Consider the following 56,468-nt stretch of genomic DNA (forward strand, 5'->3'; position numbering starts at 1 on the left):
TCGCACAACGCCTGAACCAGTGCGCGCCCCACGAAACCATTCGCCCCGCTCACGCCAATCCGCATTGCCTTTCCTCCATCGGCGGCATTCGTCGCCGCACGCGCGTCAGACCAGTGAATGATAGACCTCGCAGGTCTTGTCGACGGTAGCGTCCCAAGTCAGCTCGGCTGCGCGCCGCAACCCCTTCTCCACCAGCAGGTCGCGCAACGCGGCGTCCGTCAGCAGGCGCTCGAGCCCGGCCTCGATCGCGTCGACCGAATACGGATCGACTTCGAGCGCGGCGCCGTTCGCGACCTCCGGAATCGACGTCACGTTCGACGTCAGGACGGGCGCCCCGCTCGCCATCGCCTCCGCGACCGGAAGACCGAATCCTTCGTAAAGCGACGGATATGCGAAGACCGCGGCCGACGAAAAAAGATGCAGCAGACTCGAGCGCGACAGGTAGCCCGGCGATATGATCTGGCCCGCACGGGCGAGCGGCTCGATGCACGCCATCAGCTGCGAGTTCTTCCAGCCGTCGGCGCCGACGAGGACCAGCGGATACATCTGCCGCAGTTCCTCCGGCAACCGTGCGAATCCTTCGACCAGCCGCTGAAGATTCTTGCGCGGCTGCAGCGTGCAGACCGACAGGACGAAACGCCGCGACTGAATCCCGAGCGCGTCGAGCACGGGACGGCACTCTTCGTCACTGTACGGCCGGAACACCGGTTCGACGCCGAGATGGATCGGCACCACCCGCTCCTCCGGCACGTCGTAGATGTCGAGCAGTTCCTGCTTCGTATACAGGCTGTCGACAATGATCGCGCCGGCCTGTCGCAGCGAACGCGGCAGCCCGTGATCGAGGTAGTTGACGGCGACCCGAGGATGAAACTCCGGATGACGCCGGTGGGACAAGTCGTGCACGGTCACGACGTTCGGGCCGCGATAACGCGACGCGACGAAATTGGTCTCGTGATAGAGATAGCCGCGCCGCGCGAAGTCGCTGCGCAACGTGCGCGAAGCAGAACTCCGCACGACCGTGCGCAAACGATACAGCCCCGGAATCGCCCTCGATTTCTGCAGCAGGCTCGCAGTCATCCCGTTGCGGAACTGCACGGCCTTCTGCAGTGACGATTGGTCGACCATCATGGCGTCGAGACGCTCGCCCTGGAACACGGTACGCCCGACCCAACCGGCGACGTCTTCGACGTCGCTGCGCCGGAGCAGACCTTCGAGCAGATGTTGTGTGTAGTAGCCGATGCCGCTTCGGGGCGGACGCAGCGAATTGAGATCGAAAAGCAGTTTCATGCGATCGAGGGCCAAACGAACTTGACGACGCCGTTACCCGTCGAAAGACAGGTCACGGCGCCGTGTCAGGAAAATGAAGGATGGACGGTGCGGCTCAGGCCGACCGCGCCGATGCAACTGGCTGCAGTTGCGGCAAGACCGTCGGCTGGTATTCGGGCACCCAGCGGCGCAGGTCCCGTCGCACCTCGTCGTCGGGCAGCACGCGATTCTGCATCAGCCAGGGCAGAAGCTCGTCGAGCAAGTTGTCCGGCACCTCGCGCGCTCGCGCGATGCGCAGCTTCGGATGCGGCGTACGGGTCGCGGTCTCGTCGTCCGCGAGCAGTTCCTCGTACAGTTTTTCACCCGGCCGCAGGCCCGAGAATGAGATGCGGATCTGACTCTCGTCGAAGCCGTAGAGACGGATCAGGTCACGAGCCAGATCGACAATCCTGACCGGCTGTCCCATGTCGAGGACGAAGATCTCGCCACCCAGCCCCATGCTGGAGGCCTGCAACACCAGCTGCGACGCCTCGGGGATCGTCATGAAGAAGCGTGTGACTTCCGGATGGGTGACTGTCACCGGGCCGCCCTTCGCAATCTGCTGCTGGAATTTCGGAATGACGCTCCCGGCACTGCCGAGCACATTGCCGAAGCGAACCGTCTCGAACTGCGTCGAACTCGATTGCTGCAATGCCTGGCATGCCATTTCCGCCAGCCGCTTGCTCGCACCCATCACGTTCGTGGGGTTTACGGCCTTGTCAGTCGAGATCAGCACGAAGTGGCGCGTGGCATGACGCGCAGCCGCACGCGCGACGCGGTATGTACCAAGTACGTTGTTGCGGACCGCCTGCCATGCGTTGAGCTCTTCCATCAACGGCACATGCTTGTAGGCCGCCGCATGGAAAACGATGTGCGGCGCATGGCGACGAAACACTTCGTCCAGCAACAGGGAGTCCTTCGCGTCGCCGACGATCGGCACGACGTCGACGCCTGGAAAACGCTCGTGCAGATCTTCCGTCAACCGGTAAATCGCGTACTCCGACAGATCGAACGCAACCACCTGGGCCGGCTCGAATCGCAGGATCTGACGGCACAGTTCGGAACCGATGGAGCCGCCCGCGCCCGTCACCATTACGACCCGCCCGCGCAGCAACGCATCCACGTGAGCCGTATCGATCGACACGGGCTCGCGGCCCAGCAGATCCTCGAGATCGATCTGGCGCACACGCGACAGGGAAGCCTGCCCCTGTGCGACGTCGGCGAGCGCCGGCAGCACCATGGCGCGAACGCCGGCACGCACGCAGAGCGTCGCGACCCGCCGCTGCACTTCGACCGGTGCGGAGGGAATCGCGATGATCGCGGTCTCGACGCGGAGCATGTCGGCGAAATGCGGCAACTCGTCGATCGCACCAAGCACCTTGTAGCCGTAAATCTCCCGGCCGCGCTTGGTCGGGTCGTCGTCGAGGAGTCCGATCAGGCGCCATTCGCCCGAACGCGACAGTTCACGCGCGAGAGTCGCACCCGCCGCGCCCGCACCGAGCACGACGACCGGCTTGCCTTGCGCGATCAGGCCGCCGTATCGATAGAACTCCTTTACCGTCCGGTACAGCGCACGCGCGCCGCCGGTCGACAGAAACAACAGCAGCGGCGAAACGAGCAGGACTGAGCGCGGAATGATCGGTGTCGGCTGCAGCATCACCGCGCCGATCATCACGAGCAGCGCACCGATGCCGACCGCCTTCGCAATGCGGATGAGATCCGGCAGGCTCGCGAACACCCACATGCCACGGTACAGGCCGCAGATCCGGAACAGGATCGCATAAGTCGGGACGACGCCCGCGAGCGCAACTAGACAACCGTGCCAGAACTCCGTCGGCACGGCCCCGTTGAAACGAATCACGTAAGCCGATATCCATGCGGCGGCGACGGCGAGCAAGTCGAATCCGAATACGCTCAGTGACCGCCACGACGGTTTGAATCGAAGCATGCGTGAGATCCTAGTGAAACAGAACGTTAACTACTGTGCGGCAGCCGTCGCGCGAACGGCTTGGCCGCTTGGCCGTGTCGTATAGTGTGCGGATCGGCTAGGGGGACTCCAGCGCACGACCGCCGTGAACTGGTAGGAATTATGCCGATAGACCGAACAAACAGGCAAATTCGGATACCTGCATGTTGCGGCGGATGTGATCTCGGGACGATACCCCGTCTCGAATTATTGTTGTTTTCTTGCAGTGCAACTTCCGTAACGAGATGTATGGTGCAATGGTTCCGCAGGGTGAAATCCGCTAGAATCGCAGCCTTCCGATGGTCCCGCACCATGCCGTAAACGGATCGTAACCAGATCGAGTCAATGAACATCATACCCGTCATCATCTGCGGAGGCGCGGGCACCCGGCTGTGGCCCGTGTCGCGTGAAGCGTTTCCGAAGCCGCTGTTGCGCCTTGCTGACGGGCAAAGCCTGCTCCAGAAGACCTATCTTCGGGCCCAGCAGGCGACCGCTGCACGCGAAATTGTCGTCGTCACGAACCGCGAAACCTACTTCCTGACCAAGGACGAGTGCACGAACGTGCGGGAGGCAGGCAACCGGCTCGGCTTCGTGCTCGAGCCCGAGGCCCGCAATACGGCTGCCGCCATTGGCGCCGCCGCCGAATTGATCCGCCGCGAGCACGGCCCCGAGGCCGTCATGCTCGTCCTGCCCGCCGACCACCTCGTGGCCGATCAGGCGGCGTTCGATGCTGCGGTGCAACAAGCCGCGGCCGCCGCAGTCGATGGTCAGGTAGTGACGTTCGGCATTCACCCGACCAGTCCCGAAACCGGCTACGGCTACATCGAATACGATGCGACGCCTGCCCGCGGCCCGGCGTCGCGCAAGGTGACGCGTTTCGTCGAGAAACCGCAGCTGTCAGTCGCCGAGGCGCTTGTCGCCGACGGGCGCCACCTGTGGAACGCCGGCATGTTCTGCTTTACTGCGCAGACCATCCTCACGGAACTCGAGCGTCACGCGCCCGACGTTGCCACGCCGGTCATCCATGCGATCGATACGGCGTCGCGCAGTGCGTCGTCCGACGGCGACTACGCGCTCGAACTCACGCCCGCCGCCTTCCGCGAAACGGAAAGCATCTCGATCGACTACGCGGTAATGGAGCGCTCGGCCAACGTCTACGTGGTGCCGTGCGACATCGGCTGGAGCGACATCGGCTCCTGGCTGTCGATCAGCAGTCTCACCGCCCCTGACGAGCGCGGCAACCGCATCAGCGGCCCTGCGCAACTTCACGACGCCGACAACTGCTTCGTTCAGAGCGAGGACCGGATGGTCGGCCTCGTCGGCGTGCACGACCTGATCGTCGTCGATACGCCGGACGCCCTGCTCGTCGCATCGGCGCAACGCGCGCAGGACGTCAAACACATCGTCGCCGGGCTCAAGCAGTCGAACCACAGCGCGTATCGCCTGCACCGCACCGTGCATCGTCCCTGGGGGACCTACACGGTGCTGGAGGAAGGCGAACGATTCAAGATGAAGCGGATCGTCGTCAAGCCGGGCGCCTCGCTGTCGCTCCAGATGCATCACCATCGGAGCGAGCACTGGGTGGTGGTGAGCGGTTGCGCGGATGTCGTCAACGGCGAACAGGTCATCTCGCTGCAGCCGAACGAATCGACCTACATCCCGGCCGGTCACAAGCATCGGCTGATCAACCCCGGCGTGCTCGATCTCGTGCTGATCGAGGTCCAGTGCGGCGAATATCTCGGCGAAGACGACATTGTCCGCTTCGAGGACGTCTACGGCCGCACATCGTCGAACTGACACGGCCGAACGGACCGCCCGCGCCCCCGGTCGATCCGGGGGCCGCGCGGCATGGATGTCGCGGTGCGACGGGTTTTCCGGTGCCGCGCCGCTCGTCCCGACGGCAATCGACGCGCGGAAGCCGCCGCCCCGTGTCGCGCGCACGACCTGTTCATAGGAATTCTGCATGGCAGTAGGAATTGTCAAATCCGCGTGGCGATATCGCGGATTCATCGTCAGCAGCGTCAAGCGCGAGTTTCAGTCGCGCTACCGGAATTCGCTGCTCGGCGGCGCGTGGATGGTGATCAACCCGCTGGCGATGATCTTCGTCTATACGGTGATCTTCTCCCAGCTGATGCGCGCACGACTTCCCGGTGTCGACAGCAATCTCGCATACAGCGTATACCTGTGCGCGGGCTCGCTCACGTGGGGCCTGTTCGCCGACACGCTGACGCGTGCGCAGAACGTGTTTCTCGAGCAGGCCAACCTGATCAAGAAGCTCAACTTCCCGCGCATCTGTCTGCCGATCATCGTCGCATTGAACGCGCTGCTGAACTTCGGCATCGTGTTCGCGCTCTTCACGATCTTCCTGCTGATCTCGAACAATTTCCCCGGCTGGTCGTATTTCGCGCTGATTCCGGTGCTGCTGCTTCAGGTCGCGTTCTCGATGGGCCTCGGCATCGTGCTCGGCGTGCTGAACGTTTTCTTTCGCGACGTCGGCCAGCTCTTCGGCGTGGTCATGCAATTCTGGTTCTGGTTCACGCCGATCGTCTATCCGATCGCGGTCCTGCCGGAGCGCGTGCGCCACTACATCATGTTCAACCCGATGGCGCGCGTGATTACCGCTTATCAGGACATCTGCGTGTGGCATCGCATGCCGAACTGGTACTCGCTGTGGCCCGTTCTTGCCCTTGCCGTACTGCTCTGCGCGGCCGGCGCATTTATTTTCCGCAGGCATTCGGCTGAAATGGTGGACGAACTGTAATGACGGCGATCAAGGTAGCCGGCGTCGGCAAGGCATACAAAATCTATCGGTCCCGGTGGGGACGGCTCATCGAATGGCTCGTGCCGGGCGCGAACCGCCACGAGTTGCGCTGGGTGCTGCGCAATATTTCGTTCGACATCGAACCGGGCGAAGCCGTAGGCCTGATGGGTGTCAACGGTGCGGGCAAGAGCACGCTGCTCAAGATCATCACCGGCACGGCACGCGCGTCCGAAGGTCAGATTGCGATCAACGGTTCGGTCGCGGCGCTGCTCGAACTCGGCATGGGCTTCCATCCGGACTTCACCGGCCGGCAAAACGTCTACATGGCCGGCCAACTGCTCGGCCTGACCAATCACGACGTCGACACGCTAATGCCGGAAATCGAGGAATTCGCCGAGATCGGCGAATACATCGACCAGCCGGTGCGCGTCTATTCGAGCGGCATGCAAATGCGTCTGGCATTCAGCATCGCGACGGCGCGCCGTCCCGACATCCTGATCGTCGACGAAGCGCTGTCGGTCGGCGACGCGTATTTTCAGCACAAGAGCTTCGACCGGATCCGTAAGTTCCGCGAACAGGGCACGACCCTGCTGCTCGTCTCGCACGACAAGACGTCGATCCAGTCGATCTGCGACAAGGCTATCCTGCTCGAGAAAGGCACCGTCTCCAAGATCGGGCCGCCCGAGGAAGTGATCGACTTCTACAACGCGTCGCTCGCGCAGCGCCAAAGTCAGACGATTCGCCAGGAAGTGACGGCAGAGGGCAACACCCGCACCATCTCCGGCACCGGCGAAGCTACGATCGAACACATCGCGCTCTGCGACGGCGACGGCAACGAGGTCGAAATGGTCGATGTGGGCTCCAGCGCCCAGCTCGAGATCACCGTGCGCGCCAATGAGGCGATTCCGAAGCTCGTGCTCGGCTACATGATCAAGAACCGCCTCGGCCAGGACATCTACGGTACCAACACGTACCACACGAAGCAGATCGCGGAAAACGTGCGTGCCGGCGAACGCCTGAAGTTCACGTTCGCGTTCGACATGAACGTCGGCCCGGGCTCGTATTCGGTTGCAACGGCACTTACCAGCGGGTCGGATCACCTGACCAACAACTATGAGTGGCGCGACTACGCACTGGTCTTCACTGTCGCGAACCTGACCCGCCCCTTCTTCCTCGGTTTCAGCTTCATCGAACCCACCATCCGGATCGAGCGGCAATGACCTTTCTCTCCTTTGCGCAGAACTTCGAAGACATCGTTCTCTGGCGCGCGCTTTCCGATGTCGAACAGGGGTTCTACATCGACGTCGGCGCCAACGAACCGATCGAGGATTCCGTCACGAAGGCGTTCTACGAACGGGGCTGGCACGGCGTCAACGTCGAGCCGGTCACCGAGCATTTCGATGCGCTCGTGCAAGATCGGCCGCGCGACATCAATCTCGCCTGTGCGCTGGGCGAAAAGCCCGGCCGCCTGACGCTCTATGAAATCGATGCACGCGGCCTGTCGACCAACGCCCCCGAGATTGCGAATCGCTACCGCGAAAGCGGTCGCCTGCACGGCGAACGCGAGGTCGAGGTTCGTACGCTCGCGGACGTCTGCGAAGCGTACGCGCCGCGCGACATCCATTTCCTGAAGATCGACGTCGAGGGCTTCGAGCGGAACGTGCTGCTCGGCGCGGACTTCAAGCGCTTCCGCCCGTGGATTCTCGTGATCGAATCGACCGAGCCGAATTCGCCGGTCGACAACAGCGCGGAGTGGGAATCGATCGTGACCGACGCCGGTTACGAATACGCGTACTTCGACGGACTGAACCGGTTCTATGTCGCGACGGAGCATCGCGACCTGAAGCCGCGCATCGCACTCGCGCCGAACGTGTTCGACCGCGCGAAACTGCGTCGCGGCCACTGCTTCGTGCTCGATCCCGAAATTTCGCCGGACGCGCATCGCGCGTTGCAGGACACCCTTGCGGAGCGGGAGCGCACGCTGGCCGCGTTGCAGGCCGAACTGGCCGCATTGCGGGGCGAGTTGAGCGCCGTGCGCGCCGAGCTCTCCGAGGCGCACCTGACCGCCGCCCATGCCGACGCGCAGGCGATGGATCTGAATCGTCGGCTCGACACGCTGCAAGCGGAGCACGCGCGGCAGTCCGAACGGCTTGCGCAGCCGCTCGTGCGCCTTGCGCTGCGATTGCATGGCGCATCGCGATAAGTGACGACGAGGGATCGACGACATGACTCAATCCGATAACCGCCCGGACATTGCATCGGGCGACGAAGCATCGACGCGCGACGCGCGAATCCGCGATTCGCAGGCGTTCGCGAAGCATCTCGAACCAACGCGCGAAGACACGCGTCAACCCGTGCTGTCCCCGTTGCGCATCGACGCCGAGCTGCTCGCGCGCATCGGCATGCTGAGGCACCTCGCCGCGCCGCGAACGTCGCTGCCGCCGCGCATCGCACGCTACCGTTTGCTGCGGTTCGGTCCCGTGCAGCGCATGGTCCTGCGCGTATGGAACTACTTTACGCGCCCGGGCCGCACCCAGTCGCAAGCAACAGCCGACTGCGTCGACCTGATTTACACGGAACTCAAGCGGATCACGCAGCATGACCACCGGTAACCTGTCCGCCAAGCGGCGCGTTCTGATCATTCGTGGCGACCTGAACAGCTACAGCGGCTATGCGTATGCGACCCGTCTCTATCTCGAATGGCTGGAGCCACACTTCGACATCGTGCTCGGCGTCGACCTTCACGGACACCCGTCCCGCCATGTCACGGTATGGCCGTACCCGCTGATCGCCGACAACTGCGTCGCGAGCGCCGCGAAGATGCCCGATAGCGAGGTCGTCGTCCTGACGATCTCGACGCCCGACAACTTCCGTCCGTTCAGCGGCGCGCGGAGTATCGGCCTGTTCTTCTGGGAAACCGATCGCCTCGGCAATCAGTCGTGGATCGCATCGATCAACGATATCGACGAAGTCTGGGTTCCGGCCCGGTTCATGCAGCCGATGCTCGAGGAAGAAGGCGTCGAGGTTCCGGTCGTCTACACGCCCTGCCCGATGCCGCACGGCTCCTCCGAACCGCGCGACGCGTCGGTTCCGGATCTTACGTTGCGCGAAATTCCGCTGCGCGAAGGCGCGGCGCCGAAACTCGCATCGCTGTCCGAAGTACGTGCGTCGTGCGACCTGCTTCTGCTCAGCACCAACACGCTGATCCCGCGCAAGGGTTTCCCGGTCCTCGCCGACGAATGGCTCGACGTGATTCGCGCGCATCCGCGCGCGGGGCTCGTGCTCAAGGTATCGACGATCGACGTCACGGAAACGGCGGATCGCCTGTTCGACCGTGTAGCGACCCTGTTCGCGCAGATCGCGCGCCGCCACGACGTCGACGCTTCGCGCGTCTATCTTTGCACCGGCGCGCTGACGCACGACACGATGCAGGCGCTCGGGCAGACCTGCGACGGCTTCCTGACCGCGTCGTTCGGCGAGGGTCTGGGGCTCGGCCTGTTCGAAAACCTGCTGGCAGGCAAGCCGGCCCTGTGTCCTCGCCATACGTCGTTCGCGGAATTCCTGCCGGCCGACTATCGCTATTTCATCGACACCGAGATCGCAAACTTCGGTCTTGCCGATCCGGTCGGCGTGAATCCGATCTCGGCGCACTGGGGCGTACTTCGCGAAGGCGCGCTGCTCGCGACGGTCGAAACCCTGCTCGGCGATCTGCGCGAGCGGCGTACGAACACCGAAATCAGCGCCGCGGTCGAACATTTCCGGACCGTCTGCAGCCCGCGGGCATGGGAGCACCACGCATGATGCGTCTCGTCATCGACATCACTCCGCTCGCGATCAATCGCACCGCGATGTACTTCATCGTGCGCGATACGGTGCGCCATCTGATCCTGTCCGGCCATCCGGTTCAACTTCAGGCGCTCGGCGAACCGGTCGACCTCGCGGAATTCGTCGCAAACGACTACACGCTGAACGCCAGCTTCGAGTCGCGCGTCGGCGCACTGCTCGGCGCGGCCCTCGCCAATCCCGACGCGTTCGCACGCCGCCAGGACGATCGGCAGCCCGAAGCACCGTGCATCAACTTCGTGTTCGACCCGCTGTACCTGCTGTTCGTCGGCCGGGCCGCACGCACGATCGCATACGTGCTCGACCTGACACCGATCACGCGGCCGCAGTGGCACAACCCGAGCGTGTCGCGCCTCTATTCGATCGCGTACGACCGTCTTTACGACCCGTCGATAGACATCCTGTCGATCAGCGAAAGCACGTCACGCGACCTGTGGGCCAACTACGGCATTCCGCGCAGCCGCATGCGCGTCGTCCCGCTCTACGATCGTTTCGATCATCCGGTCGAGGCGAAGCGGCGCCAGCCGTCGCGGCAATTCCTGTTCGTCGGCAGCCTGGAAACCCGCAAGAACATCACCGGACTCGTCCAGGGCTTCGCGCTGTCGGGTCTGGCCAAGGAAGGCTACACGCTGCGCATCGTCGGTGGCGACGGTCACGGTGCCGAGGTCATCAAGGCCGCGGTCGGCCGCGTGGAAGGTGCCGTGCTCTGCGGCCGCCTTCCCGACGACAAGCTGCGCGACGAGTACGAGCGCTGCTGCGCGCTTGCATACCCGTCGCTATGGGAAGGCTTCGGCCTGCCGGCGCTGGAAGCGCTCGCGCGCGGCATCCCGCTGCTGCTGTCGGACACTGGCGCGCTACCCGAGGTCGGCGGCCCGTTCGCGCGCTATGTCGATCCGTGCAATCCGCATTCGATCGCGCAGGGCCTCGTCGAAGCCGCCCGCCGCGCGGATGACGACCCCGACTACGGCGCGCACACCCTTGGCGCACGCCAGGAATGGGTTCGCAAGTTCTCGCGCGAAGCCTACCTGTCGGTCGTCACGGAAGCCGTTCGCCACACGGAAAGCGCGGCCGCGCGATCCAGCGCGCGCAACGATCCGTTGTCCGAACATGCGGCGGCGCCCGGCGAATCCGCGGTCGACTCGCCCGCGGCGAATCGACCGTTGCCGCTCACGCGCCGCATCCGACGCGCACTGATCCATCGATCGCGGATCGTGCCGGCCACGCTGCGCGACGTACCCGGCAATTCGTTCTCACTCGACTACCTCTACTGCCTGCAACAGGAGCGGCGCCTGCGCCTGTCGCGGATGCTGTCGCGCTTCATGTCCGGCCGGATCTGGATGTATCCGTGGTACGCAGTGCGCGTGGTCGCCGAAGCCGTTTCGCTGCAGGTCACCAATACGCTGGTTCGATCGATGATCAACGAGACGCTGATCCAGAAACTCGGGACGCGTCTGGAGCGCGATCATGACTGACGTGGCTGTCGTCAAGCCCGATCACCTCGGCGATTTCGTCCTCAGCGTACCGGCGCTGCGCGCGCTGCAGCAGAAGTTCGGCAACTTCGATCTGTACGCCGCGCCGGGCAACCGGTTTCTGCTCGAACATTTCCTGCCCGACGGGCCGGCGCTGCATCCGACGAAGCTCGCGCACTTGCAGAAGGACGGGATCGGCGAAGGCATGCCGGAACTGATCGCGCAATTGAAGCCCTACTCGCTCATCGTCTTCTTGCGCGATGACGGGTTCTGCCACGAAGCGGGCAGCATCCTCGGCACGCGCGCCGTCGTACCGCGCAGCGACAACGTCACCCATGAGACGCGCATTCAGCAGCGCGTCACGGAATCGCTGACGGGCAAGTACTCGCGCTCATCGCTGATGTGGCCGACGGCCGGCTCCGCACCGCAATGGCCATCGGCCCTCCGCACCGTCGGCATCTCGCTGAGTGCTGGCTTCTTCGCGAACAAGATTCCGGCGACGACCTGGGTGCGGCTCGCACAGTCCCTGCAATCGAAGCACGGCATCGCGATCAAGCTGATCGGCGGCCCGCTCGAGGCAGACGAACTGAGCATGCTTGCGCGAATGCTGAATCTGGCCGACTCCGACGTAATCCTCGGTGGTTCGAAACTGTCCGATTTCCACGCGCGCGTCGGTGAATGCGACGTCGTGGTGGGCGCCGACAGCGGCACCCTGCACCTCGTGTCCGTCTGCCGGCCGGTGCTGGGTGTATTCACGTCGAGCCCGTGGCAACGCTTCTCGCCGTTCGGCGCGTCGAACCGCGTGCTGTACTCCGACGTTCCCTGCTCGCCGTGCATTCAGTTTTCCAAGGATGCCTACAACGGCTGCATCATACGCGAGTGTGCCGCGCTGATCACGGCGCCGGACATCGAAGCCGCCCTGCTCGCGTCCGGCCCCGGTGCAAAACCCAAACTGGGGCGCCTGCTGCATTTCGTCTGCGGCCCCAGCCATATCTGACCCGAACCCACCCATGGCCATTATCGAGGACAACGTGAATACCCAGCCTCATATCCTGGTCGTCGGCGACGTGATGCTCGATCAATACTGGTTCGGCAACGTCAACCGAATTTCGCCGGAAGCGCCGGTGCCCGTCGTCGCGGTCCAGCGAACCGAAGACCGGCTCGGCGGCAGCGCCAACGTCGCGCACAACTGCGCGCGGCTGGGCGCGACCGCCACGCTGCTCGCCGTCGCGGGGCGCGACGCGAATGCGGACACGATCGGGCGCCTGTGCCGGGAGAACGGCATCGACGCGCGGCTCTGCGTCGACGACGATCTGCATACGACGGTGAAGCTCCGCGTGGTCGGTCATCAGCAACAGCTGCTGCGCCTCGACTTCGAGCGCACGCCGGCACCGCCCGTGCTCGCCGAGATCGCGGCCGCCTTCGACGACGCGCTGCCGCGCGCCGACGTCGTGATCTTTTCGGACTACCACAAAGGCGCGCTGGACGACGTGCAGGCGCTGATTCAGCGTGCACGGTCGCAAGGCAAGGTGGTCCTCGTCGATCCGAAAGGCGACGACTACGAACGTTATCGCGGCGCGACCCTGCTCACGCCCAATCTCTCGGAATTCAAGGCGGTCGTGGGCCGGTTCGGCTCGGAAGCCGAACTGACCGCGAAGGCCGAGGCACTGCGTCAGCAGTTGTCGCTCGACAAGCTGCTCGTCACGCGCAGCGAGGAAGGCATGACACTGTTCGACGCACGCGGCGCACACCACCAGCCGGCGAAGGCCCGCGAGGTATTCGACGTGTCAGGCGCGGGTGATACGGTCATCGCCACGCTGGCGGTACGATATGCAACACATGGCGACTGGCTGCGTGCGATGCACGAAGCCAATGTCGCGGCGGGCGTCGTGGTCGGCAAGCTCGGAACCGCTACCATCACGCTCGACGAACTCGAAAACGCGCTCGCGGCCGAGTAAATCTGCCCGCCCGTTCAACCATCGCAAGTTACAGAGGATCTGACATGCAAAAGAAAACTGCAATCATCACCGGCATCACCGGTCAGGACGGCGCGTACCTCGCGGAACTGCTGCTCGGCAAGGGCTATCGCGTGTTCGGCACGTACCGCCGCACAAGCTCCGTGAACTTCTGGCGCATCGAGGAACTCGGCATCGCCGGGCATCCGGACCTCAATCTGGTCGAGCATGACCTGACCGACCTTTCGTCGACGATCCGCCTGCTGCAGACGGCCCAACCGGCCGAGGTATACAACCTCGCGGCGCAAAGCTTCGTCGGCGTCTCGTTCGACCAGCCGGTCACGACCGCCGAGATCACCGGCATCGGCGCGCTCAACGTGCTGGAGGCCATCCGCATCGTCAACGACAAGATCCGCTTCTACCAGGCGTCGACGTCGGAGATGTTCGGCAAGGTCCAGGCCGTTCCGCAGATCGAAACCACGCCGTTCTACCCGCGCAGCCCGTATGGCGTCGCGAAGCTGTACGCGCACTGGATCACCGTCAACTATCGCGAGTCGTACGGCATCTTCGGTTCGTCCGGGATCCTGTTCAATCACGAGTCGCCGCTGCGCGGCCGCGAATTCGTCACGCGCAAGATCACCGACTCGGTCGCCAAGATCAAGCTCGGCAAGCTGGACGTGCTCGAGCTCGGCAATCTGGACGCCAAGCGCGACTGGGGCTTCGCGAAGGAATACGTCGAAGGGATGTGGCGAATGCTGCAGGCGGACGAGCCGGACACGTTCGTGCTGGCAACGAACCGCACCGAAACCGTGCGCGATTTCGTGACGATGGCGTTCAAGGCAGCAGGCTATACGCTGCGCTTCGAAGGGACGGCGGACAATGAGCGCGGGATCGACGTCGCGACCGGCAAGACCCTCGTCAGCGTCAATCCGAAGTTCTATCGCCCGGCGGAAGTCGAATTGCTGATCGGCGATCCGGCGAAGGCCAAGGAAAAGCTCGGCTGGGCGCCCGAGACGAACCTCGAAACGCTCTGCGCGATGATGGTCGAAGCCGACCTTCGCCGCAACGAAGCCGGTTTCTCGTTCTGACGGTTTCGCGCCCATGGAACGTCATGCGCTGATTACCGGAGCGAGCGGGTTCACGGCGGCCTACGTCACGGATGCGCTCGTGCGCGCGGGGCATCGCGTCACGGGCGCGGGAAATCATGCCCATGACGGCCTGATCGCGCTCGACATCTGTTCGCTGGACGCCTGTCGCGCGACGATCGATGCGGTCCGTCCGACCAGCATCGTCCATCTCGCGGCGATCAGCTTCGTCGGTCACGACGACGCCAGCATGTTCTACAACGTCAACGTGATCGGCACGCTCAACCTGCTGCAGGCATGCGCGGACGTCGGCCACGTGCCGGACAAGATCCTGATCGCCAGTAGCGCGAACATCTACGGGAACGCGAGCGGCGCCGTGAGCGAAACGCAGCCGTTCGCACCGGTGAACCACTACGCGGCCAGCAAGGTCGCGATGGAACACCTCGTGCGGACATGGTTCGACCGGCTGCCGATCGTAATCACGCGCCCGTTCAACTACACCGGACGCGGGCAGTCGCCGCGCTTCCTGGTGCCGAAGATCGTGTCCCATTTCTCGGAGCGCAAGCCGCGGATCGAGCTCGGCAATCTCGACGTGTCGCGCGACTTCTCCGACGTCCGCTACGTCGCCGAGGTCTATCGCCGGCTTGTCGAAAACGACACCGCGGGCGAGACCGTGAACGTGTGCAGCGGCACCGCCCATTCGCTGACCGACATCGTCGACATGTGCCGCGAGCTTTCGGGACACGACCTCGACGTCGAGGTCAACCCGGCGTTCGTCCGTGCCAACGAGGTCAAGATGCTGATGGGCGTGCCGGACAAGCTGCGGGCTGCGGTGCCGGACGTCGCGCCGATCGATCTGCGTTCGACGCTGCGCTGGATGCTTGCAGCAGACTAACCGAGCCTACCGATCCGCAATGCGCGTCCTGCATTTCTACAAAACGTACAAACCCGACTCGATGGGCGGCGTCGAGCAGATGATCTGGCACATCTGCGACGGCGCCGCAGCACGCGGCATCCGCAGCGACGTGCTGACCGTCAGCCGCAACACGTCGACGGTCGACCTCGGCAGCCACCTGCACCATCGCGCCAAGGTCACGATCGATATCGCGTCGTCGCCGTTCTCCGTGTCCGCGTTTCGCCGCTACCGGGAACTCGTGCGCGACGCCGATATCGTGCACTACCATTTTCCATGGCCGTTCGCGGACATGGTTCACCTGACCGCACGCACCGGCAAGCCGTCGGTCGTCACCTACCACTCGGACATCATCCGGCAGAAGAACCTGCTGAAGGTATATCGGCCGCTGATGTTTCGCTTTCTCGATTCGGTCACGCGAATCGTCGCGACGTCGCCGAATTACGTCGACACGAGCCCGGTGCTTCAACGTTACCGCGACAAGGTCGACGTCGTGCCGATCGGCATCGACGAAGCCGCGTATCCGCGTGCGACCGATGCGACGCTCGCACGCTGGCGGCGCGAGATCGGCAGCAAGTTCTTCCTGTTCGTCGGCAACCTGCGCTACTACAAGGGGCTGCATCTGCTGCTCGATGCGCTGCATGGCACCGACCACCGCGTCGTCATCGTCGGCGCCGGTCCGATGGAACAGGAACTGAAGGCGCAAGCGCGCAGGCTCGGTGTGGAAAGCCAGCTGCTGTTTACCGGCGCATCGCCCGACGAAGACAAGATCGCGTTGCTGGAACTCTGCGAGGCGCTCGTCTTTCCGTCCCATCTGCGCTCCGAGGCATTCGGGATCTCGCTGCTCGAGGCGTCGATGTTCGGCAAGCCGATGGTGTCGATGGAGATCGGGACCGGCACGTCGTTCGTCAACGTGAACGGCGAGACCGGGTTAGTCGTCCCGCTCGGCGACACGCCAGCCCTGCGCAACGCGCTCGACACGCTGTCGAACGACCCGGCACTCGCGGCCAGGTTCGGCGCGGCGGCACGGCAACGCTACGAAGCCCGCTTCACCGCCGACAAGATGGTCGACGGCTACGTTGAAATCTACGAGCGCGTGTTGCGGGAACGGCGGCCGGCCTGAGACGGTCGTCAACCGGTCATGCCATCCATGCAAAGTCGGAGTGCATCACGCCACTGCGGCGCCGCGAGACCGAACGTGCGTACGAACCGGTCGTTTGCCAGTCGCGAATTGACCGGTCTCGACGCGGGCGTAGGATAAGCCGAGGCCGGGATCGGCAAGACCGTCAGCACGCGATCCATGCTCGCCTGTTCGAAAATCGCGGTCGCGAACTCGTGCCACGACGCGGCACCCGCCGCCGTCATGTGATAGAGCCCGCCATGCCGGCGCCACCACGCGTCGGCATCATCCGACACAAGCGCCTGTGCGGCGACGTGCGCAGTCAGCGCCGCGATCGTTTCCGACCACGTGGGCGCGCCAAACTGGTCCGCAACGATCTTCAGTTCGTCCCGTTCTTTCGCCAGGCGCAACATCGTCGTCAGGAAGTTGCGGCCTCTCGCGCCGTAGACCCAGCTCGTGCGCAGGATCAGGTGACGGCCGCCAACCGCCGCGATGGCCTGCTCACCGGCCAGCTTCGACTGGCCGTAGACGTTCAGCGGGTTCGGCACGTCGGTCTCGACATAGGGATCGGCCTTCGTCCCGTCAAACACATAGTCCGTCGAATAATGAATCAGCGATGCGCCGACTTGCGCCGCCTCTTCAGCCAGCACGCGCGGCGCAGCCGCGTTGATCGCCATCGCGAGATCACGCTCGCGCTCCGCGACGTCGACAGCTGTGTACGCTGCGGGATTGACGATCAGCGTCGGGCGGATCGTGCGCACGACTTCCCGGATCATGTCCGGGCGGGCGAGATCGAGCGCCGTCCGGTCGAGCCCGACAACCTCGCCGAGCCCCTGCAGATGGCGCAGCAGCGCGAAGCCGACTTGGCCGCCGATACCCGTCACGAGAATGGTTTGTTTGCGTTGCATCGTATCGCTCCGGCTCGCGCTTACGCGTACACGTCGGCATCGGCCAGACGCTTGCCTGCCGCATCCTTCGCCGCCAGTTGAGGTTCGCCGTCGAACGGCCAGTCGATGCCGAGCACGGGATCGTTCCACAACAGGCACCGCTCGTGTTCCGGGTACCAGTAATCGGTCGTCTTGTAGAGGAACTGCGCAGTGTCGGACAGCACGACGAAGCCGTGCGCGAACCCCGGCGGAACCCACAGTTGACGATGATTGTCACCGGTCAGCACCACGCCGGCCCACTTGCCGAAGTTCGGCGAACTGCGCCGGATGTCGACTGCGACGTCGAACACCTCGCCTTCGACCACGCGCACGAGTTTCCCCTGTGCATGCTCGATCTGATAGTGCAGTCCGCGGAGCACGCCCTTCGCCGAGCGTGAATGGTTGTCCTGGACGAATTCGACACCGGCCTCGACACGCTCGGCGAATTCCCGCGCGTTGAAGCTCTCGTAAAAGAATCCTCGCGCATCGCCGAACACTTTCGGCTCGATGAGCTTCACTTCGGGCAACGCCGTTGCAGTTACTTGGATAGCCATGCGACCTGGTCCGTCAGGATGTTCTTGAGATACTGCCCGTATGCGTTTTTCGCCAGCGGCTGCGCGAGCTTCAGCACCTGCTCCGCATCGATCCAGCGGCGGCGATACGCGATTTCCTCGGGACACGCGACGACTAGCCCCTGACGCTTCTGTAGTGTCGCGATGAAGCTGGCTGCCTCGATCAACGAATCGTGCGTGCCGGTGTCGAGCCATGCATAGCCGCGCCCCATGATCTCGACGTTGAGCGAACCGTCCGCGAGATAGCGCGAGTTGACGTCGGTGATTTCCAGCTCGCCGCGCGGCGACGGCTTGATCTCGGCGGCGATATCGCAGACGCGGTTGTCGTAGAAATACAGGCCCGTGACCGCGTAATTCGAACGCGGGTGGGCCGGCTTTTCCTCGATCGACAGCGCGCGGAAGGACTGGTCGAATTCGACCACGCCATAGCGTTCGGGATCGTGCACGTGATAGGCGAATACCGTCGCTCCCGTATCGCGTGCGTCTGCCCGCTCGAGCTGCTTTGCAAGATCGTGGCCGTAGAAGATGTTGTCGCCAAGGATGAGCGCCGACGGATCGTTGCCGACGAAGTCCCGGCCGATCAGGAATGCCTGCGCGAGGCCGTCCGGAGACGGCTGTACCGCGTACTGGATATTCATGCCCCACTGACTGCCATCGCTGAGCATCGCCTCGAAGCGCGGCGTGTCCTGCGGCGTCGAAATGATCAGCACGTCACGGATGCCCGCGACCATCAGCGTCGACAGCGGATAGTAGATCATCGGCTTGTCGTATACGGGTAGCAACTGCTTCGATACGACATGGGTGACCGGATACAGGCGTGTGCCGGAACCGCCGGCGAGAATGATGCCTTTGCGTGCCATGGGGTGAGCTCTCAGTTCCGTTCCGCGTAATTGGTTTCGACCCACTTTCGATATTCGCCCGACGCGACTTCGTCGACCCATTGCTGATTATCGAGGTACCACCGCACCGTCCGCGCGAGCCCGGTCTCGAATGTTTCGGCGGGACGCCAGCCAAGTTCACGCTCGAGCTTGCGCGCGTCGATCGCATAGCGGCGGTCATGGCCGGGCCGATCCTTCACGTGGGCAATCTGCTCGCGATACGAGCCAGCCGCCTTCGGGCGGGCACGATCGAGCAGATCGCACAGCGTGTGCACGACTTCGAGATTCGTCTTTTCGTTCCAGCCGCCGATATTGTAGGTTTCCCCGGGCACGCCGCGTGCGAGTACTTCCCGGATGGCACTGCAATGGTCGCCGACATACAGCCAGTCGCGCACGTTCATGCCGTCGCCGTACACGGGCAACGGCTTGCCGGCGAGCGCGTTCGCGATCATCAACGGGATCAGCTTCTCAGGAAACTGGTATGGACCGTAGTTGTTCGAGCAGTTTGTGGTGAGTGTCGGGAGACCGTACGTATGACGATAGGCACGCACGAGATGATCCGAACCGGCCTTCGTCGCCGAGTACGGGCTGTTCGGCGCGTAGGGCGTCGTTTCGGAGAATTGCGGGTCGGTTGCAGACAGCGAGCCGAATACCTCGTCCGTCGATACGTGAAGGAACCGGAATGCCGCCTTGTCGGCATCGCCGAGACCGCTCCAATACGTGCGGGCCGCTTCGAGCAGAGTGAACGTGCCGACGACGTTGGTTTGCACGAAGTCGGCCGGCCCGTGAATCGAACGGTCGACGTGGCTTTCCGCCGCGAAATGCAGGACCGCACGCGGCTTGTATTCGGCGAACAGCGCATCGAGTGCCACGCGATCGCAGATATCGACCCGCGCGAACACATGCGCAGGATTCTTCTCGACGGATTGCAGCGTGCGGAGGTTGCCCGCGTAGGTGAGCTTGTCGACGTTGAGTACGCCTTCGTCGGATTGATTCAGCCAGTCGAGTACAAAGTTGGCACCAATAAATCCCGCACCGCCCGTAATCAGGATCATGAGATTCTCTCTAATAGTACGCGGCTGGCACCGGCTGGTACCGCCCGCCTTCGACTTGCCAATGCAAATGGCCGTCACGTCAGGGCCGAAATTTTACCGGATCATCTTGAGCCGCCCGCGAAGACCGTAAAAATCGCGCGAGCGGCTAGCCGCCCCCGCACCAACCTTGCCGAGGCTACATTGCACGCATTCGACTGTCGATTATCATGGGACGGCAATCGAGGCATCGCCCTGGCCTCACTGCCCGCCTCCATCACGACTTCAACCTCCTCGACAACGCACCTACCCTCATGAGCCGGCCCCCCATCGCCATCGGCGACATCCAAGGCTGTCATTCAGCTTTCCAGTCGCTCTCCGAAAAACTTTCAGCCCCCGCCGACACCCCGCTCTGGATCGCCGGCGACGTCGTCAACCGCGGCCCGAGCTCCCTCGCCGCATTGCGCGCGGTCGTCGACCTCGGCCCACGCGCGACCGCCGTGCTCGGCAACCACGACCTCCATCTGCTCGCGGTGTCAGCCGGCATCCGCACCGAACGCCCGGGCGACACGATAGGCGAAATCCTCGACGCGCCCGACGCCGACGCACTGCTCGACTGGGTGCGCCACCGCCCGTTCGCCCATTTCGAAAACGATATGCTGCTCGTCCACGCAGGCGTGTTGCCGCAATGGGACGCCACGCTCGCACTGGAACTCGCGGACGAGCTGCAACGCGCGCTGCGCGCACCCGACTGGCGCGACACCCTGCAGGGCCTGTACGGCAACGAGCCGAACCAATGGAGTCCGAACCTCAAAAAACGCGACCGGATGCGCGTCGCATTCAACGCGTTCACGCGCCTGCGGTTCTGCACGCCCGACGGCACGATGGAGTTCAAAGCGAACGGCGGCCCCGACACCGCACCGCCCGGCTACCTGCCGTGGTTCGACGTACCGGCCCGCCGCACCGAAAACGTGACGGTCGTGTTCGGCCACTGGGCCGCGCTCGGCCTGATGCTGCGCGACAACGTCGTCGCACTCGATTCGGGGTGCGTATGGGGAAATCAATTGTCGGCCGTACGACTGACGGCCGACCCGGCGCAGCGCACGGTCACGCAGGTGCAGTGCGAAGCGTGCCGCACGCTGGGCGGCGAGTAGCCCGCACGCGAGACGCGCGGGCGGAATGAAGCATCAACCCTCGCGCCCCGGCACCGGCTCCTCGGCAGCCGCATCGCCCGCCGCACCGCCGCCGACTTCGATCGCCGGATACGCGTGCCGCTCGAGCTCCGCCAGCGACTCGGGCGACGGCTTGCCGACCTTCGCCTGCATCGCTTCGAGCGCAGCCGCGATCGCGTCGCGCGCCGCCGCCGAAGTCGTGCGGCGGTCACCGCCCGGCGCGATCGGCTCGCACACGTACAGGTGCGCAACCAGCGGGCCGCCGCGCAGCACCATGTCGAGCGACATCCCGAGCGACAGCTCGCCCGTATACGCCGGCGCGACTGACTGCCGCCGCTGTGCGTCCTCGTACATCAGGCAGATCGGCTGCACCGAGCAGCCGGCCGATACCGACGCCTGGAACAGGTTCGCATGGAACGGCAGCAGCGACTGCCCGTCCGACGTCGTGCCTTCCGGAAACACGCACATCAACCCGCCGTTGCGCAGGCGCTCGGCCATCTCGTACATGATCCGCATCGCCTCGGTACGCTTCTCGCGCTGCAGGAACACGGTGTCGAGCTTCTCGGCGAGCCAGCCGACGACCGGCCACTGCCGCACCTCGGCCTTCGACACGAACGGCGTCGGCCGCCACGCGTTGATCGCGTAGATGTCGAGCCACGACACGTGATTGCCGACCACGAGCGCGCTCGCGTCGAGCCGCGCGCCGTCGTTGTGGACGACGAGGCGCATCCCGCAGATCCGCAGCATCTTGAGCGACCAGCGGCGCGTCATCTCGGCGCGGCGCGCGGGCGATACGTGCGAAAAGCGCAGCGCGACGATCGCCATGCCGCGCAACAGGTGAAAGACGAGACGCAGCTTGCGAAGAGCGGTCATGGCGAGGATCCGGCGTGGTTCAGTGGCGCTCGAACGCGACCTGCCCCGCCACGAGCGTCGTGCGCACGCAGGCCGGCAGTTCGTAGCCGAGGAACGGCGAGTTGTGACCCTGGCTCTTCAGCGCGCGCGGCTCGACGCGCCAGTGCGCGCGCGGGTCGAACACGCACAGGTCGGCCGCACTGCCTTCGGCCAGACGGCCCGCCGGCAATTGCAGCACGTCGGCCGGCGCCGCCGTGATGCGACGCAGCGCCTGCGCGAGCGGCGTGTTCGTTTCATCGGCCCACTTCACCGTGAGCGACAGCAGCAGTTCGAGCCCCGTCGCGCCCGGCGTCGCTTCGGCGAACGGCAGCAGCTTCTCGTCGTCGTCGACCGGCGTGTGATCGGAACAGATCGCGTCGATCGTACCGTCGGCGAGCGCCGCGCGGATCGCTTCGCGATCGCGCTCGCCGCGCAGCGGCGGGTCGAGCCGGAATTGCGAATCGAAGTAGCCGATGTCGACGTCGATCAGGTGCAGGTGGTTCACGCCGACGTCGCACGTCACGGGCAGCCCCTCGGCCTTCGCCGCACGCACGAGCGCGAGGCCGGCCGCCGACGACAGGCGCGCGAGGTGCACGCGCGCGCCCGTCACGCGCATCAGTTCGAAGATCGTGTGCAGCGCGATCGTCTCGGCCGCGACCGGCACGCCGGACAGCCCGAGCCGCGACGCGAGCGCGCCGCTCGCGGCGACACCGCCACGGCCGATGAACGCGTCGAGCGGACGCAGCCACGTCGTGTAGCCGTAGGTGCTCGCGTACTGCAGCGCACGCAGCAGCACCTGCGTGTCGCGCACCGGCACGTTCGCGTGCGTGAAGCCGACGCAGCCCGACTCGGTCAGCGCGACCATCTCGGTGATCACTTCGCCCTTGAGGCCGACGGTGAGCGCGCCGAGCGGATGGACGTTCGCCTGGTGGAGGTTGCGGGCGCGGAACTTGAGCATCTCGACGAGACCCGGCTCGTCGAGCACGGGGTCGGTGTCCGGCGGGCATACGAGGGTCGTGACGCCGCCGGCGACGGCCGCGGCCATCTCAGACGCGAGCGTCGCCTTGTGCTCGTAGCCCGGCTCGCGCAGCCGCGCGCACAGGTCGACGAGACCGGGGGCGACGATCAGGCCCGCCGCGTCGACCGTCTTCTCCGCGTTGAAACCGGCCGGCGCCGTGCCGAGCGCGGCGATCTTGCCGTCCGCGACAAATACGTCGGCCTGCCGTTCGGTGCCGGCGACCGGGTCGATCAGCGTGCCGCCTTGGATATGAATCTTCATGCGCTGTCTGTGAATGCGTTGATTGCGTGAATAAGGATGCGCGAAGGCAGGCTCAGTCGCTGTTGCCGGCGACGATGCCCATCACCGCCATCCGCACGGCGATGCCGAACGTGACCTGGTTGAGGATCACCGACTGCGGGCCGTCGGCGACCTGCGAGTCGATCTCGACACCGCGGTTCATCGGGCCCGGGTGCATCACGATCGCGTCGGGCGCGGCGAGCGCGAGGCGCTCGGGCGTCAGGCCCCAGGTCTTGAAGTATTCCTGCGCGGACGGCAGCAGCGCGCCGCTCATCCGCTCGTTCTGCAGGCGCAGCATGATGATCACGTCGACGCCCTTCAGCCCTTCGTCGAGGTTGTGGAACACCTTCACGCCCATCTGCTCGAGACCGCCCGGCAGCAGCGTGCGCGGGCCGATCGCGCGCACTTCCGGCACGCCGAGCGTGGTGAGCGCGTGGATGTCCGAGCGCGCGACGCGCGAATGCAGGATGTCGCCGACGATCGCCACGCGCAGCTTCGTGAAGTCGCGCTTGTAGTGACGGATCGTGTACATGTCGAGCAGGCCCTGCGTCGGGTGCGCATGACGGCCGTCGCCGGCATTGATCACGTGCACGTGCGGCGCGCAGTGCTCGGCGATCAGGTACGGCGCGCCGCTCGATGCGTGGCGCACGACGAACAGGTCGGCATGCATCGCCGACAGGTTGTTGATCGTGTCGAGCAGCGACTCGCCCTTGCTCGTCGACGACGCGTTGATGTTCAGGTTCAGCACGTCGGCCGACAGGCGCGTCGCGGCGATCTCGAAGGTCGTGCGCGTGCGCGTCGAGTTCTCGAAGAACAGGTTGAACACCGACTTGCCGCGCAGGAGCGGCACCTTCTTCACCTCGCGGTCCGTCACGCTGACAAACTGCTCGGCCGTATCGAGAATGTGATTGACGATCGAGCGCGGCAGCCCCTCGATCGACAGCAGGTGTTTCAGCTCGCCGTTTTTCGTGAGCTGCGGGTTGCCCTTCAGGAAACCGTAGCGGAACCGCTCGGGGCTCGCGGCCGCAGCGGGATTGCCGGTGCGGCCAGTGGTGTCGGTGGTCATGGTGTGCGTGATTCCAACTATGCAAACGGGCCGCGGCACGAACCGGCGGCCCGGGATACGGTTTCGCGGTTCGGTCAGGCGCCGTGCGCCTCGATGCGCAGCGTCAGCTGCGCGACCTCGTCGCGCGCGAGCACGAGCGTCGCATCGGCCGGCACGTCGAGCGTGCCGCCCGCGAAGCGCGCGGCGACCGGCAGCTCGCGGCCGCCGCGATCGGCGAGCACCGCGAGCTCGACCGCGGCCGGACGGCCGTAGTCGAACAGTTCGTTGAGGGCGGCGCGCACGGTGCGGCCGGTGTACAGCACGTCGTCGACGAGCACGATGCGCGCGCCGTCGACGTCGAACGGCAGCGACGTCGGGCTCGCCTGGCTGTGCAGCCCCTTTTTCGCGTAGTCGTCGCGATGCAGCGCGACGTTCACGACGCCGAACCCCGGCGCGCCGAGATCGCGCGCGAGGCGCTCGGCGAGCCAGGCGCCGCCGCTGTGAATGCCGGCGAGCCGCGGGCCGCCCGGCTCGGCGAAGGCCGTGCCGTATGCGTCGCTTATCTGGTCGAGCAGGACGCGGTAGAGCGCGTCGGCATCAATGGTGCTCATGGTCGGACAATTGATCGAGATACTGTTGAAGGATCACGCGCGCGGCCTCGGCGTCGAGCATCTCGGCACGTGCGCGCCCGCGCACGTTGCGCTCGCGCAGCCCGGCCTCGGCCTCGACCGACGAATAGCGTTCGTCGACCCACGTGACGGGCAGCCCGAAGCGGCCGTTCAGCTGATTGCCGAAGCGCTTCGCCTGCTGCGTCATCTCGTGCGGCGTGCCATCCGGATGCATCGGCAGGCCGACGACGAGCGCGTCCGGCCGCCATTCGGCCAGCAGTTCGCCGACCGCCTTGAAGCGGTGCTCGCGGTTCAGGTTGGGGATCACGACGAGGGCGCGGGCCGAGCGCGTCAGCGCGTTGCCGATCGCGACGCCGATCCGCTTCTCGCCATAGTCGAACGCCAGGAGCGTCGCATCGCGCGCGCTCGCGCCACTCATGCGTGCCCTGCTTCGCCGGACAGCATCGACGAGCTGACGCCGAGCAGGCCAAGCGCGGCTTCGAAGCGCTCCTCGGCCGGCGTGTCGAACACGATGCGGGGATCGGCGGCCACGGTCAGCCAGCCGTTGCGGGAAATTTCTTCCTCGAGCTGACCGGCGCCCCAGCCTGCATGGCCGAGCGTCAGCAGGAAGCGTTTCGGGCCGGTGCCCGTCGCGACCGCCTCGAGCACATCCTTCGACGTCGTCATCTCGAGCCCGCCCTCGACCGACATGGACGAGTTGTAGTTCGCACCCTCGACCGGCTCGTGCAGCACGAAGCCGCGCTCGGTCTGGACCGGGCCGCCGAAGTACACGGGGATGTGCAGCAGCGGCTCGATGTCGAGCTTCAGGTCGATGCGGTTGAACAGCGATTCGAGGTCGATGTCGGTGGGACGATTGATGACGAGGCCGAGCGCGCCGCGCTCGCTGTGATCGCAAAGATAGACCACCGTTCCCGAAAACGTCGGATCCGCCATGTTCGGCATGGCGATCAGGAACTGGTTGGTGAGATTGATGCGATCGGAAGGCTTTGACATGGTTTGAATTTTAGCAAAGACGCCGCGACCTGACCGGGCCGCGATCAACAAGCAACGCCGCGCGACGCTGGCAACGACGCGCGCGGATCACACGGCACTCTAACACGCGCGCGGGTGCTGTCGGCAGCGTGTTGCCGGCCCGTGCGACAAGGGCTGCCGCCACGGTCGCGCCCCGTTGCACATCAGGTCCGGCCGAGCGCCGCGCCGAGCGCCCCGGACGCGGCGGTCAGGTCCGGCGGCGCCACCCCCGCGGCGATCTTCAGCAGCGCGGCGCGTAACATGTCGGACGCGCGGGCGTGCGCGTCGAGCCCGCCTTCGGCGAGCGGCATGCCGTGCGCGGTACGGCGCCATGCCAGCCCGAGCGTGTCGGCCAGCAGCGCCGCATGACCGAGCCCGAGCGCGCATGCGGCCGTACCGACCCGGTAGGCGGCCGCGGACGCGCGCCATGCCGCCCCCGCATCGGCGGCGGCAGGATCGACGGCCAGATCGGCCATCGATGCGTCGGCCGTCTGCAGGAAATCCTCATACGCATGGGCGTTGACGGTCACGACGCCGAGCATGCGGGTGGGCGCCGCCGCGACCGCATCACGCTCGGCGCGCGCAGCGTCGGCCTCCCACAGCGCCTCGGACGCGGGCGTGCCGGCGACGTGCCAGTCCACGGTCAGCCCATAGTCGTGCAGCACGTCGACGAGCGCGACGTCTTCCGCGGCTGCGCCGAACAGCGCGAAATCGCGCCACAGCAGCGCAACCGTCTCGCGCACGAGCGCCGGCGGCGCACTGCGCCTGCCCTGCGCGTGCTCGCCGAGCAGCAGGTTGGTGCGTGCGAGGAAACGCTTCAGTTCGGGCGCGGCGCTGGCGCGCAGCGCGCGCAGGCACGCGGCGGCGAGCCGCCAGAAATCGTACGGCGCGCCGTCGGCCAGCGCGGTCAGGATCGTGTCAAGTTCGTCGAGCGCCGCGTCCGGCGTGCCGTGCGGCGCGCGCAGCACGCCGAGCAGCGCCTGCTCGTATCGGGCCCGCGCCCGGCTTGCGAATGCGTCTGGCAGCGCGCGCAGCGTCGCCGGCGGTGTCGCGCGCCCGACGAGCGCCAGCACGTCGAGCGGCACGCTCGCGTGCAGGTCGGCCGCGCTTTGCGCACGCAGCGCCCGGAAATGTTCGAACAGGATGGGCGAGCAGGCCAGCTCGCGCAGATTGTGGCGCTCGACCGCCGCGCGGAAATCGCGCAGCGCGAGGCGCCAGGCGGCGGAAGCCGGTTCGTCGGCGACCAGCGGCACCGCGGCGGCCAGTTGCCCGGCGAAACGAGCGGCTGGCAGCCAGCCGGCCTCCGCCAGCACGGCCGCGGCGGCCGACAGCGGCGCGGCCGCGTCGTCCCGCTGCTCGAATGCATCGGCGGCCGCCGCGAGCCACGCGTCGGCCGCGCGCACGGCCCCGCCACGCGGGTTGGGCAGTGCGTCAGGGTGGGAAACGTTCGCCGGATCGGACGTCATGGACACGCGCGCCTGTCATCGTCAAGTCGCTCGCGCCGGCCGCGGCGCGCGAGCGCCGGGCAACCGCGAGGCCGAAGCGGTGTGTCCGTGGGCCAAGGGTCCGGTCAGATCTGGACCATCTCGAAGTCTTCCTTGCGAGCGCCGCATTCGGGGCACGTCCAGTTGATCGGGACGTCTTCCCAGCGCGTGCCCGGGGCGATGCCCTCTTCGGGCAGCCCGGCTTCTTCGTCATAAATCCAGCCACAAATCAGGCACATCCAGCTCTTGTATTCCATCTTAAGCCGCGTCGGGGAAAAGTCGGTAAATTCGGGAGCCATGATGGTACCGTGTCGGGGCCGGACTGCCTAGCAATCGCACTGGAGTCCGACGACTACGTTGCGCTGCGCTAAAAATTCCGTCGTGCGGGCCGGATTCCGCCGCATAATGGCTGAAAAGTGCGGCCTGCCGGGCAACACGGGGCCCAAACGCCCGATTCGCCTCACCGTCCGCAGCTCTGTCGCTCCCCCGTTTTTTTCTTGCCCCATTTTTACATGTCCAGCAACGCCCCTCCGATCGTCCTCACCTTCGGCCTGTCCGATCCCACCGGCGGCTCCGGCCTCCAAGCCGATCTGATGACCCTGGCGAGCATGGGCTGTCACGGCGTGTCCGTCCTGACGGGCTACACCGTGCGCGACTCCGCCGCCTGCGACGAAGTGACCGGTCTCGATCCCGATGTCGTCGCCGCCCAGGCGCGCATGCTGCTTGAGGACATGCCGGTCGCCGCGTTCAAGATCGGCGCCGCGACGCGCGCGGAAGTCGTGAGCGCGATCGCGGAAGTGGTCGCCGACTACGACGGCGTGCCGCTCGTGCTCGCACCGGACTTCACGCTCGACGACGAGCACGTGCTCGCCGCCGACGACCTGCGCGAATCGATCGCCGACCTGCTCGCGCCGCAGACGACGCTGCTGGTCGCCGACCACGCGACGCTGATCGCGCTCGCGCAGCCGGACGGCGATGCCGAGGCGCCGAATCTCGACGCGGCCGTGTCGCACCTGCTGTCGCAGGGCTGCGAGTACATCCTATCGTCGGAAACGGGCTCGCACCGGCTCGTCAACACGCTGTACGGCGAGGAAGGCCAGCTTCGCGAAGACATGTGGGATCGCTCGCCGCACCGGCTGATGGGCATCACCGACACGCTCGGCGCGGCGATCGCGGCACTGCTCGCGAACGGCCAGGAGCCGCCCGAAGCGGTGCGCGAGGCGCAGGAATACCTGTACCAGGCCGTCCGCGACGCGTTCCGGCCCGGCATGGGCGCGTACCTGCCCGACCGGTTCTTCTGGGCGCGCAGCAACGACGAGGAAGGCGGGCGTCCGGTGACGGAAAGCAGCAAAAGCTCGCCGCGAATCGCCCGGCATTGACGCCCGCGCGGCGGCCCTGCGCCGCCGTTGCGCGGCCTGCGCTCGCTTCGGGGCGGCATGTCCGTCCCATGTCCGCCCCTTTTCGCACGCATAAAAAAAGACCCGCATCGCTGCGGGTCTTTTTCTTTGGCTGGAACGCGCATCACTGCGCGTTCCGGACACCATCGACCGAAGTCGATTACATGTCCATGCCCATGCCGCCCATGCCGCCCGGCATGCCGCCCGGCATCGGTGCGTCTTCCTTCGGCAGTTCTGCGACAGCTGCGTCCGTCGTCAGCAGCAGGCCTGCAACCGAAGCTGCGTTCTGCAGTGCGGTGCGCGTGACCTTGGTCGGGTCGACAACGCCGGCTTCAACCATGTCGACGTACTCGCCCGTTGCTGCGTTGTAGCCGTAGTTGCCCGTGCCTGCAGCAACTGCCGCCACCACGACGCTCGCTTCTTCGCCACCGTTCGTGACGATCTGGCGCAGCGGCTCTTCCATTGCGCGCAGCACGATCTTGATGCCGGCGTTCTGGTCGGCGTTCGCGCCGGTCAGGCCTGCGATCGCGGTGCGAGCGCGGATCAGCGCAACGCCGCCGCCTGCCACGATGCCTTCTTCCACAGCTGCGCGCGTTGCGTGCAGTGCGTCTTCGACACGTGCCTTCTTTTCCTTCATTTCGACTTCGGTCGCAGCACCGACCTTGATCACTGCCACGCCGCCGGCCAGCTTGGCCACGCGCTCTTGCAGCTTTTCACGGTCGTAGTCCGACGTCGCTTCTTCGATTTGCGTGCGAACTTGCTTGACGCGCGCTTCGATGTTCACGGCTTCGCCTGCGCCGTCGATGATCGTCGTGTTTTCCTTGCCCACTTCGATGCGCTTCGCCTGGCCCAGTTCTGCCAGCGTTGCCTTCTCGAGCGTCAGGCCGGTTTCTTCCGCGACGACTTGACCGCCGGTCAGGATCGCGATGTCTTCCAGCATGGCCTTGCGGCGATCGCCGAAGCCCGGCGCCTTGACCGCAACGGTCTTCAGGATGCCGCGGATGTTGTTGACGACCAGCGTTGCGAGCGCTTCGCCTTCGACGTCTTCAGCGATGATCAGCAGCGGACGGCCAGCCTTCGCGACTTGCTCGAGCACCGGCAGCAGATCACGGATGTTCGACACCTTCTTGTCGTGCAGCAGCACGAACGGGTTGTCGAGGACGGCGACTTGCTTGTCCGGGTTGTTGATGAAGTACGGCGACAGGTAGCCGCGGTCGAACTGCATGCCTTCGACGACGTCGAGTTCGTCGGCGAGCGACTTGCCGTCTTCGACGGTGATCACGCCTTCCTTGCCGACCTTGTCCATCGCTTCAGCGATGCGATCGCCGATCGACGTGTCGCTGTTCGCCGAGATCGAGCCGACCTGTGCGATTTCCTTGTTCGTCGTGCACGGCTTGCTGATCTTCTTCAGCTCTTCGACAGCCGCTGCGACTGCCTTGTCGATGCCGCGCTTCAGGTCCATCGGGTTCATGCCCGATGCGACGTACTTCATGCCTTCGCGAACGATCGATTGCGCGAGGACGGTTGCCGTCGTCGTGCCGTCGCCTGCGTTGTCGCTGGTCTTGGAAGCGACTTCCTTGACCATTTGCGCGCCCATGTTCTGGAGCTTGTCCTTCAGCTCGATTTCCTTCGCGACCGACACACCGTCCTTGGTGACCGTCGGGCCGCCGAAGCTGCGCTCGAGCACGACGTTGCGGCCCTTCGGACCCAGCGTGACCTTGACTGCGTTGGCGAGAATGTTCACGCCTTCGACCATCTTCGAACGGGCGGAATCGCCGAATACGACGTCTTTAGCTGCCATCTTCTAACTCCTTGAATTCTTGGGAATATGTACCGTCGGTGGACGCTTACTGCGCGTTGACCACGGCCATGATGTCTTCTTCGCGCATGACCAGCAGTTCCTGGCCGTCGACCTTGACGGTCTGACCGGCGTACTTGCCGAACAGCACACGATCGCCGACCTTCACGTCGAGCGCGATCGCCGCGCCCTTGTCGTCGCGCTTGCCCGGGCCAACCGCGAGGATCTCGCCTTGATCCGGCTTCTCAGCAGCAGCTTCGGGGATCACGATGCCCGAGGCGGTCTTGGTTTCCTGATCCAGGCGCTTGACGATCACGCGATCGTGCAAAGGACGAAGGTTCATATTCACTCCTCTCTTGACTGAGATTGAAGAACGCTTAGGGAATCTGCCCGGCGGGTCGCCCGGCAGAGAATTGTTAGCACTCTCGTGCAGCGAGTGCTAATTATATGGACGGGTTTTGACAAATTCAAGAAGGGGAGCCAGAGGTTTTTTCGTGCGGGGCGGAACGATGGAAAAACGGGGATTGATTGAAAAATTTCATTAAAAACAATCACATAAACATCGATTCCGCACACCGGGAGCGGACGAGATACGGGATATCCCGACCCACGCCCCAATTGGACACAGGGCGAGCACCGAGTTCCCGCGGTCGTCCGGCATCGCTTGAATAGGGCTGCGCGGACGTGCCAAGGGCGCAAACTTCGGCCACGGGATCGTCACATGTCCGGACAACCCACGACCGGCTGAAACGTCCGGCCGTCGGTCTCGACCGTCGCGCCGAGCAGCCGCGCGAGGCCTTTCGCGCCTTCGCGCATCACGACGTCGTGATTCCACGCGAACAGCGGGCGCGCGATCGGCTCCAGCCAGTTCATCCAGCGCTCGCGCGTGCGGATGTGCCAGTCGTAGCGCACGACGGTGCGCGCGCCGTCGCCGGCAAACGACCAGCGGCCGTCGCCTTCGATCGCGCCGCTCGCGCGGCCTTCGAGCACATGCGGCCGCTCGACGCGCAGCACGCGCATGTCGAAGGTCAGCCGGTACGGCAACGCGCCTTTCCATGTATATCGCTGCAGCGCGCCGACGCCGCGCGCGTCGCCGCGCTCGATCTCGACGGTCCGCACGGCACTCTTCCACCAGTCCGGCCAGCGATCGACCTGGTAGATCGCGTCCCAGACAGCCGCGAGCGGCGCGTCCACGCGCCACGTCGTCGAAAACCGGTATTCCGCCATGCTGCCTCCGGCGCGAATCAGAATCGGGGTCAAAAGCGCGATCAGGGCGAGAAAAATCGGGCGGGAAACGCGACGTCGATCTCGACGTCGTCGAGCGTCACCGTTTCGAGCGGCGCGCCGTCGTCGTCCGCGAAGCTGACGACCTTCAGCGGAAAGCCGTCCTCGGTGTCCAGCCACAGACGATAGCGATGCACGCCGTCGACCACGTGCGCGGGCGCGCCCGTCACCGATACGCGCAGCGTGGCGCGGCCGCCGAGGGTTTCCTTGCCTTCCGTCACGGTCGCACCGCCCTGCTGCAGCGCATGCACGTTGTGCAGCAGCACGCCGACGTCCGAACGGTCGACGCGATGGCCGCTGCGGTCGCGCAGAAGCGGATTGGACGGCGACAGCGTCAGCGCCGGCAGCGCATGCTCGCCGAACGGACGCAGCCGCACCTTGCCGTTGCCGGGGTCGTACGCGAGCACCGCGCCGTAATGCGGCGACACGAAGTCCATCCGGACGAAACCGGGTTTCAAGTAGGCATAGTGGAATTCGGCATGCTCGCCGCTTCGCGCCGACGACCGGATCGTCGCGCGATACGAGTGAACCTGGTCGAAATGCGTCTGCGCGATGGTCACGGGATCGGCTGTCATGCTCGCTCCTATCAGGCTCGCGGCCAGCAACGCGGCGATCACGGCGCCGCCTCGACGTCGAGCACGCCTTCCATTCCGCGCTCGCGATGGCTGCGCAGGAACAGCAGCCGATGCGTGCAATAGTAGGCGAAGCGGCCGGGCGCCGTCGGCGTGAAGCGCAACGTGCGCGGCGTCGTGCCCAGCTCGGTATGCACCGCGATGCCGGCCTGCGGCGCGTCGATCTTGAAACTGTGCGGCACGACGCCCGGTTCGGCCGAGACGGTGAGTTCGACCGGCACGTGCGCGCGGACGATCACGTGGCTCGGATGAAAGAAATAGCTGCCGCCGACGATCGCCACCCGCTGCACGCCGTCGGCGTCGACCGGCACTCGCACCGGCGCATCGCCGTCCGCCCGCGCGAGCCCGGCGCCCGCCACGAGCGCCACCGCCACCATCACTGCCTTCTTCGTGTTCATCGTCGGCTCCCTGCCGATGTCGCGCGCGTCAGCCCTTCCACGCGTCGGTCGGTCCGCCGAGCGCGCCGCATGCTTCGATCGCGAGCTCGCGCAGCCGTCGTTCGTCGGCGTGTCCGGAGAGCGCATAACCCATGCCGCGATCGGACCAGAAGTACGTATCGCGACCGCCCGCGGACATCGCCCGGGGCGCGAAGCGCCGCGCATCGTAGGCCGTCATGTAGAGCGTCACGCGCTTGCCGTCCGCGCGCTGGTACATCAGTTGCGCGGCCGGCCCCGCGTCGCCCGGCAGCAGCCGGCCGCCCAGCAACGCATAGCCGTATTCGTCGAGCGACGGCGCGCGCACGGGCCGCCCGAGACGCACGGACAGCCACGCGGCAAGGCGCGCCGGATCGCGTGCGTCGACCTCGACCGGATGTTCGCGATCGGCCGCGTACACGGCGTAGGCGACGTCCGCGCGCGCGGCGAAGGCCGGCTCAGCGCCGAAGGTCGTCCAGCCCGCGTGCAGCGCGACGCCGATCACCAGCCCGGCCGCCAGGCCCGCGAATGCATACGCGACGCCGCGCCAACGCGGCACGCGCCGCTGCACGAACAGCGCGGGTGCGGCGGCCGGCAGCGGGAACAGCGCTTGCAGCGCGTCGCGCTGCGCGCGGTAATGCGCGAACCGATCGGCTTCGCGCGGATCGGACGCCAGCCGTTCGAGCACCTCGCGGCGCTCCTGCCCGGACAGCTCGCCGTCGAGCAGCGCCGACAGCAGTTGCGCCGACGCGTCGGCGCCGCCGTCCCGATCGTTCGAAGGTTTGCGCGGATCGTCGTCCATCATGTCTTCCCGATCACCCGTAACGCGGCCGCGCCGCGCGCCGGCGGCTCGTCGGACAGCAGCGCACGCATCTGTTCACGCGCCCGCGACAGCCGCGACATCACCGTCCCCACCGGCACGCCGAGCACCTGCGCGGCGTCGCGGTAACTCAATTCCTCGAGCGCGACCAGCAGCAGCACCTCGCGCTGCTCGACGGGCAGCCGGTACAGCGCGCGCTGCACGTCGCGCAACAGCAGGCCGCCGATCTCGTCGGTCGGCGCGGCCATCGTCTGCCATGGCGCGGTCGCATCGTCGACCGCGATCTCGTGCCGCGCGCGCAACTGGTCGATGAAGCGGTGGCGCAGCAGCGTCAGCAGCCACGCACGCAGGTTGCCGCCGTCGCGCGGCGGCCGGTTCAACGCGCGCTCGAGCGTGTCCTGCACGAGATCGTCCGCCCAGGCCCGGTCGCCCGTCAGCGCGCGCGCATATCGCGTGAGATGCGGCAACCACACCAGCAGGTCCGATTCGTAGCTCATCCGGATGCCTCGCGCGTCGCCGCGCCGTCAGTCCGTCGGTCGGTGTTCAGGGACGCGCGACGTGCCACATGCCGCCGATTCCGTCGCCGCCCGCGTCGCCGGCCTTGCGGTCCATCTTCCAGCGATACAGCGGACGGCCGTGGTAAGCCCATTGCTTCTTCCCATCGTCGCGCGTGACGAGGCTCAGCGCACCCGACGCCTTGTCGTATCCGTCGGCGAGCGCCGGCGGCCAGTTGGCCGCGCAGGTGCCGGTGCAGGTGCTCTTGCCCGGCGCGTCGTGATCGAACACGTACAGCGTCATGTGATCTTCGTCGACCAGTTTCCCGTCACCGGCCTGCGGCGGCTCGGCGGCCGCGGGCCGCGCGATCGCGACCGTCAGTGCGACGGCGAACATCATCGTCTTCATTCCCGTTCTCCTTGGCATGGCGTCGCGGCACGATGCCGCCGGACGGGACGTCGACTTCGTGATGCCCATTATCCCGCTGTCCGGCCGCGCCGAGACTCGGTATGTAAACGGACGAATCCGGCCAGTTATTCCATGCCGCCCCACGAAGCGGCGCCATTCCTCGCACGAAACACCTCGGGATCCCCAAGAAAAACGCGGCATGACATTGCTGTCATGCCGCGTCGTACGACCCGTTGCACGCGGCAGGCGATGGACCGCCGCCGCGCGTTCCGGCCGGTTACTTCGGCAATGCGCCAGTCACCGCCTGCAGCAGCGTCGACACCGGTGCGAGCGGGTTGTTCGCGGAGCCGTTGCCCGAGTGCGGCGTGACCGACAGGCTCGGCGTGGAACCCAGCGCCGCGCCCAGCGTCGTGCCGACGGCATTGACGACCGTTGCTGTCGCGTTGCCGGTCGTCGACACCAGCGAACCAGTCGCGCCCGCCGTGCTGCCGGCCGCGCTCGCGCCGGAGCCGAGCAGGCTGCCGCCCGCCGCAGCCGTCGAACCGGCCGCGCCCGACAGCGCGCCGGCCGCCTGCCCGAGGGCTGCCGGACCGTTCGCGAGGGCGCCCGTCACCGAACCGAGTGCACCGGTCAGTGCGCCGGCCGGGTTGCTGCCGCCGGTCAGACCGCCGACGAGGTTCGTGATCGGCGCGATCGGGCTGCCGCCTGCGCCCGACAGCGTGCCGACGACCTGGTTCACGACGCCCTGCACCGGCGCCAGCGGATTCGTGCCGCCGAGGTTGCCGAGTGCGCCCGCCACCGAACTGACTGCGTTGCTCAGTGCGCCTGCCGGATTGCTGCCGCCGAGCGTGCCGACAACCTGGTTCACGACACCTTGCACCGGCGCCAGTGGGTTCGTGCCGCCGAGATTGCCGAGTGCACCCGTCACCGAATTCACCGCGTTGCTCAGTGCGGCTGCCAGGTTGCCGCTGCCGAGCGTGCCGACCACCTGGTTCACGACGCCTTGAACCGGGGCCAGCGGGTTCGTGCCGCCGAGGTTGCCGAGTGCGCTCGTGACCGAACCGAGCGCACCGGTCAACGCGCCGGCCGCATTGCCCCCCGTCGGCAGTGCGTTCTGCAGGCTGCTGACGAGGTTCGTGATCGGCGCGATCGGGCTGCCGCCGCCGGCGCCCGACAACGTGCCGACGACCTGGTTCACGACGCCCTGCACCGGCGCCAACGGGTTCGTACCGCCGAGGTTGCCGAGTGCGCCCGTCATCGAGTTCACGGCGTCCGTCAGTGCACTGGCCGGGTTGCCGTTGCCAAGCGTGCCGGCGAGTTGGGTGACGGCGCCTTGCACCGGTGCCAGCGGGCTCGATGCGCCACCGATGTTGCCGAGCGTCCCCGTGATCGTATTGACCGCATTGCTCAGCGCACCGGCAGGATTGCCGCTGCCCACCGTGCCCGTGACCTGGTCGACGACGTTCTGGATCGGTGTCAGCGGGTTCGTGCCGCCGACGTTGCCCAGTGCGCCCGTGACCGTGCCCAGCGCACCCGTCAACGCACCGGCGGGGTTGCCGCCACCGAGCGCGCCCGTCACTTGATTCACCACGCCCTGCACCGGCGCCAGCGGATTCGTGCCGCCGCCAACGCTACCCAGTGCGCCCGTGACCGTGCCCAACGCGCCGGTCAAGGCACCTGCCGGATTGCCGCCGCCGAGCGCCCCCGTCACTTGATTGACGACGCCTTGAACCGGTGCCAGCGGGTTTGCACCGCCGCCGACGTTGCCCAGTGCGCCCGTGACCGTGCCCAGCGCGCCAGTCAACGCACCTGCCGGGTTGCCACCACCGAGCGCCACCGTTACTTGATTGACGACGCCTTGAACCGGCGCCAGCGGGTTTGCACCGCCACCGACGTTACCCAGCGCACCCGTGACCGTGCCCAACGCACCGGTCAACGCACCTGCCGGGTTGCCGCCACCGAGCGCGCCCGTCACTTGATTCACCGCGCCTTGAACCGGCGCCAGCGGATTCGCCCCGCCGCCGACGCTACCCAGCGCGCCCGTCACCGTACCAACCGCATTGCTCAACGTCCCCGTAGCCGTGCCCAACGCGCCAGTCAACGCACCCGCCGGATTGCCGCCACCAAGCGCCCCCGTCACCTGGTTCACCACGCCTTGCACCGGCGCGAGCGGCGTCACCGTGCCGCCAGCGCCGCCGAGCGCGCCTTGCAGCGCGTTCACCGCGCCCGACAAGGCTTGCGCCGGATTGCCGAGCGACGTCTGGATCGCGCCCGATCCGCCCGCCGCCACGGTGACCGAACCCAACGGCGACGTGCCGGTCGCGGCCAGCCCGATCGAGACGCTGTTCGTCGGCGGATTCACGATTACCTGCGGAAGCGGCAGCGCATCGAGCGTCCCCGCGATAGCCGAACCGGAAGCCAGCACCCCGAACACCGTCGCGACCGACAGCGCCACACCCGTCAATTTAAGCTTTTGTCCCATCTTTACCCCATCTCGGTTGGCACTACGTTGATAAAGCATGGGGACGGATTGCACGAAGTGTGCCACCCGGTTAAAGCGGATTGATTCGTCGGCTCATTGCAAGCCAATAACGGTTTTATATGGATTTCAGGGCAAATAAACAGATCGCACAGCCATAATCATCTGATGAATCAGACGTCTGGCGCGCGAATGTAACGTAACGTTTGCGAGGCCCGAAGTAACGTGTTCCGGTACATTCCGTGCCACATCGGAACGTCCGGCACGAAAGCGCCGCCGGATTGCCCGGCCAAATCGCCTGTTTCGCATTTCATTTTCATGAAAATGCATTAATAAATCGCTTGTTTACCGATTTTCTTATTTAGCGATTTCTTTCCGATCAATTACGCAGACAATTTCCATTCGCGCGACCGCGGATAATGCGGATTACCAAATGAAAAAATGTGACGGCCGCACCGGGGCGGCCGTCATATCGAAACGCGCTCAGCCGAAGCGCGCGGGTCGGTATGGATGTGGATCGATGTAGGTCGGCTCGCCCGTCATCATCTCGGCAAGCAGACGCCCGGTCGCGGGGCCGAGCGTGAGTCCGTGATGGCAATGGCCGAACGCGAACCACAGATGACGATGGCGCGGCGCAGGCCCGATCACCGGACGCATGTCGGGTGTGCACGGCCGCATCCCGAGCCACGGCGCCGGATCGAGCCGCTCGCCGATGCCGAACGCGTCGCGCGCCAGCGGCTCGGCGCGCGCGAGCTGCACGCCGGTCGGCGGCGTGCCGCGCAACGCGATCTCGACGCCGGTGGTGAGCCGCAGGCGTCCGCCCTCCATCGGCGCGACGACGAAACCCGCCTCGGTATCGCACACGGGCACGTTCAGCGACGCGCGGGTCGGCCGGTAATGCATGTGATAGCCGCGCTTCGCGCGCAGCGGAATCCGGTAGCCGAGCGGCGCGAACACGTGATCGGACCACGGCCCGAGCGCGACCACGGCCGAGCGGGCCGCGATCGGCCCATGCTCGGTATTGACCTGCCAGCCGTCGCTCACCTGCGCGAGCGTCGTCGCGTCGCCGTGCACGAACGTGCCGCCGTCGCGCTCGAACAGCCGCGCGTACGCCTTCGTCAGGCCCCCGGGGCTCGACACGGTCTTCGGGTCCTGCCAGTGGAATGCGCCGCAGAATGCGTCGCCGATGCCGGGCTCGCGTTCGCGCAACGCGCGCGCGTCGAGGACGCTCATCCGCAACCCGTGCGCGTCGGCCACCCGCTGCTGCGCGCGCGTTTCCGCGTCGAACAGCGCCGGCGAACGGAACGCCTCGATCCACCCGCCGTCATGCACGAGCGGCTGCGCGTCGGTGCGCGCGAGCAGCGCGTCGTGCTCGACGACGCTCGCCGCGACGAGCGGCAGCATGTCGCGCGCGGCGGCCGCGAGCCGCTGCGGCGACGATTCGCGCCAGAAGCGCGCGAGCCAGCCCGCATACGCGGGCAATGCCTTGTAATCCCAGTAGAGATCGACCGAGCGGTTGCGCGCGTAGCGCAGCAGCGTGCCGAGACGGCGCGGGAACGCGTACGGCACGACCGACGAGCGCTCGATCAGCCCGGCATTGCCGTGGCTCGTCTCCTCGCCGGGCGCGCGCCGGTCGACGAGCGCGACGCGCAGCCCGCGATCCTGCAGATGCAGCGCCGACGACACACCGACGATGCCGGCCCCCAGAACGATGACGTCGAAATCCATGCTTCCCCGTACTGCGTCGAGATTCGGTGCGACGCGCGCCGACACCGCGGCCGGCGCGCGGCCAGGCTTACTTCGCGACGATGTCGCGCTTGAAGTACTTCTGCGACAGCGCGCTCAGCGTGCCGTCCTTCTTCAGCGCGTCCAGCGCGCCGACGATCTTCGCCTGCAGCGCCTTGTCGCCCTTGCGCATCCCGAAGCCGGTGCCTTCGCCGAGCGTCGCGGGATCCTTCAGCGCGTCGCCGACGATTTGATAGTCGCGGCCGGCCGGCTTGTCGAGGAAACCGTCCTGCGCGGTCTGCGCCTCCTGCACGGCCGCGTCGAGACGCCCGGCGACGAGATCGGCATAGATCTGGTCCTGATCCTGGTACGACACGACGGCCACGCCCGCATTCGCCCAGTGCGCCTTCAGGAAATCCTCCTGCGACGAGCCCTGCAGCACGCCGACGTGCTTGCCGCGCAGGCTCGCGGCATCGGGCCGCAGCGGCGAGCCGCGGTGCGCGACCATCACGATCGGCACCACGTAGATCGCCGGCGTGAAATCGATGCTCTGCTTGCGCTTCGCGGTGATGTTCATCGCCGAATTGATCGCGTCGAACTTGCGCGCCTGCAGCGCCGGGATCAGCCCGTCGAACGCATTCTCGACCCACACGCACTTCATGTTCAGCTTCGCGCACACCGCATTGCCGATGTCGACGTCGAAACCCTGCAGCTGGCCGGCCGGCGTCTTGCTCTCGAACGGCGGATACGCGGCTTCGATCCCGAAGCGCAGCGTGGTCTGTTCCGCGTGGGCCGTGACGGCCGCGCACGCAAGCGCCGCGACGGCGCAGAGGGAAAGCTTCCAGTTCATGACGGATGTCCTTCGATTCCGGATTGAGGCGATGAAGACCGGTCATCGTGCGACGGCACGCCGGTCTGCACGCGGAAATATAGACTCTTAGTCTACTATAGACTATAGGGGATACGATAATCCGGCGCTCACGCAGTCCCGTGAGATGCCGTCGGCCATGCTCCGCGTCGTTGATTTATCGATGTTTTTTCCGAAGAAATCGACTCCTCCCGCTCCTGAAAAGAAAAATTCACCCAACTTACTTTGTCTATATTAGACTTTTAGTCCATCACGAACACCGCCGGACGCGCTATTTGGAGACTGTCCTGTCCGGCCCCGACCGGAGAAGTCCCATGACGCAACCCGCCCCGACCCTGCCGCTGACCGTCGACGAAGCCGCGGTGCGCGCGGCGCTGCCGTCGCTCGACGTGCTGGGCACGCTGCGCCGCATGTTCGCGTCGCTCGCGTCGGCCCGCGCGGTGCAGCCGCCGCAGACGCTCACGCTGTTCCCCGCGCAGGCCGGCGATTTCATCACGTATCTCGGCGCGCTCGCCGACGAGCAGGTGTTCGGCGCGAAGCTGTCGCCGTACGTCGTGACCGGCGGCAAACCGATCGTCACCGCATGGACCGCGCTGATGTCGATGCGCACCGGCCAGCCGCTGATGTGGTGCGACGCGGGGCTGCTGACGGTCGAGCGCACGGCCGGCACGACGGCGCTCGCGGTCGACTGCCTCGCGCCGCGCGACGCGCGCCGGCTCGCCGTGATCGGCACGGGCGCGGTCGGCCTCGCGCATCTGCGCCACACCGCGGCGTTGCGCGACTGGGCATCGATCAGCGTTCATTCGCCCGCGCTCGCCGGCGACCCGGCGCTGCAGGCGGCGCTCGCGCGGATCGATCCGCGGGCCCGTGCGGCCGCCAGCGTCGAGGCGTGCGTGCGCGACGCGGACGTCGTGATGCTGTGCACGTCGTCGGGCACGCCGGTGCTCGCCGACGGCATGCTCACGCGCCCCACGCTCGTCACGTCGATCAGCACCAACGTCGCGCGCGCGCACGAAATCCCGCCCGCGTGGCTGCCCGACATGGACGTGTATTGCGACTACCGGCACACGACGCCCGCGAGCGCGGGCGAGATGCAGATCGCGGCGGCCGGGCACGGCTGGACGCCCGAGCGGATCGTCGGCGACCTGCCCGCGCTCGTCGCCGGCACCTGCGCGGCGCCGTCGCGCACGCGTCATGCATTCTTCCGCTCGATCGGCCTCGGGCTCGAGGACATCGCGATCGCACATGCGCTGTACACGCATCTGACGCGCGCATGAGCGGCACGCGCACGCGGGGCCGATACAATGGCGCAACCGCCGCGGCGGCAGCGCGCGGGCGCACGGAGCAGCCGGTCGACGGCACGCCGGCGCGCCGCGCCGACGCACCGCCCGGCCCCCGCTTACCCGAGATGGCGATTCCGATGCGCAAGAAGCAATCCCCCGTCAAAGACCTGCTGCTCACCCGCTATGCACCGATCGCCGACGGCATCGCGGCGCTGTTCTTCCCGTATGCGGAAGTCGTGATCCACGACCTGCACGACCAGACCGTGCTGTATCTCGCGAACAACCTGTCGAAGCGCGAGGTCGGCGACGACTCCGCACTCGAGGAAATCGATCATTCGGCGCGCGAGCGCGTGATCGGTCCGTACGAAAAGCTGAACTGGGACGGCCGGCGGATGCGTTGCGTGAGCAACGTGCTGTTCGACGACGAAGGCCGCCCGGCCGGGATGATGTGCATCAACTTCAACATCGCGGTGTTCGACGACGTCCGCGCGACGCTCGACGTCTTCATCAAGGGCGCGGGCATCGTCGCGCAACCGGACGAGCTGTTCCGCGACGACTGGCAGGAACGCATCAACACGTTCCTGCACGGCTGGCTGCGCGAGCGGCAGGTCGGCTTGAACGGGCTCACGCGCGAGCACCGGCGCGAGCTCGTCGAGGCGCTGTACGCGGAAGGCGCGTTCCGCGGCAAGAGCGCCGCGAACTACGTCGCGAACGTGCTCGGGATGGGGCGCGCGACCGTCTACAAGCACCTCAAGCATCTGAAGGAAACGCAGGGCGACGTGTAAGCGGCGCGGGCGGCGGGCGGCGCCCCAACTGGCATCGACAATCGCTACCGGTACACCCGGTCCGTGACTATGCTTCGTGAAGCATCCGGGCCGCCCCGCTCCGCCCGGGCGAGCCGACGAAGCATCGAAGCATAAAGTGATATAGTCCCGGTTACATTTATTTGCCGCCCCGGACCGCTCATGACGACCACCCCTGCCCCGACTGCCCGCCCGATCCTGACCGTCGAAATCTGGTCCGACCTGATCTGCCCATGGTGTTGGATCGGCAAGCGCCGCTTCGATGAGGCGCTCGCCGCGTTCGCGCACGCCGAGCACGTCGACGTCGCGCTGCGCGCGTACCGGCTGATGCCGGGCCAGCCGGTCGAACCGGTCGAGGCGATGCTCGCGGGCAAGTACCGGATGTCGCCCGCGCAGGTCGACCAGATGCTGCGTCAGGTGACGGATGCGGCCGCGAGCGTCGGGCTGAGCTACGACCTGCCCGGCACGTTCGTCGGCGACACGCTCGACGGTCACCGGCTCGTGAAGCTCGCAGAGGCCACCGGCCGTGCGCATGCGCTGACCGAGCGGCTGTACCGCGCGTATTTCTGCGAGCACGGCTCGCTGTTCGACCACGCGTCGCTGATCGACTTCGCGGTCGAAGCGGGGCTCGAGCGCTCGGCCGTCGAAGCCGTGCTGCGCAGCGACGCGTACCGCGACGAAGTCGAGGCCGACATCGCGCGCGCGGCGCAGATCGGCGGACGCGGCGTGCCGCTGTTCGTGTTCGGCGGCCGCTACGCGGTATCGGGCGCCCAGCCGGCCGACGTGTTCGCGCAGGCGCTCGAGCAGGCGTGGCGCGACGGCGCCATCGTCGAATTCGCCGGCGACGCCGCCGCCGCGTGCGGCCCCGACGGCTGCGAACTGCCGCCGCGCGGATAACCTCCGGCGCCGCGCGACGCGCGCCGCCGCTACGCGTCGCTCCTGCCATAAACCGGCAGGAAGCGCGCGCGGATGACGCCTACAATGCAGCCTTTCAAATAACTATCAGAGAGAAGGCGGCCAACCCATGACCCACGGGATCCACGGCGAGAAGCGCTGGTATGCGCTGATCGTCCTCTGCCTCGGCGTGCTGATGATCGTGCTCGACAGCACGATCGTGAACGTTGCGCTGCCGTCGATCAGCACCGACCTCCACTTCACCGAGACGGCCCTCGTGTGGGTCGTCAACGCGTACCTGTTGACGTTCGGCGGCTGCCTGCTGCTCGGCGGCCGGCTCGGCGACCTGTACGGCCAGCGGCGCATGTTCCTCGCCGGCCTCGTCGTGTTCACGCTCGCATCGCTCGCCTGCGGCCTCGCGCAATCGCAGGCGATGCTGATCGCCGCGCGCGCGGTGCAGGGTTTCGGCGGCGCGATCGTGTCGGCCGTGTCGCTGTCGCTGATCATGAATCTCTTCACCGAACCGGGCGAACGGGCGCGCGCGATGGGCGTCTACGGCTTCGTCTGCGCGGGCGGCGGCAGCATCGGCGTGCTGCTCGGCGGGCTCTTGACGAGCACGCTGTCGTGGCACTGGATCTTCCTCGTCAACCTGCCGATCGGCATCGCGGTCTATGCGATGTGCGTCGCGCTGCTGCCGCGCATGCGCGCGCCGGCCGGCGCCGCGCGGCTCGACGTCGCGGGTGCGATCACCGTGACCGCGTCGCTGATGCTCGCCGTCTACGGGATCGTCGGCGGCAACGAGGCTGGCTGGCTGTCGACGCAGACCGTCGCGCTGATCGGCGCGGCCGTCGTGCTGCTCGCGCTGTTCATCGCGATCGAGGCGCGCGTCGCGCATCCGCTGATGCCGCTCACGCTGTTCGCCGCGCGCAACGTCGCGCTCGCGAACGTGATCGGCGTGCTGTGGGCGGCGGCCATGTTCGCGTGGTTCTTCCTGTCCGCGCTCTACATGCAGCGCGTGCTCGGCTACGGGCCGCTGCAGGTCGGGCTCGCGTTCCTGCCGGCGAACCTGATCATGGCCGCGTTCTCGCTCGGGCTGTCGGCGCGGATCGTGATGCGCTTCGGCATCCGCGGCCCGATCGCGGCCGGCCTGCTGATCGCGGCGTGCGGCCTTGCGCTGTTCTCCCGCGCGCCGGCGGACGGCAGCTTCATCTGGCACGTGCTGCCGGGCATGACGCTGCTCGGCATTGGCGCCGGCGTCGCGTTCAATCCGGTGCTGCTCGCCGCGATGAGCGATGTCGACCCGGCCGATTCGGGGCTCGCGTCGGGCATCGTCAACACCGCGTTCATGATGGGCGGCGCACTCGGCCTCGCCGTGCTCGCGAGCCTCGCAGCCGCGCGCACCGATGCGCTCGCGGCGGCGCACGCCACGCCGCTCGACGCGCTGAACGGCGGCTACCACGCCGCGTTCGCGGTCGGCGCGGCTTTTGCGGCCGCGGCCGGGCTGCTCGGCCTCGCGCTGCGCATCCGCCGCCAGGACGCCGTTGCCGGCGTCGGTCCCGCGATGCATTGATGGCCGTCCGTGCCTGAACCGGGGGCGCGCGTCGCCCCCGTCATGCCCGATAGCAAACCATCGGCGAAACACCCGGCGACGCCGGCGCACGGCCACGTCAGGCCCGGCCCCATTCAAACGACCGTTTCACCCGCCACCAACTGCCCGTCCAGCAAGCCTTCCCGGCCGATTTTTAACGTAGTCGTACACCGACGCGCCACTTTTGCGACAATGGCGGACTTTGATGCGCGCGCCGCGGCCGCGCGCCGCCGCCGAACGCCGCATAACCGCCTGCTTCCGATGTCGCTTCCCCATATCGATCTGCTGTACTCCCTGTCCGGCCTGTTCGTCGGCATTCTCGTCGGCCTGACGGGCGTCGGCGGCGGTTCGCTGATGACGCCGATCCTCGTGCTGCTGTTCGGCGTCCACCCCGCGACGGCGGTCGGCACCGACCTGCTGTACGCGGCCGCGACCAAGGCCACCGGCACGCTCGTCCACGGGCTGAAGGGGTCGATCGACTGGCGCATCACCGGCCGGCTCGCGGCCGGCAGTGTCCCGGCCGCAGCCGTCACGCTGTGGGTGCTGCACACGCACGGGATGAATTCGCCCGGCACCGCGCGGCTGATCCAGCTGGTGCTCGGCGTCGCGCTGCTGCTCACGTCGCTCGCGCTGATCTTCCGTCCGCAATTGACCGCGCTCGCCGCGCGCAACCCGCTCGCGCCGAGCCCCGCGCGCACGCTGTGGTCGACGGTGCTGACGGGCGCCGTGCTCGGCGTGCTCGTGTCGATGACGTCGGTCGGCGCCGGCGCGATCGGCGTCACCGTGCTCCTGCTGCTGTACCCGATGCTCGCGACCACGCGCATCGTCGGCTCCGACATCGCGCACGCTGTGCCGCTCACGCTCGTCGCGGGCATGGGCCACTGGCTGCTCGGCTCGGTCGACTGGTCGATGCTGCTGTCGCTGCTGCTCGGCTCGCTGCCCGGCATCGTGCTCGGCAGCCTGCTGTCGGCGCGCGCGCCCGAACGGCTGCTGCGCAACCTGCTCGCCGCGACGCTCGTCGCGGTCGGCGTGCGGCTCGTGCTCGCGTAGGTCGCACCGCCGGGCGCCGGCACCGCCATCCTCTGAAAAAAACAGCCCGACCGGCCTGCGCCGATCGGGCTGTCGTCCATCCGGGGCCTCGCGAACCCCCGCACCGCCCGGCGCGAGGCCGGACCGTGCGGGCCGCAACGCGATGCTTACTGCCCCTGCTGCTTCAACTGTTGCTGCTTGAGCTGCTGCGTGCGCGCCTGCAGCTTCAGCACGCGCTGCAGCGCGGTACGGTTCGCGAGGATCCCGTCGTAGAAGTTGGCGAGGTCGCCCTTCAACGCGGTCCGCGACGCGTCGTTCAGGTAGATCATGTGGCCCGACGGGTAGTTCTTGATCGTCAGGTTCTGCGCCTTGAGCGTCGGATCGAGCGCCATCTGCGCGAGCGTCAGCTCGGTCTGGTGGAACGGCGTGACCGCATCGAAATACCCGTTCGCCGACAGCACCTTCAGGTCCGGGTTCACGCTCATCGTCGCCGCCAGGTCGCCGGCCGTGTACAGCGTATTGCCGCCGCCCTTGTTCGCGCCGGTCGGGTCCGTGTGGCTGAAGTCCCAGTTGTTGAAGACCTGGTCGTTCAGGTCCACGAACGACGACGTCGACGTGTACTTGAGGTCGGTGTTGATGTAGCTGTTCCACAGCACCGTGTACGCGCCGCCGACGTTCGTGATCGACGGATCGTTGCTGCCCGAGTTCGGCAGGATGTACGGCGCGATGCCCTTGCCCGTGAAGTTCGCGCGACCGTCGTACTGACCGATCTGCGTGCCCGGTACGAGCGTCAGGAAGAACGTGTACGGCGGGTTGTCGTCCGACGACGGCACGTTGCCGAGCGCGGCCGGGTTGCCGAACGTCTGGATCAGCGACGTCGGATCCGTGCCGATGTACGAGCCCATCTGCTGCGCGGTCTGCAGGTTCAGGTTCAGCCTCACGTTCACGAAACCGCCGTCCTGCGGATTCGGCTTCTGCGCGAGCGGCGCGAGCGTGTTGTCCGCGTAGTTGCGGGCCTGCACCATGTACGCGTCGAGATCGGTCGGCGTCGGGTTGAGCGTCGTCTTCTTCCAGTAGAACGCGTCGGCCGCGAGCGTCGGGAAGGTGCCCGGCGCGGACAGCGCGTTCGCATAGTCGAGAATCGACGATTGCAGCGTGATCCCGTTCAGGTCGATGCCGTCCTCGTGCAGCACCCACGACACGACCGCGCTACGCGCCGTGCCGTACGACTCGCCATACAGGAACTTCGGCGAGTTCCAGCGCGAGTACTTGGTCAGGTAGCGCTGGATGAAGCGATCGATCGAGTGCGCGTCCTGGTCGGTGCCCCAGAAGTCCTTGTTCTTCGCCGGGGCGATCGCCGCCGAGTAGCCGGTGCCGACCGGATTGATGAACACGAGGTCGGTGCGGTCGAGCAGGCTGTCCGGGTTGTCGAGCAGCTTGTACGGGGCCGGCGGCGTGAAGTTCGGGAACGACGACTGCAGGCGCTTCGGCCCGTACGAGCCGAGCAGCAGGTAGACCGACGACGAGCCGGGGCCGCCGTTGTAGAAGAACGTGACCGGGCGCGGCTTCGACGGGTCCGGGTTGTCCTGCGTGTACGCGACGTAGAACATCTTCGCGTTCGGTGCCGACGTGATCGGATCGATGGTGGTCAGGTGGCCCGTGGTGGCCGTGTACTGGACGGTCTTGCCGCCAATCGTGACCTGGCGGTGCACGACCGCGGCCCCTTCGGTCGAATCCGTGACTGCGTCGTTCGGCCCGGTGCCGTACACGTCGTTGTCGACGTACGGCTGGTCGGCCGGGACGGCGGCCGTGGCATTGGCGGTGGCCGCCGTGCTGCCGTTCGACGTCGTCGCGGCCGCCGCGGTGGCGGCGGTCGGGCCGGACCCGTCGTCGCCGCCGCACCCGGTGACGAGCAGCGCCGCGGCCGCGGCTGCGGCGAGCGGCAGGCTCAGTGTCGTTCCAAATAGCGCGAAACCGTCTTTCAAGGACTTCAGTGTCGTCATTATTGCCTCTCGAACAGAACGATAAATACCGCCGGTCGCAAAGGATCATTTGCGCCGGCGCTCCGCACCGGGAGCGCATTCGTTTTGCGATGCACTCCGAGTTTTTTACCGGATCGGCGAATACCGATCGGCACGATTTACCCCACCCATATTCTGCGACCGCGCAATGGAATCAATTCCATTGCAAACGACGATTCAATAATGCGCGGCAATGCGAATTCAGCCCCATCATCCGCATGCGCGAGAAACAGCAAGCAAAAGCATTCCCCGCAAAGCCCGCCAGACAAGGCGCCTTCGCTTCCAACAGACGAACAATCCCCTTCGGCGAAATGCCAATCAATCGCCAAACGGCGACCAATCGCAGTTCGAGCCGATTTAATAAAATCGAAAGGATCGATTAACTATACGGAAAGGAATATTGTCTTTACGGGAATTTATTAAATTAAGTGAAAATATCGGCGCATAATAGATTCCGGGTTTTCCGCCGTAAAGTAATAATTTGTTACAGCGCGCGCCATTCCGATAAAGGCCAATGCGGGGACGGATTCCAGGCGCTGAAAAGAAAAAAGCCGGACGACTGTCCGGCTTCCGTATCGCGGCGCGGCGGGCGCCGTCAGAGCGGCACGTCGATCGCGCCAGCGCCGGTCGTGATCGTGTTCGCGCCGGGAGACGCCGAGATCGGCGGCAGGTTCGCGCTCGTCAACGCCGGCGCGGCGCCCGGCGTGCCGCCGCGCGGCACCGTGCGGATCACCTGCGACGGCGGCAGCGCGGCACCGCTTTTCAGGTGCCGCCACATCAGGTTCAGCGCCTGAAGGTTGTAGTAGTGGACCGGCACGAAGCGCGTGTCGAAGCCCGCGACGGGCAGGAACGCATCGAAGTGCTGTCCGTTCGTCACCTCGTAGAACACGAGCTGGCTGCGACCGCCTTCGCTGATGCCGTTCTGCGCGACGTATGCGCGCGACGCGTGATTGACGGGCACGAGCGCGTCGCTGCGGCCCTGCACGATGATCGCGGGCTTGCCCTGCAGGTTCGCGTTCACGCGCACCGCGTCGACGTTCGCCGGCATGTCGAGCATTCCGTTGGTCCACAGCTGCCGCAGGCACAGCGCGCCCGCGAAACTCGCATCGGGCGTCGCGAGCCGGTGGTCGACACCCGCGCCGGTGTTGAACACGAGACTGACGCCGGCGGTCGGCGGGACGCCGTTGCCAAGACCGAACACGGCCGGCATCGGCGACGAGGCGGGCGGCGCGACCGTGCCCGTCGCCGCGCTGGTGGTCGCGAAGCTGAAATTGCACAGATTGTCGGTCACGCGCGAGCGCGTGTACGCGTTCGCATAGGTGACCGCGATCGCCGGGATCGCCTGCGAATCCCACATCGGCGCCTGCAGCAGGTCGGAATCGGCGAGATAGCCGACCGCATGCAGTTGCGCGAGCGCGTCGGCGGCCTGGCTTTGCGTATCGGCGCCCGACACGAGCCCCGCCGCGGCGAGCGTCGCGCAGCGCTGCGCGCGGATCGACTGCGTGGTGGCGGCCGGCAGCGCGCTCAGATACGGCGCGCCCGCGAGCGACGCCGATGCGGCCGCGCACGGCTCCAGCAGGTTCGCGAGCGTCGCGTAGTCGGCCAGCGGCCGGCCGAACGACGGCACCGGCTGGCCGCCCTCGCGCACGACCGCGTTCGGCGCCATCCGCACGTTGACCTGCGGCTCGCCGACCACGACCGCGGTAATCCAGCGGCGCGTGTCCTGCTCGGCCGCCGCCAGCGCCGCGCCGCCGCCGTTGCTGACGGACGCGGCGATCGTCGTGATGTCGCCCGGGCGGTACCGCACGCCGTGATGCGAGCCGTCGAGCAGCGGCCCGAACTGCTCGTTGAGCGCCCAGTATGCGAATTCGACCGACTGCAGCGTCACATGCCCCCAGTCCTGCTCGGGGTTCTGCTGCGAATGCGCGTGCTTGAACGCGTAGCGGTTCGGGAAGCGGCTGTTGAACGCGGCCAGGTCGCCGCTCGTGACGTTGGCGGTAAAGAGACTGGCGTTGCCGGCAAGCACGGCGTCGGCGAGTGTGCCGTCGATCAGCGTGATCGTGTCGGTGCCGAGTTCGTGCGCGCCGTTGCCGCCGCCCTTGTCGTTGTATGCGACCGCGCAGCCGCGTTTGAGGCCCCACTCGCCGGCCGCCGAAATCGCGCCGTACACGCCGCGCGAACCGGACGACGTCGCGGTGACGATGCATGGCTGAGCGGGATCGAAGCTCGCGGGCACCTGCACGAGCAGCGTCACGTTCTTGCGGCCGCTGCCGTCATCGGAATACGCGAGATATTCGGTGCCGGGGATCTTGCCCTCGCCGAGCGTGTCGTTGCCGTCGAGGTCGACGTTCGGCCCCCAGAAACGGCCGTAACCGCCGTTGGCGCTCATGTCGACGAGCGCGCGGTAGTTCGACCAGATCGCGACCCGGCGCAGCTCGGCGCTCGTCGGCCGGGACGGATTCGCGAACGCGGGCGCGGTGGCCGTGGCGAGCCCGGTCTTGCCGAGGCCGGCCGTCAGCAGATCGTCGCTCGAGCCGTCGTAAGCGGTCGTGCGCACGCTGCCGGACACGAAACCGGGCAGCCGGTTGCGCTCGCCCGAATCGTCGCCGTTGCAGGCGCCGAGCATCGCGACCGCGACCAGCGCCGCGCCCAAGAGAATCCGACTGCCCCACCCGTGCGTCGTCATTGCCGACCTCTCGATATCGTTATCGGTCCGCCGCTGCGTCGTGCGCGGCTCACGGCCTCGGAAGAAACGCCGGGCCGTCCAGCACTTTCCGTCCCGAAGGAAAACCCTTGGGGATACCCGTTCGGGGGGGCCTGGCGCAAAGCGGCAGGCCCGAGGCATTCTAAAGCGCAAACGGGCCCCGGTACACCGGGGCCCGCCGCAAGCGGGCGCGCGGCGCTGGCGCGCCGCCGCCCAGCATCATTGCTGCTGGACCGTCAGCTTGTTCGAGACCGACGTCACGCCCTTCACGCTCTTCGCTGCCTCTTCCGCCTTGTCGATCTGTGCCTGGTCGGGCACCGTGCCCTCCAGCGAGATCGCGCCGCCCTTCGAGCGCACGACGAGGTTTGCCACGTCGATGCCGCCAGCCTTCGTAATTGCCTTGCGCACCGCGTAGCCGAGCTGGCGGTTCGCCTTCTTCGCGGTCTTGGCCGCGGCCTTCGGCGAGCTCGCTGCCGCAGCCGGCGCCTCGGTTGCCGCCGCGTCGCTCGACTGCGCATATACGCTGCCCGACAGACAGGCCGCCACGGCCGCAACACCCAACGCTCTCAACACGATCGACTTCATGCTATCTCCTTATGACTTCGGAACGGCCGTGCACAGTACGGCCGGATACCCCCAAAGGCGGCCGGCCCGCGCGCGAACGGGCGGGATGGCCGATGATTTCCACGGCGATGCGAGAGAGGCGACACGGGCCGGCGACCGGCGCACGCGAATGCGGGCCGGCCGGGCCGGACAGCCGCCGGCCGGACGCGCCCGGTCTATTGCGTGCCGGGTCGCGCGCGAATCGGTCGCGGCTGCGACGCACAATGTAATCCAGCGCCCGCCGAAGCGCAAAGCTTTTGACGCGCGAGCGCCCGGCGGCGGCCGGCTCGCGCGCCCGCGTCCCAGGCCGCGCCACCGCGCCGAACTCGCGCATGCCGGGTGAAACCGGGTACCATCGCCGCCAGACCCTGCATCGCGTACATCGTCCGTGACGCCCGTCATCGACGCGTCACGCCCGTGTCATCCGCCACGTCATGAAGCCAGCCCGCCCTCGCCCGCCCCGCCGCATCCTCGCCCGCTTCGTCGCGGTGTCGTGGCGCGACCTCGCGCTGTCGATCGGCCCCACCGTGCTGCTCGCGGTCGCGGCGGTCTGGCTCGCGGTCAAGCTGATCCAGCCGGCGCCGCCGTCCACGCTCGTGATTTCGTCCGGCCCGCCCGGCAGCACCTACTGGAACGCCGCGCAGAAATACAAGACGATCCTCGCGAAGAACGGCGTCACGCTCGACGTCCAGTCATCCGAAGGATCCGCGCAGAACCTCGCGCGGCTGTCGAACCCGAATGCGCCGGTCGACGTCGGCTTCGTGCAGAGCGGCATCGGCCCGAAGGAGCGCGACGAGCACCTGGTATCGCTCGGCAGCATCGGCTACGTGCCGCTCGCGATCATGTACCGCGGCCCGGTGGTCGCGCGCCTGTCCGACTTCAAGGGCAAGCGGCTCGCGCTCGGCGCGGAAGGCAGCGGCGCGCGCGAATTGAGCCTGGCGCTGCTGAAGATGAACGGCATCGTGCCGGGCGGCTCGACCGAGCTGCTGCCGACGGCCGGCGAGGACGCCGCGACCGCGCTGCTCGACGGCACGATCGACGCCGCCTTCCTGTCCGGCGACTCGACGCAGATCCCGGTGATGGCGAAGCTGTTCCGCGCGCCCGGCGTGCACGTGTACTCGTTCACGCAGGCCGAGGCGTACGCGCGGCGCTTTCCATACCTGACCGCGATCACGCTGCCGATGGGCGTCTACGATCTCGGCCGCAACCTGCCGCCCGCCGACATCCACACGGTCGCACCGACGATCGAGCTGGTCGCGCGCGATTCGCTGCACCCCGCGTTGTCCGACCTGCTGATCGAGGCCGCGCGCGAAGTGCACGGCCACGCGACGATCCTGCAACACGCGGGCGAATTCCCGTCGGCCGTCACGCGCGGCTTCCCGCTGTCCGATGACGCGGCGCGCTATTACAAGTCGGGCAAGACCTTCCTGTACCGGCGGCTGCCGTTCTGGGTCGCGAGTCTCGTCGACCGGCTGCTGGTCGTCGTGGTGCCGCTGATCGTCGTGCTGATCCCCGGGCTGCGGCTGGTGCCGTCGCTGTACGGCTGGCGCGTGCGTTCGCGTATCTACCGCTGGTACGGCGCGCTGATCGCGCTCGAGCGCCGCGCGCTCGGCGAGCATACGGCCGAGGAGCGCGTCCATCTGCTCGACGAACTCGACGACATCGAGGAAGCCGTGAATCGAATGAAGATGCCGCTCGCGTATGCCGGGCAGTTCTACGTGCTGCGCGAGCACATCGGCTTCGTGCGCGAGCGGCTCACCGCGCAGGACCACGACGCCGCATCGGGCACGTCGGGCACACCCGGCGCCGGCGGCCTCGCCGCGACGCGCGGCGGCGCGGCGGCGGCGCCGGCCGGCGAGCCCCCTCGGGCGACTCCCGGTTCCGCATGAGCGGCCGATCCGCGATCATTGCTGCATCCGCGCGGCTGCGTCCGCGCGCCGCCACGTAACATGAAGGCCGCCGCGAGGCGCACACGCCCCACTCTCTGGAGATCGCCATGACAACCGGCCTCGACACCGCCCAACCTGCCTGGTTCTTCGACTTCGTGTCGCCGTTCTCCTACCTGCTGCTCGAACAGCACGACAAGTGGCCGGACGTACCGTTCGACCCCATCGCCGTGTCGCTGCCCGACCTGCAGCGCCACTGGGGACAGCGCCCGAGCGCCGACGTGCCGGCCAAGCGCATGTTCACGTACCGCCATGCGCTGTTTCGCGCCGAACAGCTCGGCATCCGCTTCAAGATGCCGCCCGCGCATCCGTTCGACTCCGACAAGGTGCTGCGCCTCGCGATCGCGCTGCGCGCCGACATCGCGACCGTGCTGGAAATATTCCGCTTCATCTGGCACGACGGCAACGACCCGTCGACGCCGAACGGGTTCGCCGCGCTGTGCGAGCGCGTCGGCGTCGGGCACGGCGACGAGCTGATCGAATTCGAGGAAACGAGCGCGCAGTTGCGCCGCAACACCGACGACGCGATCGCGCTCGGCGTGTTCGGCGTACCGACGTTCTGGATGAACCAGCAGCTGTTCTGGGGCGAGGACGCGCTGCCGATGGTGCTGTACTGCGCGCGCACGCCGAACTGGCTCGAGTCGCGCGAGGTCAAGCGAATCAGCACGCTGCCGAAGGGGCGCGTGTGATGGCCGGTATCACGCACCGCGACGCGTGGCTGCGGTAAGGTTACGCTTCTGCCGAATCACCGCGCACCGATGGAAGACGACGACCGTACCGCCTCGCTCGATATCTGGCTCGTGCGCGTATTGCGCACGCTGCTGCTCGAGCGCAGCGTCACGCAGGCCGCGCTGCGGCTGAACCAGACCCAGCCCGCGATCAGCACCGCGCTGCGCAAGCTGCGCGAGACGCTGAACGACCCGATTCTCGTGCGCGGCAAGTCCGGGATGGTGCCGACCGAGTATGGCGCGTCGCTGCTCGGGGCGGCGTCGCGTGCGCTGCGCGAGGTCGACTTCATCGCGACGCCGCACGGCGACTTCGACCCGTCGTCGGCGCGGCGCACGTTCCGCGTCGCCGCGCCCGACTACCTGAACGATTTCTTCATGCCGACGCTGATCGAGCGCTTTCGCGACGCGGCGCCGCATGCACATCTGGAAATCGACTCGCTGAACCCCGCGCTCGATCACGCGGAGGCGCTCGAATCGGGCGCGCTCGATCTCGTGATCGGCAACTGGCCGAAGCCCGACCCGCAGTTCGCGCGCCAGGACCTGTTCTCCGACACGATCGTGTGCCTGATGCGCGACGCGCATCCGCTCGCGCGCGAACCGCTCACGCGCGAAGCCTACGCGGCGGCCGCGCACGTCGCGCCGACGCCGTACACCGGCGACAAGCGCAACGCGATCGAGATCGGCCTCGCGCGCGCCCGCCTCACGCGGCGGATCGTGACGACGCTGCCGTATTTCGGGATCGTGCCGCAGGTGCTGCTGCAGTCGGACCTGATCTTCACGACGACGCGCCGCTTCGCGACGCACTATGCGCAGCTGCTGCCGCTCGTCGTCGTCACGCCGCCCGTGCCGTTCCCGCGCATCAAGAGCTATCTGCTCACGCACCCGCACCCCGACCGCCCGACCGACATCGCGTGGCTGTGCGCGCTGATGCAGAGCGTGTCCGACGAGCTGACCGCCGCACGCGGCCGCAAGCGCTGACGCCGCGCGGCATTGCCAGCGCGCGACGACGCAGTGCCGGCGCTCAGGCCGTGCAGAAGGTTTCCTGCAGATGGGTCCAGCGCACGATGCCGGCCGCGTCGCGCGCGAACACGGCGGTCGCGCGACGCGCGGGCAGTTCGCCCGACGCCGCCTGCTGCGCTTCGAGATAGGTGAGCACCGCGTGCGATGCGTCGGCCATGAGTACGCGGATGTCCGACAGCGCGATGCGCAGCCCCGGCTTCGCGCCGCCGAGCGTCGCGAACAGCGCGCGCGTGCCGTCGCGGTCGAGCGCGCGACCGTCGGTCAAGATCATCGTGAAATCGGCGGAAAAGGCTGCGATCAGCGCATCGAGCGCCGCGGGTGAAGTATCGGTGCCGGACAGCCAGCGCTCGATGTCGACGATGCTTGCATCGAGTGCGTCGAGATAGACCTGGGGATCGGACATGGTGCCTGCACGAAATGACGCGCGGCCCGATGCCGCGCGATCCGTGCAGTGTAGGCAAAAACGCGCGGACGTGCGTCGGGCGTGCCGACCCGCGTCGTTACCCGTCGTTACCGCGCGCAGCTCACGTCGTCGCGCACGCGCCCCGCCGCGGCCGCCTTCGTGTCGGCCACCGGCATGCCCGAGCGGGCCTGCAGCAGTTCCGCGCAGACGGCCACCGCGATCGCGCCGGGTGCCTTGTCGACGATGCCCGCGATGCCGATCGGGCACACCATCTCGGTGAGCCGCGCCGAATCGACGCCGCGCGCCGCAAGCCGGCGCTCGAACTTCACGCGCTTGGTGCGCGAACCGATCATCCCGAAGTACGCGAAGTCGCGCCGCCGCATGATCTGCGCGGCGAGCGAGAAATCGAGCGCGTGGTTGTGCGTCATCACGAGGAAGTACGCACCGGGCGGCGCCGCGTCGACGACGGCCTCCGGCGTGTCGGTCGGCTCCGGCTGCACGTTCGGCGGACATTCGTCCGGGAACAGTTCGTCGCGCGTGTCGACCCACTGCACGACGCACGGCAGTGCGCCGAGCAGCGTGACGAGCGCATGACCGACGTGCCCCGCGCCGAACAGCACGATGTGCATCGGCGGCGGCGCGGCATTCGCGCGGGGGCGCCGGCCGGTGCCCGGCGCGAACGTCTGTATCGGCGACGCCGCGTTGCCGCACGCGCCGTCGCAACCGGCGGCGGGCGCATCCGGCGCGGCATGCGGCGGGCGCAGTGAGCCGGGGAGCTGTTTCATGTCAGCCTGCCCGCGCGGCGCTCGCCGCACGCACCGCATTCACCGCACGCAGGATCGACTCGCCGGTGGCCGGCGCGTCGAGCGGCGGATTCACCCGGTAGTCGCCGACCGCGGCAATCGCGTCGCGCACCGCGAAGAACACCGAGAATGGCAGCAACAACGGCGGCTCGCCGACGGCCTTCGACCGGTGGATGCTGTCCTCGACGTTGCGGTTCTGGAACAGCCGCACGTTGAACTCGGGCGGCGTGTCGTTGACGGTCGGAATCTTGTACGTGGACGGCGCGTGCGTCATCAGCTTGCCGCCCGCGTTCCACCACAGCTCCTCGGTCGTGAGCCAGCCCATCCCCTGGATGAACGCGCCTTCGACCTGGCCGATGTCGAGCGCCGGGTTCAGCGAAGCGCCCACGTCGTGCAGCGCGTCGACGCGCAGCGTGCGCATCTCGCCCGTCAGCGTGTCGATCACGACTTCCGACACGGCCGCGCCGTACGAGTAGTAGTAGAACGGCCGCCCCTGCAGCTTCGACTGATCCCAGTGCAGCTTCGGCGTCGCGTAGAACCCGTCGGACCACAGCTGCACGCGCGCGAGATACGCCTTCGCGATCACCTCGCCGAACGGTACGCTCGCGCCGCCGATCCAGACGAAGTCGTTGCCGAACTTCACGTCGGCCGCGTCGACCTTGCCGTCGCCGAACTGCTTCGCCGCGAACGCCGCGAGGCGCTCGCGCAGCTGGCGCGCCGCATCCTGCGCGGCCTTGCCGTTCAGGTCGGAGCCCGTCGACGCGGCCGTCGCGGACGTGTTCGCGACCTTGCTCGTGTCGGTCGCCGTCACGCGGATCCGGCCGAAGCGGATGCCGAGCTCGTGCGCGACCACCTGCGCGACCTTCGTGTTGAGCCCCTGCCCCATCTCCGTGCCGCCGTGATTCACGAGCACCGAGCCGTCGGTATAGATGTGCACCAGCGCGCCGGCCTGGTTGAAGTGCGTGACGTTG

At 66.9% G+C, this 56,468-nt stretch carries 54 protein-coding genes (2 of these 54 only partly in view); 22 read left to right on the plus strand and 32 right to left on the minus strand.

Translation table 11 applies throughout. The annotated features are described in order from the left end of the window. The 3 genes from HWX22_RS06690 to HWX22_RS06700 form a co-directional block, all read right to left on the minus strand. On the minus strand, window positions 1-65 hold the 5' portion of the coding sequence (locus HWX22_RS06690; protein ID WP_175915257.1) for an NAD-dependent epimerase/dehydratase family protein. Its footprint begins 895 nt before the window's first position; only the first 65 of its 960 coding nucleotides appear in the window; it begins with the start codon at window positions 63-65; the stop codon falls past the left edge of the window. Between the two features lie 40 nt (window positions 66-105). Beyond that, window positions 106-1,287 (minus strand): glycosyltransferase family 1 protein, encoded by a 1,182-nt coding sequence (locus HWX22_RS06695; protein WP_175915258.1) that lies wholly within the window; start codon window positions 1,285-1,287, stop codon window positions 106-108. 94 nt (window positions 1,288-1,381) lie between these two features. Further along, window positions 1,382-3,253, minus strand: a complete 1,872-nt coding sequence (locus HWX22_RS06700; protein WP_059820166.1) for a nucleoside-diphosphate sugar epimerase/dehydratase — start codon at window positions 3,251-3,253, stop codon at window positions 1,382-1,384. A gap of 363 nt (window positions 3,254-3,616) precedes the next feature. On the opposite strand from HWX22_RS06700, the gene HWX22_RS06705 reads away from it, so the two are divergent. The 12 genes from HWX22_RS06705 to HWX22_RS06760 all read left to right on the plus strand — a co-directional run bounded on the left by HWX22_RS06705 (window position 3,617) and on the right by HWX22_RS06760 (window position 16,420). Continuing rightward, the gene (locus tag HWX22_RS06705; protein WP_059820165.1) at window positions 3,617-5,068 is read left to right on the plus strand and encodes a mannose-1-phosphate guanylyltransferase/mannose-6-phosphate isomerase; all 1,452 of its coding nucleotides are present in this window, start codon (window positions 3,617-3,619) and stop codon (window positions 5,066-5,068) included. Window positions 5,069-5,234: 166 nt separating this feature from the next. Continuing rightward, window positions 5,235-6,032 (plus strand): ABC transporter permease, encoded by a 798-nt coding sequence (locus HWX22_RS06710; RefSeq protein WP_059820164.1) that lies wholly within the window; start codon window positions 5,235-5,237, stop codon window positions 6,030-6,032. Then, the gene (locus tag HWX22_RS06715) at window positions 6,032-7,252 is read left to right on the plus strand and encodes an ABC transporter ATP-binding protein (protein ID WP_059820163.1); all 1,221 of its coding nucleotides are present in this window, start codon (window positions 6,032-6,034) and stop codon (window positions 7,250-7,252) included. Before HWX22_RS06710 ends, HWX22_RS06715 begins: the two co-directional genes overlap by 1 nt. Continuing rightward, a complete protein-coding gene (locus HWX22_RS06720) occupies window positions 7,249-8,235 on the plus strand; it encodes an FkbM family methyltransferase (protein WP_175915259.1) in 987 nt (328 codons plus the stop codon). Before HWX22_RS06715 ends, HWX22_RS06720 begins: the two co-directional genes overlap by 4 nt. A gap of 22 nt (window positions 8,236-8,257) precedes the next feature. Continuing rightward, on the plus strand, window positions 8,258-8,644 hold the full coding sequence (locus tag HWX22_RS06725; RefSeq protein ID WP_175915260.1) for a hypothetical protein: 387 nt from the start codon (window positions 8,258-8,260) through the stop codon (window positions 8,642-8,644). Continuing rightward, window positions 8,631-9,833 (plus strand): glycosyltransferase, encoded by a 1,203-nt coding sequence (locus HWX22_RS06730; protein WP_059820161.1) that lies wholly within the window; start codon window positions 8,631-8,633, stop codon window positions 9,831-9,833. Before HWX22_RS06725 ends, HWX22_RS06730 begins: the two co-directional genes overlap by 14 nt. Continuing rightward, window positions 9,830-11,347: a glycosyltransferase family 1 protein gene (locus HWX22_RS06735; protein WP_175915261.1), complete on the plus strand. Its 1,518-nt coding sequence runs from the start codon at window positions 9,830-9,832 to the stop codon at window positions 11,345-11,347. Before HWX22_RS06730 ends, HWX22_RS06735 begins: the two co-directional genes overlap by 4 nt. Further along, entirely contained in the window at window positions 11,340-12,341 is a 1,002-nt protein-coding gene (locus HWX22_RS06740) for a glycosyltransferase family 9 protein (RefSeq protein WP_175915262.1), read from the plus strand. Before HWX22_RS06735 ends, HWX22_RS06740 begins: the two co-directional genes overlap by 8 nt. A gap of 34 nt (window positions 12,342-12,375) precedes the next feature. Further along, a complete protein-coding gene (gene rfaE1, locus HWX22_RS06745) occupies window positions 12,376-13,302 on the plus strand; it encodes a D-glycero-beta-D-manno-heptose-7-phosphate kinase (protein WP_347879456.1) in 927 nt (308 codons plus the stop codon). Between the two features lie 44 nt (window positions 13,303-13,346). Beyond that, window positions 13,347-14,387 carry a GDP-mannose 4,6-dehydratase gene (gene gmd, locus HWX22_RS06750; RefSeq protein WP_059820157.1) on the plus strand — a complete coding sequence of 347 codons (1,041 nt, stop codon included), beginning with the start codon at window positions 13,347-13,349 and terminating at the stop codon, window positions 14,385-14,387. A gap of 13 nt (window positions 14,388-14,400) precedes the next feature. Continuing rightward, window positions 14,401-15,279: a GDP-mannose 4,6-dehydratase gene (locus HWX22_RS06755; protein ID WP_175915264.1), complete on the plus strand. Its 879-nt coding sequence runs from the start codon at window positions 14,401-14,403 to the stop codon at window positions 15,277-15,279. 19 nt (window positions 15,280-15,298) lie between these two features. Beyond that, window positions 15,299-16,420: a glycosyltransferase gene (locus HWX22_RS06760; RefSeq protein ID WP_175915265.1), complete on the plus strand. Its 1,122-nt coding sequence runs from the start codon at window positions 15,299-15,301 to the stop codon at window positions 16,418-16,420. Window positions 16,421-16,428: 8 nt separating this feature from the next. On the opposite strand, the gene rfbD is transcribed toward HWX22_RS06760, so the two are convergent. From rfbD to rfbB, 4 genes are read right to left on the minus strand one after another with little or no spacing between them, the layout of a single operon-like run. Beyond that, entirely contained in the window at window positions 16,429-17,325 is an 897-nt protein-coding gene (rfbD, locus tag HWX22_RS06765) for a dTDP-4-dehydrorhamnose reductase (protein ID WP_175915266.1), read from the minus strand. A gap of 20 nt (window positions 17,326-17,345) precedes the next feature. Then, complete coding sequence (rfbC, locus tag HWX22_RS06770; protein ID WP_175915267.1) at window positions 17,346-17,897, minus strand: dTDP-4-dehydrorhamnose 3,5-epimerase; 552 nt, start codon at window positions 17,895-17,897, stop codon at window positions 17,346-17,348. Further along, entirely contained in the window at window positions 17,882-18,775 is an 894-nt protein-coding gene (rfbA, locus tag HWX22_RS06775) for a glucose-1-phosphate thymidylyltransferase RfbA (RefSeq protein ID WP_175915268.1), read from the minus strand. The genes rfbC and rfbA overlap by 16 nt, the downstream gene beginning before the upstream one ends. An 11-nt stretch (window positions 18,776-18,786) precedes the next feature. Further along, on the minus strand, window positions 18,787-19,848 hold the full coding sequence (gene rfbB / locus HWX22_RS06780; RefSeq protein WP_175915269.1) for a dTDP-glucose 4,6-dehydratase: 1,062 nt from the start codon (window positions 19,846-19,848) through the stop codon (window positions 18,787-18,789). 290 nt (window positions 19,849-20,138) lie between these two features. Here rfbB and HWX22_RS06785 point away from each other — a divergent pair, with 290 nt between their 5' ends. Further along, a complete protein-coding gene (locus tag HWX22_RS06785; RefSeq protein WP_175915270.1) occupies window positions 20,139-20,978 on the plus strand; it encodes a symmetrical bis(5'-nucleosyl)-tetraphosphatase in 840 nt (279 codons plus the stop codon). A gap of 33 nt (window positions 20,979-21,011) precedes the next feature. Here HWX22_RS06785 and HWX22_RS06790 read toward each other — a convergent pair whose 3' ends face one another. The 8 genes from HWX22_RS06790 to HWX22_RS06825 form a co-directional block, all read right to left on the minus strand. Then, window positions 21,012-21,869 carry a lysophospholipid acyltransferase family protein gene (locus tag HWX22_RS06790; protein WP_175915271.1) on the minus strand — a complete coding sequence of 286 codons (858 nt, stop codon included), beginning with the start codon at window positions 21,867-21,869 and terminating at the stop codon, window positions 21,012-21,014. 19 nt (window positions 21,870-21,888) lie between these two features. Then, entirely contained in the window at window positions 21,889-23,166 is a 1,278-nt protein-coding gene (locus tag HWX22_RS06795) for a dihydroorotase (protein ID WP_175907595.1), read from the minus strand. Window positions 23,167-23,218: 52 nt separating this feature from the next. Continuing rightward, entirely contained in the window at window positions 23,219-24,250 is a 1,032-nt protein-coding gene (locus tag HWX22_RS06800; RefSeq protein WP_044846292.1) for an aspartate carbamoyltransferase catalytic subunit, read from the minus strand. Between the two features lie 74 nt (window positions 24,251-24,324). Then, complete coding sequence (gene pyrR, locus HWX22_RS06805; RefSeq protein WP_175915272.1) at window positions 24,325-24,840, minus strand: bifunctional pyr operon transcriptional regulator/uracil phosphoribosyltransferase PyrR; 516 nt, start codon at window positions 24,838-24,840, stop codon at window positions 24,325-24,327. Further along, the gene (gene ruvX, locus HWX22_RS06810) at window positions 24,827-25,276 is read right to left on the minus strand and encodes a Holliday junction resolvase RuvX (protein WP_059530402.1); all 450 of its coding nucleotides are present in this window, start codon (window positions 25,274-25,276) and stop codon (window positions 24,827-24,829) included. Before ruvX ends, pyrR begins: the two co-directional genes overlap by 14 nt. After that, window positions 25,273-25,851, minus strand: a complete 579-nt coding sequence (locus HWX22_RS06815) for a YqgE/AlgH family protein (RefSeq protein ID WP_006751106.1) — start codon at window positions 25,849-25,851, stop codon at window positions 25,273-25,275. Before HWX22_RS06815 ends, ruvX begins: the two co-directional genes overlap by 4 nt. A gap of 182 nt (window positions 25,852-26,033) precedes the next feature. Next, the gene (locus HWX22_RS06820) at window positions 26,034-27,335 is read right to left on the minus strand and encodes a hypothetical protein (RefSeq protein WP_175915273.1); all 1,302 of its coding nucleotides are present in this window, start codon (window positions 27,333-27,335) and stop codon (window positions 26,034-26,036) included. A 104-nt stretch (window positions 27,336-27,439) separates the two neighbouring features. Then, the gene (locus HWX22_RS06825; protein ID WP_004186709.1) at window positions 27,440-27,610 is read right to left on the minus strand and encodes a rubredoxin; all 171 of its coding nucleotides are present in this window, start codon (window positions 27,608-27,610) and stop codon (window positions 27,440-27,442) included. Between the two features lie 255 nt (window positions 27,611-27,865). Between HWX22_RS06825 and HWX22_RS06830 the strand changes: the two genes are divergently transcribed. Beyond that, window positions 27,866-28,732, plus strand: coding sequence for a hydroxymethylpyrimidine/phosphomethylpyrimidine kinase (locus HWX22_RS06830; protein WP_059466951.1), 867 nt, complete (start codon window positions 27,866-27,868; stop codon window positions 28,730-28,732). 178 nt (window positions 28,733-28,910) lie between these two features. Here the strand turns inward: HWX22_RS06830 and groL are convergent, their stop codons facing one another. The 11 genes from groL to HWX22_RS06885 all read right to left on the minus strand — a co-directional run bounded on the left by groL (window position 28,911) and on the right by HWX22_RS06885 (window position 39,654). Next, window positions 28,911-30,551: a chaperonin GroEL gene (groL, locus tag HWX22_RS06835; RefSeq protein ID WP_044846298.1), complete on the minus strand. Its 1,641-nt coding sequence runs from the start codon at window positions 30,549-30,551 to the stop codon at window positions 28,911-28,913. Window positions 30,552-30,597: 46 nt separating this feature from the next. Continuing rightward, complete coding sequence (gene groES / locus HWX22_RS06840) at window positions 30,598-30,891, minus strand: co-chaperone GroES (RefSeq protein WP_014897904.1); 294 nt, start codon at window positions 30,889-30,891, stop codon at window positions 30,598-30,600. A 374-nt stretch (window positions 30,892-31,265) separates the two neighbouring features. Continuing rightward, window positions 31,266-31,775 carry an SRPBCC family protein gene (locus HWX22_RS06845; protein ID WP_059820147.1) on the minus strand — a complete coding sequence of 170 codons (510 nt, stop codon included), beginning with the start codon at window positions 31,773-31,775 and terminating at the stop codon, window positions 31,266-31,268. Window positions 31,776-31,816: 41 nt separating this feature from the next. Next, window positions 31,817-32,449 (minus strand): DUF1571 domain-containing protein, encoded by a 633-nt coding sequence (locus HWX22_RS06850; RefSeq protein ID WP_175915274.1) that lies wholly within the window; start codon window positions 32,447-32,449, stop codon window positions 31,817-31,819. Beyond that, a complete protein-coding gene (locus HWX22_RS06855; RefSeq protein ID WP_175915275.1) occupies window positions 32,446-32,862 on the minus strand; it encodes a quinol oxidase in 417 nt (138 codons plus the stop codon). The genes HWX22_RS06850 and HWX22_RS06855 overlap by 4 nt, the downstream gene beginning before the upstream one ends. 28 nt (window positions 32,863-32,890) lie before the next feature. Further along, window positions 32,891-33,679: an anti-sigma factor gene (locus tag HWX22_RS06860; RefSeq protein WP_175915276.1), complete on the minus strand. Its 789-nt coding sequence runs from the start codon at window positions 33,677-33,679 to the stop codon at window positions 32,891-32,893. Next, entirely contained in the window at window positions 33,679-34,194 is a 516-nt protein-coding gene (locus tag HWX22_RS06865) for a sigma-70 family RNA polymerase sigma factor (RefSeq protein WP_059530417.1), read from the minus strand. The genes HWX22_RS06860 and HWX22_RS06865 overlap by 1 nt, the downstream gene beginning before the upstream one ends. Window positions 34,195-34,240: 46 nt before the next feature. After that, entirely contained in the window at window positions 34,241-34,600 is a 360-nt protein-coding gene (locus HWX22_RS06870) for a hypothetical protein (RefSeq protein ID WP_059820144.1), read from the minus strand. 277 nt (window positions 34,601-34,877) lie between these two features. Then, window positions 34,878-37,082, minus strand: a complete 2,205-nt coding sequence (locus tag HWX22_RS06875; protein ID WP_175915277.1) for a hypothetical protein — start codon at window positions 37,080-37,082, stop codon at window positions 34,878-34,880. 480 nt (window positions 37,083-37,562) lie between these two features. Continuing rightward, window positions 37,563-38,807, minus strand: a complete 1,245-nt coding sequence (locus tag HWX22_RS06880) for an FAD-binding oxidoreductase (RefSeq protein WP_175915278.1) — start codon at window positions 38,805-38,807, stop codon at window positions 37,563-37,565. 67 nt (window positions 38,808-38,874) lie between these two features. Next, on the minus strand, window positions 38,875-39,654 hold the full coding sequence (locus HWX22_RS06885) for an ABC transporter substrate-binding protein (RefSeq protein ID WP_059530430.1): 780 nt from the start codon (window positions 39,652-39,654) through the stop codon (window positions 38,875-38,877). A gap of 332 nt (window positions 39,655-39,986) precedes the next feature. On the opposite strand from HWX22_RS06885, the gene HWX22_RS06890 reads away from it, so the two are divergent. From HWX22_RS06890 to HWX22_RS06910, 5 genes are all read left to right on the plus strand, one after another. Further along, complete coding sequence (locus tag HWX22_RS06890; protein ID WP_175915279.1) at window positions 39,987-40,949, plus strand: ornithine cyclodeaminase family protein; 963 nt, start codon at window positions 39,987-39,989, stop codon at window positions 40,947-40,949. Next, window positions 40,946-41,740, plus strand: coding sequence for a PAS domain-containing protein (locus HWX22_RS06895; protein WP_175915280.1), 795 nt, complete (start codon window positions 40,946-40,948; stop codon window positions 41,738-41,740). The genes HWX22_RS06890 and HWX22_RS06895 overlap by 4 nt, the downstream gene beginning before the upstream one ends. A 180-nt stretch (window positions 41,741-41,920) precedes the next feature. Beyond that, the gene (locus tag HWX22_RS06900; RefSeq protein ID WP_059699350.1) at window positions 41,921-42,655 is read left to right on the plus strand and encodes a DsbA family oxidoreductase; all 735 of its coding nucleotides are present in this window, start codon (window positions 41,921-41,923) and stop codon (window positions 42,653-42,655) included. Window positions 42,656-42,782: 127 nt separating this feature from the next. Beyond that, entirely contained in the window at window positions 42,783-44,222 is a 1,440-nt protein-coding gene (locus HWX22_RS06905) for a DHA2 family efflux MFS transporter permease subunit (protein WP_175915281.1), read from the plus strand. A 279-nt stretch (window positions 44,223-44,501) separates the two neighbouring features. Beyond that, window positions 44,502-45,290, plus strand: coding sequence for a sulfite exporter TauE/SafE family protein (locus HWX22_RS06910; protein WP_175907612.1), 789 nt, complete (start codon window positions 44,502-44,504; stop codon window positions 45,288-45,290). A gap of 146 nt (window positions 45,291-45,436) precedes the next feature. Here the strand turns inward: HWX22_RS06910 and HWX22_RS06915 are convergent, their stop codons facing one another. The 3 genes from HWX22_RS06915 to HWX22_RS06925 form a co-directional block, all read right to left on the minus strand. Continuing rightward, window positions 45,437-47,272, minus strand: a complete 1,836-nt coding sequence (locus HWX22_RS06915) for a peptidase S1 (protein ID WP_175915282.1) — start codon at window positions 47,270-47,272, stop codon at window positions 45,437-45,439. 613 nt (window positions 47,273-47,885) lie between these two features. Further along, window positions 47,886-49,976: a D-(-)-3-hydroxybutyrate oligomer hydrolase gene (locus HWX22_RS06920; protein ID WP_175915283.1), complete on the minus strand. Its 2,091-nt coding sequence runs from the start codon at window positions 49,974-49,976 to the stop codon at window positions 47,886-47,888. A 237-nt stretch (window positions 49,977-50,213) separates the two neighbouring features. Beyond that, entirely contained in the window at window positions 50,214-50,579 is a 366-nt protein-coding gene (locus HWX22_RS06925) for a BON domain-containing protein (protein ID WP_059820137.1), read from the minus strand. Between the two features lie 452 nt (window positions 50,580-51,031). Here HWX22_RS06925 and HWX22_RS06930 point away from each other — a divergent pair, with 452 nt between their 5' ends. From HWX22_RS06930 to HWX22_RS06940, 3 genes are all read left to right on the plus strand, one after another. After that, window positions 51,032-52,486 (plus strand): TAXI family TRAP transporter solute-binding subunit, encoded by a 1,455-nt coding sequence (locus tag HWX22_RS06930; protein WP_175915284.1) that lies wholly within the window; start codon window positions 51,032-51,034, stop codon window positions 52,484-52,486. Between the two features lie 107 nt (window positions 52,487-52,593). Then, complete coding sequence (locus HWX22_RS06935) at window positions 52,594-53,232, plus strand: 2-hydroxychromene-2-carboxylate isomerase (RefSeq protein WP_175915285.1); 639 nt, start codon at window positions 52,594-52,596, stop codon at window positions 53,230-53,232. 69 nt (window positions 53,233-53,301) lie between these two features. After that, window positions 53,302-54,249 carry a LysR family transcriptional regulator gene (locus HWX22_RS06940; protein ID WP_059530460.1) on the plus strand — a complete coding sequence of 316 codons (948 nt, stop codon included), beginning with the start codon at window positions 53,302-53,304 and terminating at the stop codon, window positions 54,247-54,249. A 43-nt stretch (window positions 54,250-54,292) separates the two neighbouring features. On the opposite strand, the gene HWX22_RS06945 is transcribed toward HWX22_RS06940, so the two are convergent. From HWX22_RS06945 to xdhB, 3 genes are all read right to left on the minus strand, one after another. Then, window positions 54,293-54,694: a polyketide cyclase gene (locus HWX22_RS06945; protein ID WP_175915286.1), complete on the minus strand. Its 402-nt coding sequence runs from the start codon at window positions 54,692-54,694 to the stop codon at window positions 54,293-54,295. A 107-nt stretch (window positions 54,695-54,801) separates the two neighbouring features. Further along, window positions 54,802-55,479, minus strand: a complete 678-nt coding sequence (xdhC, locus tag HWX22_RS06950) for a xanthine dehydrogenase accessory protein XdhC (protein ID WP_175915287.1) — start codon at window positions 55,477-55,479, stop codon at window positions 54,802-54,804. A gap of 1 nt (window position 55,480) precedes the next feature. Next, window positions 55,481-56,468 carry the end of a xanthine dehydrogenase molybdopterin binding subunit gene (gene xdhB, locus HWX22_RS06955; protein ID WP_175915288.1) on the minus strand. 1,376 nt of this gene lie beyond the right edge of the window, so the window shows 988 of its 2,364 coding nt (coding positions 1,377-2,364); its start codon lies beyond the right edge, outside the window — the gene reads right to left on this strand; it ends in the stop codon at window positions 55,481-55,483.

It is taken from the genome of Burkholderia sp. BCC1638, from assembly GCF_902833195.1.
Lineage (GTDB): Bacteria > Pseudomonadota > Gammaproteobacteria > Burkholderiales > Burkholderiaceae > Burkholderia > Burkholderia diffusa.

Excerpts from the sequence above, each read along its gene's own strand:
- HWX22_RS06695 (WP_175915258.1), bottom strand. The coding sequence starts at position 1,287 with ATGAAACTGCTTTTCGATCTCAATTCGCTGCGTCCGCCCCGAAGCGGC.
- HWX22_RS06700 (WP_059820166.1), bottom strand. The coding sequence starts at position 3,253 with ATGCTTCGATTCAAACCGTCGTGGCGGTCACTGAGCGTATTCGGATTC.
- HWX22_RS06705 (WP_059820165.1), top strand. The coding sequence starts at position 3,617 with ATGAACATCATACCCGTCATCATCTGCGGAGGCGCGGGCACCCGGCTG.
- HWX22_RS06710 (WP_059820164.1), top strand. The coding sequence starts at position 5,235 with ATGGCAGTAGGAATTGTCAAATCCGCGTGGCGATATCGCGGATTCATC.
- HWX22_RS06715 (WP_059820163.1), top strand. The coding sequence starts at position 6,032 with ATGACGGCGATCAAGGTAGCCGGCGTCGGCAAGGCATACAAAATCTAT.
- HWX22_RS06720 (WP_175915259.1), top strand. The coding sequence starts at position 7,249 with ATGACCTTTCTCTCCTTTGCGCAGAACTTCGAAGACATCGTTCTCTGG.
- HWX22_RS06725 (WP_175915260.1), top strand. The coding sequence starts at position 8,258 with ATGACTCAATCCGATAACCGCCCGGACATTGCATCGGGCGACGAAGCA.
- HWX22_RS06730 (WP_059820161.1), top strand. The coding sequence starts at position 8,631 with ATGACCACCGGTAACCTGTCCGCCAAGCGGCGCGTTCTGATCATTCGT.
- HWX22_RS06735 (WP_175915261.1), top strand. The coding sequence starts at position 9,830 with ATGATGCGTCTCGTCATCGACATCACTCCGCTCGCGATCAATCGCACC.
- HWX22_RS06740 (WP_175915262.1), top strand. The coding sequence starts at position 11,340 with ATGACTGACGTGGCTGTCGTCAAGCCCGATCACCTCGGCGATTTCGTC.
- gmd (WP_059820157.1), top strand. The coding sequence starts at position 13,347 with ATGCAAAAGAAAACTGCAATCATCACCGGCATCACCGGTCAGGACGGC.
- HWX22_RS06755 (WP_175915264.1), top strand. The coding sequence starts at position 14,401 with ATGGAACGTCATGCGCTGATTACCGGAGCGAGCGGGTTCACGGCGGCC.
- HWX22_RS06760 (WP_175915265.1), top strand. The coding sequence starts at position 15,299 with ATGCGCGTCCTGCATTTCTACAAAACGTACAAACCCGACTCGATGGGC.
- rfbD (WP_175915266.1), bottom strand. The coding sequence starts at position 17,325 with ATGCAACGCAAACAAACCATTCTCGTGACGGGTATCGGCGGCCAAGTC.
- rfbC (WP_175915267.1), bottom strand. The coding sequence starts at position 17,897 with ATGGCTATCCAAGTAACTGCAACGGCGTTGCCCGAAGTGAAGCTCATC.
- rfbA (WP_175915268.1), bottom strand. The coding sequence starts at position 18,775 with ATGGCACGCAAAGGCATCATTCTCGCCGGCGGTTCCGGCACACGCCTG.
- rfbB (WP_175915269.1), bottom strand. The coding sequence starts at position 19,848 with ATGATCCTGATTACGGGCGGTGCGGGATTTATTGGTGCCAACTTTGTA.
- HWX22_RS06785 (WP_175915270.1), top strand. The coding sequence starts at position 20,139 with ATGAGCCGGCCCCCCATCGCCATCGGCGACATCCAAGGCTGTCATTCA.
- HWX22_RS06790 (WP_175915271.1), bottom strand. The coding sequence starts at position 21,869 with ATGACCGCTCTTCGCAAGCTGCGTCTCGTCTTTCACCTGTTGCGCGGC.
- HWX22_RS06795 (WP_175907595.1), bottom strand. The coding sequence starts at position 23,166 with ATGAAGATTCATATCCAAGGCGGCACGCTGATCGACCCGGTCGCCGGC.
- HWX22_RS06800 (WP_044846292.1), bottom strand. The coding sequence starts at position 24,250 with ATGACCACCGACACCACTGGCCGCACCGGCAATCCCGCTGCGGCCGCG.
- pyrR (WP_175915272.1), bottom strand. The coding sequence starts at position 24,840 with ATGAGCACCATTGATGCCGACGCGCTCTACCGCGTCCTGCTCGACCAG.
- ruvX (WP_059530402.1), bottom strand. The coding sequence starts at position 25,276 with ATGAGTGGCGCGAGCGCGCGCGATGCGACGCTCCTGGCGTTCGACTAT.
- HWX22_RS06815 (WP_006751106.1), bottom strand. The coding sequence starts at position 25,851 with ATGTCAAAGCCTTCCGATCGCATCAATCTCACCAACCAGTTCCTGATC.
- HWX22_RS06820 (WP_175915273.1), bottom strand. The coding sequence starts at position 27,335 with ATGACGTCCGATCCGGCGAACGTTTCCCACCCTGACGCACTGCCCAAC.
- HWX22_RS06825 (WP_004186709.1), bottom strand. The coding sequence starts at position 27,610 with ATGGAATACAAGAGCTGGATGTGCCTGATTTGTGGCTGGATTTATGAC.
- HWX22_RS06830 (WP_059466951.1), top strand. The coding sequence starts at position 27,866 with ATGTCCAGCAACGCCCCTCCGATCGTCCTCACCTTCGGCCTGTCCGAT.
- groL (WP_044846298.1), bottom strand. The coding sequence starts at position 30,551 with ATGGCAGCTAAAGACGTCGTATTCGGCGATTCCGCCCGTTCGAAGATG.
- groES (WP_014897904.1), bottom strand. The coding sequence starts at position 30,891 with ATGAACCTTCGTCCTTTGCACGATCGCGTGATCGTCAAGCGCCTGGAT.
- HWX22_RS06845 (WP_059820147.1), bottom strand. The coding sequence starts at position 31,775 with ATGGCGGAATACCGGTTTTCGACGACGTGGCGCGTGGACGCGCCGCTC.
- HWX22_RS06855 (WP_175915275.1), bottom strand. The coding sequence starts at position 32,862 with ATGAACACGAAGAAGGCAGTGATGGTGGCGGTGGCGCTCGTGGCGGGC.
- HWX22_RS06860 (WP_175915276.1), bottom strand. The coding sequence starts at position 33,679 with ATGGACGACGATCCGCGCAAACCTTCGAACGATCGGGACGGCGGCGCC.
- HWX22_RS06865 (WP_059530417.1), bottom strand. The coding sequence starts at position 34,194 with ATGAGCTACGAATCGGACCTGCTGGTGTGGTTGCCGCATCTCACGCGA.
- HWX22_RS06870 (WP_059820144.1), bottom strand. The coding sequence starts at position 34,600 with ATGAAGACGATGATGTTCGCCGTCGCACTGACGGTCGCGATCGCGCGG.
- HWX22_RS06875 (WP_175915277.1), bottom strand. The coding sequence starts at position 37,082 with ATGGGACAAAAGCTTAAATTGACGGGTGTGGCGCTGTCGGTCGCGACG.
- HWX22_RS06880 (WP_175915278.1), bottom strand. The coding sequence starts at position 38,807 with ATGGATTTCGACGTCATCGTTCTGGGGGCCGGCATCGTCGGTGTGTCG.
- HWX22_RS06885 (WP_059530430.1), bottom strand. The coding sequence starts at position 39,654 with ATGAACTGGAAGCTTTCCCTCTGCGCCGTCGCGGCGCTTGCGTGCGCG.
- HWX22_RS06890 (WP_175915279.1), top strand. The coding sequence starts at position 39,987 with ATGACGCAACCCGCCCCGACCCTGCCGCTGACCGTCGACGAAGCCGCG.
- HWX22_RS06895 (WP_175915280.1), top strand. The coding sequence starts at position 40,946 with ATGAGCGGCACGCGCACGCGGGGCCGATACAATGGCGCAACCGCCGCG.
- HWX22_RS06900 (WP_059699350.1), top strand. The coding sequence starts at position 41,921 with ATGACGACCACCCCTGCCCCGACTGCCCGCCCGATCCTGACCGTCGAA.
- HWX22_RS06905 (WP_175915281.1), top strand. The coding sequence starts at position 42,783 with ATGACCCACGGGATCCACGGCGAGAAGCGCTGGTATGCGCTGATCGTC.
- HWX22_RS06910 (WP_175907612.1), top strand. The coding sequence starts at position 44,502 with ATGTCGCTTCCCCATATCGATCTGCTGTACTCCCTGTCCGGCCTGTTC.
- HWX22_RS06915 (WP_175915282.1), bottom strand. The coding sequence starts at position 47,272 with ATGACGACACTGAAGTCCTTGAAAGACGGTTTCGCGCTATTTGGAACG.
- HWX22_RS06920 (WP_175915283.1), bottom strand. The coding sequence starts at position 49,976 with ATGACGACGCACGGGTGGGGCAGTCGGATTCTCTTGGGCGCGGCGCTG.
- HWX22_RS06925 (WP_059820137.1), bottom strand. The coding sequence starts at position 50,579 with ATGAAGTCGATCGTGTTGAGAGCGTTGGGTGTTGCGGCCGTGGCGGCC.
- HWX22_RS06930 (WP_175915284.1), top strand. The coding sequence starts at position 51,032 with ATGAAGCCAGCCCGCCCTCGCCCGCCCCGCCGCATCCTCGCCCGCTTC.
- HWX22_RS06935 (WP_175915285.1), top strand. The coding sequence starts at position 52,594 with ATGACAACCGGCCTCGACACCGCCCAACCTGCCTGGTTCTTCGACTTC.
- HWX22_RS06940 (WP_059530460.1), top strand. The coding sequence starts at position 53,302 with ATGGAAGACGACGACCGTACCGCCTCGCTCGATATCTGGCTCGTGCGC.
- HWX22_RS06945 (WP_175915286.1), bottom strand. The coding sequence starts at position 54,694 with ATGTCCGATCCCCAGGTCTATCTCGACGCACTCGATGCAAGCATCGTC.
- xdhC (WP_175915287.1), bottom strand. The coding sequence starts at position 55,479 with ATGAAACAGCTCCCCGGCTCACTGCGCCCGCCGCATGCCGCGCCGGAT.